General features: G+C 64.7%; 60 protein-coding genes (2 of these 60 only partly in view). 23 read left to right on the top strand and 37 right to left on the bottom strand.

The genetic code is table 11. The annotated features are described in order from the left end of the window. From argC to OUZ49_RS02800, 8 genes are all read right to left on the bottom strand, one after another. A protein-coding gene (argC, locus tag OUZ49_RS02835) for an N-acetyl-gamma-glutamyl-phosphate reductase (protein WP_266148419.1) crosses the window boundary here: on the bottom strand, positions 1–752 show its 5' portion. It extends 205 nt beyond the left edge of the window; 752 of the gene's 957 nt are visible here — the first part of the coding sequence; the start codon lies at positions 750–752; the stop codon falls past the left edge of the window. Positions 753–755: 3 nt separating this feature from the next. Beyond that, the gene (locus OUZ49_RS02830) at positions 756–2,021 is read right to left on the bottom strand and encodes an acetylglutamate kinase (RefSeq protein ID WP_266148642.1); all 1,266 of its coding nucleotides are present in this window, start codon (positions 2,019–2,021) and stop codon (positions 756–758) included. A 37-nt stretch (positions 2,022–2,058) separates the two neighbouring features. After that, complete coding sequence (locus tag OUZ49_RS02825) at positions 2,059–3,159, bottom strand: acetylornithine deacetylase (protein WP_266148418.1); 1,101 nt, start codon at positions 3,157–3,159, stop codon at positions 2,059–2,061. Positions 3,160–3,295: 136 nt separating this feature from the next. After that, positions 3,296–4,486, bottom strand: coding sequence for an argininosuccinate synthase (locus OUZ49_RS02820; protein WP_266148417.1), 1,191 nt, complete (start codon positions 4,484–4,486; stop codon positions 3,296–3,298). Between the two features lie 38 nt (positions 4,487–4,524). Beyond that, positions 4,525–5,004, bottom strand: coding sequence for an OsmC family protein (locus tag OUZ49_RS02815; RefSeq protein ID WP_266148416.1), 480 nt, complete (start codon positions 5,002–5,004; stop codon positions 4,525–4,527). Beyond that, positions 5,001–5,624 carry an FMN-binding negative transcriptional regulator gene (locus OUZ49_RS02810; protein ID WP_266148415.1) on the bottom strand — a complete coding sequence of 208 codons (624 nt, stop codon included), beginning with the start codon at positions 5,622–5,624 and terminating at the stop codon, positions 5,001–5,003. The genes OUZ49_RS02815 and OUZ49_RS02810 overlap by 4 nt, the downstream gene beginning before the upstream one ends. An 18-nt stretch (positions 5,625–5,642) precedes the next feature. Then, on the bottom strand, positions 5,643–6,650 hold the full coding sequence (locus OUZ49_RS02805) for an N-acetylornithine carbamoyltransferase (RefSeq protein ID WP_266148414.1): 1,008 nt from the start codon (positions 6,648–6,650) through the stop codon (positions 5,643–5,645). 389 nt (positions 6,651–7,039) lie between these two features. Then, positions 7,040–7,615, bottom strand: coding sequence for a glycine zipper 2TM domain-containing protein (locus OUZ49_RS02800; protein WP_266148413.1), 576 nt, complete (start codon positions 7,613–7,615; stop codon positions 7,040–7,042). A 231-nt stretch (positions 7,616–7,846) separates the two neighbouring features. On the opposite strand from OUZ49_RS02800, the gene cysS reads away from it, so the two are divergent. Beyond that, positions 7,847–9,235 carry a cysteine--tRNA ligase gene (gene cysS / locus OUZ49_RS02795; RefSeq protein WP_266148412.1) on the top strand — a complete coding sequence of 463 codons (1,389 nt, stop codon included), beginning with the start codon at positions 7,847–7,849 and terminating at the stop codon, positions 9,233–9,235. A 230-nt stretch (positions 9,236–9,465) separates the two neighbouring features. Continuing rightward, entirely contained in the window at positions 9,466–9,897 is a 432-nt protein-coding gene (locus OUZ49_RS02790) for a SufE family protein (RefSeq protein WP_266148410.1), read from the top strand. 182 nt (positions 9,898–10,079) lie between these two features. Here the strand turns inward: OUZ49_RS02790 and dksA are convergent, their stop codons facing one another. Further along, entirely contained in the window at positions 10,080–11,198 is a 1,119-nt protein-coding gene (dksA, locus tag OUZ49_RS02785) for an RNA polymerase-binding protein DksA (RefSeq protein WP_266148408.1), read from the bottom strand. 125 nt (positions 11,199–11,323) lie between these two features. Between dksA and yidD the strand changes: the two genes are divergently transcribed. After that, positions 11,324–11,584, top strand: coding sequence for a membrane protein insertion efficiency factor YidD (yidD, locus tag OUZ49_RS02780; protein WP_266148406.1), 261 nt, complete (start codon positions 11,324–11,326; stop codon positions 11,582–11,584). Further along, complete coding sequence (locus OUZ49_RS02775) at positions 11,574–12,911, top strand: dihydroorotase (protein WP_266148405.1); 1,338 nt, start codon at positions 11,574–11,576, stop codon at positions 12,909–12,911. The genes yidD and OUZ49_RS02775 overlap by 11 nt, the downstream gene beginning before the upstream one ends. Positions 12,912–13,122: 211 nt before the next feature. Here OUZ49_RS02775 and OUZ49_RS02770 read toward each other — a convergent pair whose 3' ends face one another. From OUZ49_RS02770 to efp, 8 genes are all read right to left on the bottom strand, one after another. Continuing rightward, positions 13,123–13,560, bottom strand: a complete 438-nt coding sequence (locus tag OUZ49_RS02770; protein ID WP_266148404.1) for a YbaY family lipoprotein — start codon at positions 13,558–13,560, stop codon at positions 13,123–13,125. A gap of 68 nt (positions 13,561–13,628) precedes the next feature. Then, the gene (gene folE2, locus OUZ49_RS02765) at positions 13,629–14,582 is read right to left on the bottom strand and encodes a GTP cyclohydrolase FolE2 (protein ID WP_266148403.1); all 954 of its coding nucleotides are present in this window, start codon (positions 14,580–14,582) and stop codon (positions 13,629–13,631) included. 123 nt (positions 14,583–14,705) lie between these two features. Continuing rightward, the gene (locus tag OUZ49_RS02760; protein ID WP_266148402.1) at positions 14,706–15,548 is read right to left on the bottom strand and encodes an isoprenoid biosynthesis enzyme family protein; all 843 of its coding nucleotides are present in this window, start codon (positions 15,546–15,548) and stop codon (positions 14,706–14,708) included. Then, positions 15,545–16,225 (bottom strand): HAD family hydrolase, encoded by a 681-nt coding sequence (locus OUZ49_RS02755; RefSeq protein ID WP_266148401.1) that lies wholly within the window; start codon positions 16,223–16,225, stop codon positions 15,545–15,547. Before OUZ49_RS02755 ends, OUZ49_RS02760 begins: the two co-directional genes overlap by 4 nt. Then, the gene (gene ubiG / locus OUZ49_RS02750) at positions 16,222–16,944 is read right to left on the bottom strand and encodes a bifunctional 2-polyprenyl-6-hydroxyphenol methylase/3-demethylubiquinol 3-O-methyltransferase UbiG (protein WP_266148400.1); all 723 of its coding nucleotides are present in this window, start codon (positions 16,942–16,944) and stop codon (positions 16,222–16,224) included. Before ubiG ends, OUZ49_RS02755 begins: the two co-directional genes overlap by 4 nt. Before the next feature lie 31 nt (positions 16,945–16,975). Continuing rightward, positions 16,976–17,230: a YciI family protein gene (locus tag OUZ49_RS02745; RefSeq protein WP_266148399.1), complete on the bottom strand. Its 255-nt coding sequence runs from the start codon at positions 17,228–17,230 to the stop codon at positions 16,976–16,978. 12 nt (positions 17,231–17,242) lie between these two features. Next, positions 17,243–18,583, bottom strand: coding sequence for a TRZ/ATZ family hydrolase (locus OUZ49_RS02740; protein ID WP_266148398.1), 1,341 nt, complete (start codon positions 18,581–18,583; stop codon positions 17,243–17,245). Positions 18,584–18,831: 248 nt separating this feature from the next. Next, positions 18,832–19,401, bottom strand: coding sequence for an elongation factor P (gene efp / locus OUZ49_RS02735; protein WP_266148397.1), 570 nt, complete (start codon positions 19,399–19,401; stop codon positions 18,832–18,834). Positions 19,402–19,491: 90 nt separating this feature from the next. Between efp and epmB the strand changes: the two genes are divergently transcribed. Both epmB and OUZ49_RS02725 read left to right on the top strand, forming a co-directional pair. Then, positions 19,492–20,502, top strand: coding sequence for an EF-P beta-lysylation protein EpmB (gene epmB / locus OUZ49_RS02730; protein ID WP_266148396.1), 1,011 nt, complete (start codon positions 19,492–19,494; stop codon positions 20,500–20,502). A gap of 193 nt (positions 20,503–20,695) precedes the next feature. Then, a complete protein-coding gene (locus OUZ49_RS02725; protein ID WP_266148641.1) occupies positions 20,696–22,747 on the top strand; it encodes a GGDEF/EAL domain-containing response regulator in 2,052 nt (683 codons plus the stop codon). Between the two features lie 129 nt (positions 22,748–22,876). Here OUZ49_RS02725 and rplS read toward each other — a convergent pair whose 3' ends face one another. The 5 genes from rplS to ffh all read right to left on the bottom strand — a co-directional run bounded on the left by rplS (position 22,877) and on the right by ffh (position 26,483). Next, the gene (gene rplS, locus OUZ49_RS02720) at positions 22,877–23,269 is read right to left on the bottom strand and encodes a 50S ribosomal protein L19 (protein ID WP_266148395.1); all 393 of its coding nucleotides are present in this window, start codon (positions 23,267–23,269) and stop codon (positions 22,877–22,879) included. Between the two features lie 29 nt (positions 23,270–23,298). Then, complete coding sequence (gene trmD, locus OUZ49_RS02715; RefSeq protein WP_266148394.1) at positions 23,299–24,072, bottom strand: tRNA (guanosine(37)-N1)-methyltransferase TrmD; 774 nt, start codon at positions 24,070–24,072, stop codon at positions 23,299–23,301. Positions 24,073–24,105: 33 nt separating this feature from the next. Further along, the gene (gene rimM / locus OUZ49_RS02710) at positions 24,106–24,621 is read right to left on the bottom strand and encodes a ribosome maturation factor RimM (RefSeq protein WP_266148392.1); all 516 of its coding nucleotides are present in this window, start codon (positions 24,619–24,621) and stop codon (positions 24,106–24,108) included. Positions 24,622–24,623: 2 nt separating this feature from the next. Next, complete coding sequence (rpsP, locus tag OUZ49_RS02705) at positions 24,624–24,878, bottom strand: 30S ribosomal protein S16 (RefSeq protein WP_266148391.1); 255 nt, start codon at positions 24,876–24,878, stop codon at positions 24,624–24,626. Positions 24,879–25,100: 222 nt separating this feature from the next. Then, positions 25,101–26,483 carry a signal recognition particle protein gene (gene ffh, locus OUZ49_RS02700; protein ID WP_266148390.1) on the bottom strand — a complete coding sequence of 461 codons (1,383 nt, stop codon included), beginning with the start codon at positions 26,481–26,483 and terminating at the stop codon, positions 25,101–25,103. A gap of 128 nt (positions 26,484–26,611) precedes the next feature. On the opposite strand from ffh, the gene OUZ49_RS02695 reads away from it, so the two are divergent. The 3 genes from OUZ49_RS02695 to OUZ49_RS02685 are packed head-to-tail and all read left to right on the top strand — an operon-like array spanning position 26,612 to position 28,894. After that, positions 26,612–27,409, top strand: a complete 798-nt coding sequence (locus OUZ49_RS02695; protein WP_266148389.1) for a cytochrome C assembly family protein — start codon at positions 26,612–26,614, stop codon at positions 27,407–27,409. Positions 27,410–27,414: 5 nt separating this feature from the next. Beyond that, complete coding sequence (gene purU, locus OUZ49_RS02690; protein WP_266148388.1) at positions 27,415–28,272, top strand: formyltetrahydrofolate deformylase; 858 nt, start codon at positions 27,415–27,417, stop codon at positions 28,270–28,272. 13 nt (positions 28,273–28,285) lie between these two features. Continuing rightward, positions 28,286–28,894, top strand: coding sequence for a glutathione S-transferase family protein (locus tag OUZ49_RS02685; RefSeq protein WP_266148387.1), 609 nt, complete (start codon positions 28,286–28,288; stop codon positions 28,892–28,894). A 440-nt stretch (positions 28,895–29,334) separates the two neighbouring features. Here OUZ49_RS02685 and radA read toward each other — a convergent pair whose 3' ends face one another. Further along, positions 29,335–30,717, bottom strand: coding sequence for a DNA repair protein RadA (radA, locus tag OUZ49_RS02680; RefSeq protein ID WP_266148386.1), 1,383 nt, complete (start codon positions 30,715–30,717; stop codon positions 29,335–29,337). 195 nt (positions 30,718–30,912) lie between these two features. On the opposite strand from radA, the gene OUZ49_RS02675 reads away from it, so the two are divergent. Beyond that, positions 30,913–31,119 (top strand): DUF3079 domain-containing protein, encoded by a 207-nt coding sequence (locus OUZ49_RS02675; protein WP_266148384.1) that lies wholly within the window; start codon positions 30,913–30,915, stop codon positions 31,117–31,119. Between the two features lie 23 nt (positions 31,120–31,142). Here OUZ49_RS02675 and alr read toward each other — a convergent pair whose 3' ends face one another. The 3 genes from alr to OUZ49_RS02660 form a co-directional block, all read right to left on the bottom strand. Next, positions 31,143–32,231 (bottom strand): alanine racemase, encoded by a 1,089-nt coding sequence (gene alr / locus OUZ49_RS02670; protein ID WP_266148383.1) that lies wholly within the window; start codon positions 32,229–32,231, stop codon positions 31,143–31,145. 984 nt (positions 32,232–33,215) lie between these two features. Further along, positions 33,216–33,425 carry a hypothetical protein gene (locus OUZ49_RS02665; RefSeq protein WP_266148382.1) on the bottom strand — a complete coding sequence of 70 codons (210 nt, stop codon included), beginning with the start codon at positions 33,423–33,425 and terminating at the stop codon, positions 33,216–33,218. Between the two features lie 12 nt (positions 33,426–33,437). After that, complete coding sequence (locus OUZ49_RS02660; RefSeq protein ID WP_266148381.1) at positions 33,438–33,590, bottom strand: DUF3309 family protein; 153 nt, start codon at positions 33,588–33,590, stop codon at positions 33,438–33,440. Positions 33,591–34,204: 614 nt separating this feature from the next. Between OUZ49_RS02660 and OUZ49_RS02655 the strand changes: the two genes are divergently transcribed. Then, the gene (locus OUZ49_RS02655) at positions 34,205–35,986 is read left to right on the top strand and encodes a S53 family peptidase (protein ID WP_266148380.1); all 1,782 of its coding nucleotides are present in this window, start codon (positions 34,205–34,207) and stop codon (positions 35,984–35,986) included. An 82-nt stretch (positions 35,987–36,068) separates the two neighbouring features. Here OUZ49_RS02655 and OUZ49_RS02650 read toward each other — a convergent pair whose 3' ends face one another. The 5 genes from OUZ49_RS02650 to OUZ49_RS02630 all read right to left on the bottom strand — a co-directional run bounded on the left by OUZ49_RS02650 (position 36,069) and on the right by OUZ49_RS02630 (position 39,691). After that, a complete protein-coding gene (locus OUZ49_RS02650) occupies positions 36,069–37,496 on the bottom strand; it encodes a replicative DNA helicase (protein WP_266148378.1) in 1,428 nt (475 codons plus the stop codon). 195 nt (positions 37,497–37,691) lie between these two features. Then, positions 37,692–38,141 (bottom strand): 50S ribosomal protein L9, encoded by a 450-nt coding sequence (rplI, locus tag OUZ49_RS02645; RefSeq protein WP_266148377.1) that lies wholly within the window; start codon positions 38,139–38,141, stop codon positions 37,692–37,694. 224 nt (positions 38,142–38,365) lie between these two features. Then, entirely contained in the window at positions 38,366–38,596 is a 231-nt protein-coding gene (gene rpsR / locus OUZ49_RS02640; protein ID WP_017462785.1) for a 30S ribosomal protein S18, read from the bottom strand. Positions 38,597–38,610: 14 nt separating this feature from the next. Further along, entirely contained in the window at positions 38,611–39,048 is a 438-nt protein-coding gene (gene rpsF / locus OUZ49_RS02635; RefSeq protein ID WP_121878540.1) for a 30S ribosomal protein S6, read from the bottom strand. 316 nt (positions 39,049–39,364) lie between these two features. Next, complete coding sequence (locus tag OUZ49_RS02630; protein WP_266148376.1) at positions 39,365–39,691, bottom strand: HesB/IscA family protein; 327 nt, start codon at positions 39,689–39,691, stop codon at positions 39,365–39,367. 138 nt (positions 39,692–39,829) lie between these two features. Between OUZ49_RS02630 and asnS the strand changes: the two genes are divergently transcribed. The 7 genes from asnS to OUZ49_RS02595 all read left to right on the top strand — a co-directional run bounded on the left by asnS (position 39,830) and on the right by OUZ49_RS02595 (position 45,945). Further along, on the top strand, positions 39,830–41,230 hold the full coding sequence (asnS, locus tag OUZ49_RS02625; RefSeq protein ID WP_266148375.1) for an asparagine--tRNA ligase: 1,401 nt from the start codon (positions 39,830–39,832) through the stop codon (positions 41,228–41,230). A 17-nt stretch (positions 41,231–41,247) separates the two neighbouring features. Then, complete coding sequence (locus tag OUZ49_RS02620) at positions 41,248–42,126, top strand: MalM family protein (protein WP_266148374.1); 879 nt, start codon at positions 41,248–41,250, stop codon at positions 42,124–42,126. 42 nt (positions 42,127–42,168) lie between these two features. Beyond that, positions 42,169–42,483: a hypothetical protein gene (locus OUZ49_RS02615; protein WP_266148373.1), complete on the top strand. Its 315-nt coding sequence runs from the start codon at positions 42,169–42,171 to the stop codon at positions 42,481–42,483. A 43-nt stretch (positions 42,484–42,526) separates the two neighbouring features. After that, positions 42,527–43,315: an SDR family NAD(P)-dependent oxidoreductase gene (locus OUZ49_RS02610; protein ID WP_266148372.1), complete on the top strand. Its 789-nt coding sequence runs from the start codon at positions 42,527–42,529 to the stop codon at positions 43,313–43,315. Positions 43,316–43,389: 74 nt separating this feature from the next. Next, positions 43,390–44,841, top strand: coding sequence for an aldehyde dehydrogenase (locus tag OUZ49_RS02605; protein WP_266148371.1), 1,452 nt, complete (start codon positions 43,390–43,392; stop codon positions 44,839–44,841). A gap of 10 nt (positions 44,842–44,851) precedes the next feature. Beyond that, positions 44,852–45,520 carry a carbonate dehydratase gene (gene can, locus OUZ49_RS02600; RefSeq protein ID WP_266148370.1) on the top strand — a complete coding sequence of 223 codons (669 nt, stop codon included), beginning with the start codon at positions 44,852–44,854 and terminating at the stop codon, positions 45,518–45,520. Continuing rightward, entirely contained in the window at positions 45,517–45,945 is a 429-nt protein-coding gene (locus OUZ49_RS02595) for a RidA family protein (protein WP_266148369.1), read from the top strand. The genes can and OUZ49_RS02595 overlap by 4 nt, the downstream gene beginning before the upstream one ends. A gap of 63 nt (positions 45,946–46,008) precedes the next feature. Here the strand turns inward: OUZ49_RS02595 and OUZ49_RS02590 are convergent, their stop codons facing one another. The 4 genes from OUZ49_RS02590 to OUZ49_RS02575 form a co-directional block, all read right to left on the bottom strand. Next, positions 46,009–46,284, bottom strand: coding sequence for a hypothetical protein (locus OUZ49_RS02590; protein WP_266148368.1), 276 nt, complete (start codon positions 46,282–46,284; stop codon positions 46,009–46,011). 182 nt (positions 46,285–46,466) lie between these two features. Beyond that, the gene (gene hutG / locus OUZ49_RS02585) at positions 46,467–47,246 is read right to left on the bottom strand and encodes an N-formylglutamate deformylase (RefSeq protein ID WP_266148367.1); all 780 of its coding nucleotides are present in this window, start codon (positions 47,244–47,246) and stop codon (positions 46,467–46,469) included. Positions 47,247–47,270: 24 nt separating this feature from the next. Beyond that, the gene (gorA, locus tag OUZ49_RS02580; RefSeq protein WP_266148366.1) at positions 47,271–48,617 is read right to left on the bottom strand and encodes a glutathione-disulfide reductase; all 1,347 of its coding nucleotides are present in this window, start codon (positions 48,615–48,617) and stop codon (positions 47,271–47,273) included. Between the two features lie 28 nt (positions 48,618–48,645). Continuing rightward, the gene (locus OUZ49_RS02575; protein WP_266148365.1) at positions 48,646–49,905 is read right to left on the bottom strand and encodes an NAD(P)/FAD-dependent oxidoreductase; all 1,260 of its coding nucleotides are present in this window, start codon (positions 49,903–49,905) and stop codon (positions 48,646–48,648) included. Positions 49,906–49,974: 69 nt separating this feature from the next. Between OUZ49_RS02575 and OUZ49_RS02570 the strand changes: the two genes are divergently transcribed. From OUZ49_RS02570 to OUZ49_RS02555, 4 genes are all read left to right on the top strand, one after another. Next, entirely contained in the window at positions 49,975–51,279 is a 1,305-nt protein-coding gene (locus OUZ49_RS02570) for a hypothetical protein (protein WP_266148364.1), read from the top strand. A gap of 99 nt (positions 51,280–51,378) precedes the next feature. After that, positions 51,379–51,945 carry a C40 family peptidase gene (locus OUZ49_RS02565; RefSeq protein WP_380004856.1) on the top strand — a complete coding sequence of 189 codons (567 nt, stop codon included), beginning with the start codon at positions 51,379–51,381 and terminating at the stop codon, positions 51,943–51,945. Positions 51,946–52,029: 84 nt separating this feature from the next. Continuing rightward, positions 52,030–52,488, top strand: coding sequence for a MarR family winged helix-turn-helix transcriptional regulator (locus OUZ49_RS02560; RefSeq protein ID WP_266148363.1), 459 nt, complete (start codon positions 52,030–52,032; stop codon positions 52,486–52,488). Between the two features lie 3 nt (positions 52,489–52,491). Continuing rightward, positions 52,492–52,923: an organic hydroperoxide resistance protein gene (locus tag OUZ49_RS02555; RefSeq protein WP_266148362.1), complete on the top strand. Its 432-nt coding sequence runs from the start codon at positions 52,492–52,494 to the stop codon at positions 52,921–52,923. 110 nt (positions 52,924–53,033) lie between these two features. On the opposite strand, the gene OUZ49_RS02550 is transcribed toward OUZ49_RS02555, so the two are convergent. Further along, positions 53,034–53,519, bottom strand: coding sequence for an FKBP-type peptidyl-prolyl cis-trans isomerase (locus OUZ49_RS02550; protein ID WP_266148361.1), 486 nt, complete (start codon positions 53,517–53,519; stop codon positions 53,034–53,036). Between the two features lie 51 nt (positions 53,520–53,570). Beyond that, positions 53,571–54,815: an MFS transporter gene (locus OUZ49_RS02545; RefSeq protein WP_266148360.1), complete on the bottom strand. Its 1,245-nt coding sequence runs from the start codon at positions 54,813–54,815 to the stop codon at positions 53,571–53,573. A 135-nt stretch (positions 54,816–54,950) separates the two neighbouring features. On the opposite strand from OUZ49_RS02545, the gene OUZ49_RS02540 reads away from it, so the two are divergent. After that, positions 54,951–55,065, top strand: the 5' end (the start) of a protein-coding gene (locus OUZ49_RS02540) for a class I SAM-dependent methyltransferase (RefSeq protein WP_323134899.1). The gene runs 551 nt beyond the window's last position; 115 of the gene's 666 nt are visible here — the first part of the coding sequence; the start codon lies at positions 54,951–54,953; the stop codon falls past the right edge of the window.

The raw sequence follows: 55,065 nt of genomic DNA, 5'->3' as shown, positions 1-55,065 counted from the left end.
CGCACCAGCTTCTCGCCTTCGTAGGCGCCGTGGAAACGGGCGATCACGTCCTCGCGCTTGATCGGACGCACCAGGTAGAGATTGGTGGTGACGGTAAGACCACGGAAATGCGGCGCCACATGCGGCATGAATTCCACCGGCACACCGAGATGGCGGCTGGCCTCCTTCTCGTGCATATGGCCGGTCAGCGAATACGGCATCAGGTTGTCGCGCAGCTTCTCCGGATCATTGCGGTCCGACGGCGTGGTGCCCGCGCCGGAATAACCGGACACGCCAAACGACACCGGCGGCGCCGCCAGCAGGTCCTTCAGCGGTGCGATGGACAGCTGCACGGCGGTGGCATAGCAACCCGGGTTGCTGATGCGCTTCTCGCCGCGCCAGCGTTCACGGGTCAGCTCCGGCAGGCCGTAGTACCAGCGCTCGTCGAAACGATAGTCGGCCGACAGGTCGACGATCAGCGTCTCCGGCTTGGCCTTGTCGATGGCCTCGACATAGGGTGCCGCCTTGCCATTGGGCAGGGCCAACACCACCACGTCTGCACCTTGTGCGGCCACGGCCGCCGGATCGAGGCTCACATAGCGCAACTCGCCGACGAAGCCTTCCACCTGGTCCGCCACCCGCTGGCCATCCAGCTCGCGCGAGGAGACGAAGGCGAGTTCCAGCGCCGGATGCGCTGCCACCAGCCGGATCAGCTCGGCGCCGGTATGACCGCGCGCGCCGACGATACCGATACGTTGTTTGCTCGTGCTCATGTTTCAGCCCACCAGGGTCGGCTGCCGCGTGGCGCAATGGGCCACGCAGCGGGCGATCGTGTCGAAGTCGTCGAGGCCGTACCAGAACACTTTCCAGTGCGGCTGCTTGAGGCAGCCGTCCGATTCGGCGTAATAGAAATGATTGACCGAGTTGCCGTGGCGCGAGCGCCAGAACAACTGCGGGTTTTCCTCGCGCATCACCTGCCATACGGCGCGACCCAGGCCCTCGCCCTGCGCATCGTCCAGCACGGCGAACTTGTCCAGGTAGGGCAAGCCATCTTCCATGGTGAGGATCATCGCGGTGCGATAGTTCTCGCTGACATAGATGCGGAACGGCTTGGTGCGCTCGAAATAATCCGGCACCAGGGTGCGGCCGAAGCTGGATTCGATCAGGTTGCGCATGCGGTCCAGCTCGATGCCTTCCCACGACTCGAAACGACGCACCTTCTCGCCGCGGCGCACCAAGGTGCCCGAACCCTTGTGGGTGAACAGCTCCTTGGCCAGTTCGGCCGGCTGGGTGATCGACACCGACGAGGTCAGCGGCAGATCGGCCAGCAGATCGGCGATCTGCTCGATCTTCAGGCGCATACCGCCATTGATCCACGGCTGCGCCATCAGGTGCTCGAACTCGGTGCTGAGATTGATCGAGTCGATGATGCGGCCCTTGTCGTCCAGCAGGCCGCCGGTGCCGGTCAGGAACACGATCTTGTACGGCTGCAGCACGCGCACCAGTTCATTCGCGGCGAAGTCGGCATTGACGTTGAGGATCTGGCCCTCTTCCGTCTCGCCCATGCTGGCGATCACCGGGATGGAACCTGCGCGCAGGCTGGCCTCGATCGGCGCCAGGTTGATCCGGCTCACCTTGCCGACCAGGCCGTAGGTGTCGCGGTCGAGGTAGGTGGACGTGAACACGCCTGACAGCACCGAGGTGGCGCGCGTGTCCATGGTCTGCAAGGCCTCGACCAGACGCAGGTTCTGCTCCTGGAACACCTTGCGCACGATCGCCAGCGCCTGCGGCGTGGTCACGCGCAAGCCATTGACGGTCTGCTTCTCGATGCCGGCGGCCGACAGCTCCTCGTCCAGCTGCGGGCCGGCGCCGTGCAGCACGATCGGGGTCAGGCCGACCTGCTGCAGGAAGGTCAGCGAGGACGTCAGCGCAGGCAGATCGTCGCGCAGCACGGCGCCACCGACCTTCACCACAGCGAAGCGCTTGGCATCGAGCTGCGAGAAACGCTTGAGGTATTGCTGGATTTCCTTCGCGCTGCCCATGCTCGAAAGCAGGCGGACGATGGTCTTGCGAGTGTGCTTATGCGCTTCCACGATCAATGATCCGGTAAATGGTTTCTGCGTAATGCTGGAGCTGGCTGAGGGCGACCCATTCGTCGGCGGTGTGCGCCTGCGCGATGTCGCCGGGGCCGTAGACGAAACAGATGTAGCCGGCCGCGGAGAACAGGGCCGCTTCGGTCCAGAAGTCCACGGCATTGCCAATGGGAATGTTCAACTCGTCCGCGAGGTCGCGCGCCGCCAGACGGCGTGCCTCGGCGGTGGCGGTGTCGCCGGCCGGCAGCGAATCGCCGCGGAAGGTCTCGCCAAATTCCACCGGCTGCGGTTCGACCAGGGTGCGGAACGTTTCCAGCATCCGGTCGGGCGCCATGGTCGGCAGCGGACGGAAACCGAAACGGATATCGGCCGTCGGCGCAATCATATTGGCCTTGATGCCGCCCTCGACCTTGCCGATGTTGAAGCGCAGTCCGGTCAGCCCGCCAAAGCGCTCGTGCGCCTGCTTCTCGACGAAATCCAGTGCTGCCGCGCCCCAGCGCATCGCCTGGTGCAGCGCGCTGTCGCTGGGCTTCTGCTCGCCCGAGGCATGGCCGGCACTGCCCTTGAAACGCATCTGCACCGAATGGATGCCCCGATGCGCCAGCACCGCCTCGCCCTTGGTTGGCTCGGCCACGATGACGGCGTCATAAGCCGGTTTGTCCTTGAGGAAGCCGGCGATGCAACGCGCATCGTTCGCTTCTTCGTCGGTGGAAAGCAGCAGCGCCATGTCGCCTTGCGTGGCATGGGCCACCGCCACCAGGGCGGCGGCGGCGCCCTTGATATCGCAGGCACCAAGGCCGATGGCGCGGTCTTCTGTCACACGCAGCACGTGTGGATCAGCCGTCCAGTGCGGCGAGTCGGGTACGGTATCCAGGTGGACATTGAACAGCACCTTCGGCTTGCCGCGCACCGCGTACAGGTTCACGGCGCCTGCGCCGAAATCGGTCACGGTGACGTCGAAGCCGGGCAGGTTGTCGCGCAGATAATCGAAGATGCCGCCCGTGCCGATGTCGCGCGGCGGATTGCGCGTGTCATAGCTGACCAGCGCCCTAAGGTGTCTGAGAGTGTCGTCCAGTAATCCGCTCATACCATCCGTCTGGTGATGTTTGCCGCGCCCCCTCTCGGGGTCCGCGAGTCGTCAGAGAAACCGTCATTCCTGCGCAGGCAGGAATCCAGCGCCTCTACGCGTCACCGCGCAGGTCACTGGATCCCGCCCTCCCAAATCAGCGGTTGATCTCAGCCCACAAGGTGCTGCTCATGCCGAACAGCTTGATGAAGCCCTCGGCCTCCTCCACGCCCCAGTCCGCCGACTGCGCATAGGTCGCGCCCTTGGCATTGAGGATGTGCGGCGAACGCACTTCCACCGCGGTGACCTGGGCGCCCGAGGTTTCAAGCACGACTTCGCCATTGACGCAGCTCTGGCTGGAGCTCAGGTAGGCCTCCAGATCGGTCTTGATCGGGTCGTGGTAGAAGCCTTCGTACACCACTTCCACCCACTTGCGCGCCACGTCGGGCTTGAAGCGGTTCTGCTGCTTGCTCAGCACGGCTTCTTCCAGCGCACGATGCGCGGTCAGCAGCGAAATCAGGCCCGGGGCTTCATACACGATGCGACCCTTCAGGCCGATGGTGGTGTCGCCGGTATACATGCCACGGCCCACGCCGTAGGGCGCGAACAACTCGTTGAGCCTGGCCAGCAGCTTGGCGCCCGGCAGCTTTTCGCCATTGAGCGACACGGCCTCGCCCTTGACGAAGCCGATCGTCACCGACAGCTTTTCGGACGGCCATTCGGCGCGCGGCTTGCACCAGCCGCGGGCGCCTTCGCCCGGGGTCTTCCAGTGATCGATCTCGCCACCGGACAGCGTCACGCCGAGCAGGTTCTCGTTGATGGTGTAGCTCTTCTGCTTCGCGCGCACTTCAAAGCCGCGCTCTTCCAGATAGGCTTGCTCGTAGGCGCGGGTCTGGGTGTGCTCTTTCTGGATCTCGCGGATCGGCGCCACGATCTGATAGTCGCCCAGCGCCTTCACTGCCAGGTCGAAACGCACCTGGTCATTGCCCATGCCGGTGCAGCCATGCGCAATCGCCTTGGTACCGAGCTCGCCGGCACGCTTGATCGCCGCATCGACGATCAGGTAGCGGTCGGACACCAGCAACGGGTACTGGCCCTGATAGGCCTCGCCGGCCTGCACGAACGGCTTGACGAAGCCTTCCCAGATGGCCGGGCCACCGTCGACGGTGACGTGGGTGGCAACGCCCAGCTCCTTGGCGCGCTGCTCAATGTACGCGCGCTCCTCGGCATCGACGCCGCCGGTATCGGCAAACACGGTGTGCACGGCCCAGCCGCGCTCCTTGAGGTAAGGCACGCAGAAGCTGGTGTCGAGGCCACCGGAGAAGGCGAGAACGATATCTTTGCTCATGACTGGCAATCCTGAAGAAGTAATAAGAACAAATAAGGTCAAACAGATTCGACGACGATGCGCGGTTCGCAGCGCACCGGGAAATTCACGGAGTTGGCGATGAAGCAGGCATGGTGCGCGGGCTCGTGCGCCGCCTCGGCCTTGGCCGGGTCGCTGCCGGCCGCGATGGTCACCACCGGGTGCAGCACTACTTCCAGGAAACGGCCGCCATGCGCGTCGGTTTCCATGGTGCCTTCGGCATGGTCTTCATAAGCGGTGACGACGACGCCGGCCAGCACGGCCTGGTGCAGGTACGACAGCATGTGGCAGGTGGACAGCGAGGTCACCAGCAGGTCTTCCGGATTGTGCTTGCTGGCGTCGCCACGAAACGTGGGATCGGACGAACCCGCCAGCACCGCCTTGCCGGCGATGCGGATCTCATGCTCGCGACCATAGCCCTGATAGGTCTTGGTGCCGGTGCCCTGGTTGCCGGTCCACGTCACGTCGACCTTATAGTGATGCTGATGTCCCTTGCTCACTTCCTGTTCTCCTCTTGTAGAGCCATGAGATCCGCCAGCTCGGCGTCGCCCCGGCCACGTCGCTGACGCAGGCCATCGACCACGCCGGCGCGGTTCGCTGCCGGGTGGTTCTGGCTCAGCTTGAACTTGCCCTCGATGCGCTCGACGCTGATTTCCAGACCGACGATGCCGCCCAGCGCCTTCTCGATATGGTCGGCCGGCGCATCGGATACATGCCACGGTTTGGGCTGGCCCGCCTCGTGGCGATCGGTCAGCCGCTCGAGCAGCTGCCGCAGCCAGGTGTGATCCTCGACCACGCGCAAGCGGCCATGCACATGCACCACGGCGTAGTTCCAGGTCGGCACTTCGCGCCCGGTCTCATGCTTGCTCGGATACCAGTTCGGGCTCACATAGCCGTCCGGCCCGCGGAAGATCAACAGCACCTCCGCACCATCGGCGCGCGCCAATTCGTTGCCGCGCGCGACGTGGCCATGCAAGCGGTCGCCGACCAGCTCCCACGGCAGATGATTGGCGCCGAGGCCCGCATCGCCATGCGTTACCAGCGTCGCGAACGGATACGCGCGCATCAGCGCATGCAACGCTTCGCTGCGCGTTTCCTTGAAATAAGGCGGCATATACATGGGTGATCGCGCCTCGACTCAGCGCTGACCGATCAACGACGCCATCACTGCCTTCTGCACATGCAGGCGGTTCTCGGCTTCATCGATGGCGATGCACGCAGGCGAATCCATCACCGCATCGGTGGCTTTCACATTGCGACGCAGCGGCAGGCAGTGGCTGAACAGACCGTTGTTGGTCAGCGCCATCTTGGCCTCGTCCACGATGAAGTGGCGGCTCGCCTCGCGGATCGGCTTTTCCTGCTCCCAGTTGCCGAAGAACGGCAGCGCGCCCCAGCTCTTGGCGTAGACCACATCGGCGCCGCGATAGGCTTCCTCGATGTTGTGGCTGACCTTCAGCGAACCGCCGTTTTCCTTGGCGTTCTGATAGCCGAATTCCATGTAGCGCTCGTCCAGCACGTAGTCGGGCGTGGGGCATAGCAAGGTCACGTCCATGCCCATCTTGGTGGCGATCAGCAAGGCGGAATTGGCCACCGCGGTGTTCAGCGGCTTGGGGTGATAGGTCCAGGTGAGCACGTACTTCTTGTTCTGCAGATGGCCCAGGTGTTCCTTCAGCGCCAGAGCGTGCGCGAGCTCCTGGCAAGGATGGGTGATGGTCTCCATATTGATCACCGGCACCGTCGCGTACTGCGCGAACGCCTTGATCACCTTGTCCTCGCGATCGACCGACCAGTCCTGGAACTTCGGGAACGCGCGCACGGCGATCAGGTCCACATAACGCGACAGCACGCGCGCCACCTCGGCAATGTGCTCCTCGGTATCGCCTTCCATCACGCTGCCCACCTCGAACTCGATCGGCCAGGCGTCCTTGCCGGGCGCCAGCACGATCGCATGGCCGCCCAGATGGAACGCACCCAGCTCGAAGCTGGTGCGCGTGCGCATGGAAGGATTGAAGAACATCAGCGCCACCGACTTGCCAGCCAGCTGCTGGCCGCGCGGGGAACGCTTGAAGGCGGCCGCCTGTTCCAGCAGCGCGTCGATCTCGGCGCGGCTGTAGTCCTGGGTGGTCAGAAAATGGCGAAGAGTCATCTCGTGAATACCTTTGTCGAATCGGTCGGCCCGGTAGGCCGGTGGTCTAGTGGCGGGCCAACCCGCGTCGAAACAAAATCCAAAAACAAAAAAACCCGGCTGCAGGCCGGGTTTTGTCGTCGATACACATGAAACGCGTGCGACAGCCTACCCGGCCGAATGTCGGACCAGCGGTCGGCGCGCACGCGACGTCATGCCAGCAGCCATGCGGGCGCTGGTAAGGACGGTGGCGGTATAGACGGCTGCGGACATGGGGGTTCCGGGTGGTTGAACGCGCATCATGACGGGATTTTCGCTGCCATGCAACAAGCAGGATGGGCTGGCGGGGCCCCCACAGCAAACCGCCGCCCGAAGGCGGCGGCGTAGCTGAACGGATCGGGCAGCAAGTCTCAGTCGGCGGGCGCGACGCTTACCCGCACCCGCAGGCGCTCGCCCGGGTCGTAGTTGAGCCGGGAAACATAGACCTCGCCGCGATAGCGATACTCCACGTCGTACCCCATGATGCGCCGCTGCTCGCTCACCGCAGCCACCTGGCGGCAATGGGTCTCGGTGCTCTGATACTCGCCACCGCCCGCGGCCGACACGCTGTTGCCGACCGCGCCACCGGCGACCGCACCCACCACGGTGGCGGCGGTGCGCCCACTGCCGTGGCCGACGGTGCTGCCCAGCACGCCGCCCACGACGGCGCCCAGGATGGTGCCGGCTGCGCTGCCCTGCGGCGGCGCGGTCTGCACGACCTGCTGGTCGTAGCATTCCTGGCGCGGCACCTCGGTGCGGGCGACCCCGTAGACGGGATCGACGCGCAATACATCAGCCCAGCCGTAGTGGGTGTTGTCGTCGTTCTGGGCTTGATTTTGATTCGGATTTTGACTTTGGTACCGCGCATCCTGCGCAAATGCGCTGGTAACCGTCAGGCCACAGGCCATCAGGGCTAGCACCAGCGCGGGAAACACCATCTTGGTCATTACGACCTCCGCTCAGGGGCAAGTTGGGCGCATCTATGCGCCTCATAGCATCCATTGCAACAAATTCACACTGAATCGACGCTTAGAACTCACCCAAGGTCTTGCGACCAAACGTCGCTGCTCGCCCACGTCTCTCCGGCCCGGTGCCTGCGGCGGCGGCATCCGCTTGTTAAGATGCGCGGCCGGCTTGCGCCAGCCTGCGCCCGCTCCCACCGCCCGGATTTCCTGCCGATGCCGATTTCGCTCCACAACAACCTGACGCGCCGCGTTGAAACGTTCACCCCGCTCGATCCCGACCGGGTGACGATGTATTTGTGCGGGCCCACGGTCTACAACTACGTGCATATCGGCAACGCGCGTGGTCCGGTGGTATTCGACGTGCTGGTGAGCCTGCTGCGCCGCCACTATCCCCAGGTGGTCTACGCCCGCAACATCACCGACGTGGACGACAAGATCAATGCCGCCGCCCAGCAGCTGGGCGTGGGCATCGAGAGCATCACTGGCCGCTACACGCAGGCCTACCGCGAAGACATGGCGGCGCTTGGTATCGCTGCGCCGGACGTGGAGCCGCACGCCACGGCGCACATGCCCCAGATCATTGCGATGATCGAGCGGCTGATCGCCAGCGGGCATGCCTATGCGGCCGAATCCCACGTGCTGTTCAACGTGGATTCCTACGCCGATTACGGTGCCTTGTCGGGCCGCGACCCGGAGGAGCTGCTCGCCGGCGCCCGCGTCGAAGTGGCCCCCTACAAGCAGAGTCCGGGCGATTTCGTCTTGTGGAAGCCCTCTACGCCCGAACTGCCCGGCTGGGACAGTCCCTGGGGTCGTGGCCGTCCGGGCTGGCATATCGAGTGCTCGGCCATGAGCGAAGCGCACCTGGGCGAAACCATCGACATCCACGCCGGCGGCGTGGATTTGCAGTTCCCGCACCACGAAAACGAGATCGCGCAGTCCACCTGCGCGCACGGCGGCAGGATTTTCGCGCGCTACTGGCTGCACAACGGCATGCTGACGTTCGGCGGCCGCAAGATGTCCAAGTCGCTCGGCAATGTGATGCTGGTGCACGAGCTGCTCAAGCAACACCCGCCGGAGGCCTTGCGCCTGTTGCTGCTGCGGGGTCATTACCGCCAGCCGCTGGACTGGTCCGATGCGACCATCGCGCAAGCGATCAATACGCTCGAAGGCTGGTATCGCGTGCTGCGCGACCTGGCTGATGTCGAGGTCGACAGCACCGACCTGCCGGTGCCGGCGAGCGTCGAGGCCGCGCTGTGCGACGATCTCAACACGCCGCAGGCGTTGGCCGAACTGTCCCAGCTGGCCGATGCCGCCCGCCAGGCCGGCGATGCAGGCGCCCGGCGCGAAGCCAAGCGGGCACTGCTCGGCGCCGGCGCCCTGCTCGGCCTGCTGCAGCAGGATCCTGAAAGCTGGTTCAGGCAGACCAGCGATGCCTCGGAGATTGACGAAGCGCGCATCGAAGCCTTGCTGGAAGCGCGCCGCGCTGCCCGCGCTGCCCGCGATTTCAAGCGTGCGGATGAGATTCGTGACGAACTCACGGCAATGGGCATCGCCATTGAAGATGGTGCCCAGGGGACGCGGTGGAGCGTGGTGAAGGGTTGAGGCTCTTACTTCCTCTCCCCTTTGGGGCACGTGGGGAGGGGCCATGGATGGCCCCGGCTTTGAGGAGCGAGGAGAGGACTGAGGTGAGGGGGCACTCTTGCGACCAACCCACCTTAGAGCCGGCGTTGTAGCAGCTTTGTCGCGAGCACCCACCCCTCACCCTAACCCTCTCCCCGGAGGGGAGAGGGAACCAAGAGCGGTAATTCAGCAAAACGCGCGATAATGGGCGCATGAATGCTATTGCCACACCGAACGCCGAGCAGGCGCAGCTTGATATCGTCGATGAGTTCGCCTTTTTCGGTGACTGGACCGAGCGCTACCAGTACCTGATCGACCTGGGCAAGCAATTGCCACCGTTTCCCGATGACCTGAAGACCGAGGACTACCGCGTGCATGGTTGCCAGTCGATGGTTTGGCTGGTACCCAGCGGCAGCGCGGACAAGTTGCATTTCCAGGCCACCAGCGACTCGGCCATCGTCTCCGGCCTGATCGCCCTGGTGCTGCGCGTGTACTCCGACCGCTCCGCGCACGACATCGTGGCGACCGAGCCGCGCTTTATCGAGGCCATCGGCCTGGCCAAGCACCTGTCACCCACGCGCTCGAATGGGCTGGCGGCGATGCTGGCCAAGCTCAAGGCCTATGCGGCTGCGATGTTAGCTTGAGTAGCGCGACGAGGGGTGAGTGGCGAGGGCGCATGCACCAGCCTCCGCGCCAGCCTTGAAGGGCCTCCCGTCGAAGCATGGAAGCAATAATCGCCCCTCTCGCCCCTCGCTACTCGCCCTTCGCCCAGAAAAACAAAACCCCGCACTTTGGCGGGGTTTTGCCTATTCAAAAGCAGCCGAACTCAGTCGCCCATCTGCTTCTGCAGGTGCTCGCGACGCTCCTGCGCGTCCAGCGACAGCGTGGCGATCGGGCGGGCATCGAGACGCTCGACACCAATCTCCTCGTCCGTCTCTTCGCAGTAGCCGTAACGGCCTTCTTCGATGCGGCGCAAGGCCTTGTCGATCTTGGAAATCAGCTTGCGGTAGCGATCGCGCGTGCGCAGTTCCAGCGAGTTTTCCGTCTCACGGGTGGCGCGCTCGGCTTCGTCGCCCACGTCGCGCACTTCGTCACGGAGGTTTTCCATGGTCTGACGCGACTCTTCCACCAGCTGGTCGCGCCATTCGCGCAGCTTGTTGCGGAAATAGGCCAGGTGCTTGGGGTTCATGTACTCCTCGTCGTTCGAGGGACGGTAACCCTTGGGCAGGTCGATCGTGGTGGTGGAAGGCAGCGCGTAGCGGCCGTCTTCGCGGGTGATGCCATTGTCGAGAGTTGCAGGATTATTCATCGAGGACTGCTGGGCTTTCTGCTTTTGAGGAGTGGTATGACGAGCGGTAGCACTCGCTACTTTACCCGTTATGGGCAGAGCTGCGGGTTTGGCCCGCTCGACGGGCGCTGGCGCTGCCTTCGCCGGAGCCGCCTGCTTGGGAGCGGGCTTGGCCGGTGCAGGCTTGGCAGCCGGTTTGGCGACCGGCTTTGCCGGTGGCGCCTTGGCGGCCTTCACCGGGGTTGCAGCCGGCTTGGCCACCGCCTGGGGTGGTTGCTTCTTGGCGGGTGCCGTCACCTTCTTGGCTACGGGCTTCGCCACTTTCTTTACAACGGCCTTGCTGGCCGGCGGCTTCTTGGCCGGCGCGGCCTTCTTGGCCACCGGTTTGGGAGCAGCTTTCTTCGCAACGACGCGCTTTGCCGGGGACTTCGCGGCTTTCTTGGCAACCGGTTTCTTCGCTACGGCCTGCTTGGCCGCAACCTTCTTGGTAGCCGGTTTCTTGGCCGGGGCCGCCTTGACGGCTGCCTTGGCCGGCACGCTTTTCGCTCCCCGCCCGACGGCAGGAGCTTTCTTGCTGGCCTTGACGTCCTTCACCTTGCCCGCAGCTTTTCCCTTCTGCGACTTGGTGGCTGTAGCACTACGCGTCGTTTTCGCCATATCCCTTCACCATTTTGGCCTTGGCGGCCGGGTGTTATAGCCCATGTGCCTTACACCGGCAACCGTGCTTCTGGAATACTTGCGGCACTATATGCCGCAAGCTGTCTCGGCAGCTTAAAACCGTCGTGACCCGACTACTACTTCTACTGCTTGGCTTCTACAAGCGCTGGCTAAGCCCCCTGCTGGGTCAGCGCTGCCGTTTCCATCCCAGCTGCTCTGATTATGCACGGATTGCGGTCGTGCGCTTCGGTCCGTGGCGCGGCAGCGCACTGGCTGGCTGGCGGCTGCTGCGCTGCCAGCCTTTGTGCGAAGGCGGCCACGACCCCGTTCCCGAGCAGTTCACTTTCCGCCGTTGCCGCCCCCCTGGAGAAAACCATGTCCACTGACTGGCTGATCAAGAACGCCGAACTGGTCAATGAAGGCCGCCGTTTCCATGCCGATCTTCGCGTAAAGCAGGGCCGCATTGAAACCATCGCCGGCGATCTGGATGCCCGGCCTGGCGAACAGGTGATCGACGCGAGCGGCCTGTGGCTGTTCCCGGGCATGATCGACGACCAGGTGCACTTCCGCGAACCCGGCCTGACCCACAAGGCCGACATCGCCCACGAGTCGCGTGCCTGCGCCGCCGGCGGCATCACCAGTTTCATGGAGATGCCCAATACCAAGCCGCCCGCCCTGGATCGCGAGACCCTGGAGGCCAAGTATGCCCGCGGCGCCGAATCCTCCGCGGTGAACTACGCGTTCTATATGGGTGCCAGCAACGACAACCTGGAGGCGATCCGCAGCCTGGACCCGCTGGCTGCCCCGGGCATCAAGGTGTTCATGGGTGCCTCGACCGGCAACATGCTGGTGGACAATCCGGAGGTGCTCGACGGCATCTTCCGTTATGCGCCCACGCCGATCATCACGCACTGCGAAGACACGCCTATGATCGACGCGAACCTCGCCGTCGCACATGCGAAGTACGGCGACGACATCCCGGCCTGGGAACATCCGCTGATCCGCTCGCGCGAAGCCTGCATCAAGTCCACCCGCCTGGCCATCGAGCTGGCGCGCCGGCACAACAGCCGCCTGCACGTGCTGCACATTTCCACGGCCGACGAGCTGGCGCTGTTCGAGCCCGGTCCGCTCAAGGGCAAGCGCATCACCGCGGAAACCTGCGTGCATTTCCTGCACTTCGACGACCGCGACTATGAGCGCCTGGGCTTCCTGATCAAGTGCAACCCCGCGATCAAGACCGCCGCTGACCGTACGGCGATCATCGAGGCGTTGGCCGAAGGCCGTATCGACGTGCTGGCCACCGACCATGCCCCGCATCTGCTCGAAGAGAAGGCCCAGCTGTACGACAAGGCGCCCAGCGGCCTGCCGCTGGTGCAGTTCGCCCTCCAGGCGGCCTTGCAGCGGGTATTCGAAGGCAAGCTGACCCTGGAGCGCGTGGTGGAAGCCGTGACGCACGCGCCGGCCACCCTGTTCGACGTCAAGGAGCGCGGCTACCTGCGCGAAGGCTATGCCGCCGACCTGGTCCTGGTCGATCCGAACAAGCCGCATACGGTGAGCCGTGACGAAGTGCTGTCAAAGTGCGCCTGGTCGCCGTTCGAGGGCTACACCTTCAACAGCTCGATCGTGGCCACCTTCGTCAATGGCCAGCGGGTGTGGGATGGCTCGTCCATCGATGGCAGCGTGCGCGGACAGCGGCTGAGCTTCGCCCGCTGAGAGGACGGGGCGGGCAGACTGCCCGCCCCGCCCGCATGGCGTCGGCCTGCTGTAGGAGCGCACCCTGTGCGCGACAAACCGGCAGGAATGCCGGTTTGCACAGCGCAAGCTGCCCGCAGGGCGAGGGCCAAGGATGGCCCGAGTTCAAACCCGACGAAGCGGCGACGCCGTGATCGCGCACAGGGTGCGCTCCTACACAGAGCGGGTGTCGTCAGGGCACGGGCTTGAGCATCACGCTCACCGGCCCGTTTTCACCGGAACGGCCAAGCACGCTCACCCGGGTGTCGTTGATGGCCAGCAGCTTGTCGCCCTGCTGCAGGCGCACGCTGATGGCGAAGTCCACGCCATCCTTCAGCTCAGAGGGGTCGTAGCTGATAAGGAAATCCACCGGCGAGGCCGTCACCGGCTCGACCCGTTCCTCGGCAATGGTGCGCCCGGTGACATCCTGCCGGCTCACGTCCGCCAGGGTGACCAGGAGATAGGCGTCAGCGGGGACCGGATGCGGCAGTGCATAGCGGATATCGCCGGTGATCGACTTCATCAGGGCCTGGTGCGCGGGCGCAGCATCACTCTTGGAGTGATGCGAAAACATGGAGCAACCCGCCAGCGCGAAAGCGGCGACGGCGAGCAGCGAAAAACGGGACAGCATGCAGATCTCCTGTGGGGAGCCTAATCCAAGGCTCCCGCGATGCTAACAGGAGGATCCGTAAACCAATGTCAGGGGCAGCCCTTGCCCGCAAAGCCACCCACCACGCCCTTGCTGGCATAGGCCACGGCATCGTGCGGGTGCAGGCTTTCCTGGTGCTCCACGCGCACATGGAAGTCGCTGAGGTTTGCGTCGGCATCGAGTGCCTTCTGGATACGACGTGCCGCGTCTTCGCAAAACATCAGGTTGCTGCCATTGGCGAGCGCAAAGGCCTGCTCGTCTTCGCGCTTCACCGCGGTCTGCACTGGCGTGCCCAGGGCCTGCTCGGTTTGATCGATCAGGTTGATCAGGTCGAAGCGGGCATCCTTGGCGATACGTACGCGCAGCCGTGCCACGCTGCGCTGCGCATGCGGCGTGGCCACGATGCCCTTCTCGCTGCCGAGCCAGGCAATGACGGCGGCGTGCTCAATCGGCGCCGACGGATTGAAGTCCTTGGTGAACTGGTCCTGGATCAGCTGACGCGACAGCGCGGCCGAGGCCGGGCAAGTGGAGGAATAGACCACTTCAGTGCCGAATTCGAGCAGGAATTCGTCGCCGACCAGGCTCGCTTCGATGCACACGGGATAGGCGCGCCAGCCGCTATTGGCGCTACGCAAGGCCGGACGGCGCACCAGATGCTCAAAGCGGATGCTCAGGCAGGCGCGGTCGGAAAGATCCTTGTGCGATTCAAGAAAGGAGCGCAGCAGATCGTGCAGCGAATGCGCACTCAGCGTCTGCGTGCTCAGCGCCTGCTCCACCAGTAGGTAAAGCCGCGACATGTGGATGCCACGCTTGTCCGGCCGTTTCAGATTGACGAAGGCGCCAACCCGCGCACTGGCGCGCTGCGCATCGCCGTCACCGGCATCGAAACGTACCGGCACCTCGATGCCATTCATGCCGACCCAATCGAGGGCGCCGACCAGGTGCGGCTGGGCATGCACAGCCACATCAGGCAACAGGCGGGCAGTGTTTTCGTCGGTATACATGGGTGAATCCTGTAGTCCAGCCGTAGTCCAGCGGGTGATCAGGCCCCGCAAGCGACATCAATCTTGGGGCACGACAGCAGCCTCGCAATAGTGGCGTGACGGAAACGCTGAGTCCCGCCGGGGTCAGTCGACCAGCTGCCGGCGCCAGGCCCGCGCCGCCTGCCAGGCCTGCCAGGTCACGCCAGGCCCCTGGCGACCCTGGCCTTGACGCAACACCTCCAGCGGATGGGCCGCCTTGCGCGCCCGCGCCACCAGCGCGCGCCCATGCCGCGATTCGAGCCCGCGAAACGCACTGAGCGGCCCCGCCAGGCGCTCGGATTCGCGCCAGGCGGCATACAGGTCGTCCAATTGGGCACGGATGGCGTCTTCACGCGCCGCACTGGTCATGCGCAGCTGGTTACGGCTCAGGCCGAAGCGGGCCAGCCGCGCCATCGGCAGGGCCAGCCGGTCGCGTTCGGCGTCCTCTTCCAGCCGCAGCAGGGAAAACAGCAAATGCGACAGCGTAGCGACGCGGCCGGCGCGTTCAGGGGAAACTTGTTCGCCAAACCACCACGCGGTCTCAAGTTCCGCCAGCGCACCATGCAAGAGGGATCCGGCGGCGAGCTGGGCGGGGAAATCCGCCGCCGTGCCCTCTTCCAGCTGCGCCATGGCGGCCAGCACCGGCGCCACCCAGCGTTCGCTCGGCAGGGCATGCGCGCGTTCGTCGTCGAACAGCACCTGGGTCAACGGATGGCGGCCACCGCTGGTGGCCGCACCGGAAAGCTCTTCAGCCCACCAGTTCAACTTGCCGGCGGCCACCTGCGGCTCACGGATGCCGTAGGCCGCCGCCAGCAACTCCTGCTCGAGCGCGGCCAGCGCGATATGGCCGGGATAGTTTTTTTGGTCGACGAAGGCCAGCGCGATGCGTTGTTGCGGCTGTACCGCGAGCCATTTGTCGATATAGCTCTGCAGCGCGGCCTCGCTCATGCCGTCACCCGTTGGCGACGCAGCAGTCCGGTGAGTTCGGACGGACGGTCGAGCACCAGATCGGCGTCCCACTGCTGCGGATCGCCGCCATCCAGATAACCCCAGCGAACGGCGACCGTATACAGGCCGGCGGCGGCGCCTGCGAGCACATCACGGCGATCGTCGCCGACGAACAGGCAACGTGCGGGATCGAGCCCGGCGCGTTCGCAGGCGAGCAGCACCGGCGCCGGGTCAGGCTTCTTAACCGGCAAGGTGTCGCCCGACACCACGGCGGCCACGCGCGGGGCCCAGCCAATGCGTTCCACCAGTCCGTCGGTCAGGAACCCTGGCTTGTTGGTGACGATGCCCCAGGCCAGACCCTGTGCCTCGATCACGGAGAGCAGTTCGTCCACACCTTCGAACGGACGCGTCTGGTCGGCCATGACCGCCTCGTAAAGCTCCAGGTAGCGCGGCACCAGGGTCAACAGTTCCGCCTCGCCGATAGCGGGAAAGGCACAGCGCAGGATCGCACGCGAACCACGCGACACCACCTCGCGCACCATCTCGTAGGGCGGCGCAGGGACGTCCATTTCCTCACACTGCTGCTTCAGTGCGCCAAAGAGGTCGACGGCGCTGTCGAGCAAGGTGCCGTCGAGATCGAACAGCACGCCCTGGATGTTTTGGGGAAAGGACTTCATGCCGGCTTGTGTGCGCTGATCAGATAATTCACCGCCGTGACGCGGCTCAACCAGGCTTTGCGGTTGATCGGGTTGTAGCCAAGGCCGGAAACGTCGTCCAGCTCCAGCCCGGCGTGGCGCAGCAGGCGGCCAAGCTCCGACGGCTTCAGGAACTGCGCGTAATGGTGCGTACCGCGCGGCAGCATGCGCGTGATGTATTCCGCACCAAGAATGGCAGCACCAAAGGCGACCGGCGTGCGATTGAGCGTGGACATCACCACCACCCCGCCCGGCTTCACCATGCGTGCCAGGTCGTTGACCAGGGCGGCCGGGTCGGGCACGTGCTCGATCAATTCCATGCAACACACGGCGTCGAAGCTTTCCGGCTCAGCCGCCGCCAGTTCGGCAGACGCCTGCACGCGATAGTCGACATGCAGGTCGGGCGCGTCGAGTCGCGACTCGTGCAGATGCAGGCGCGCAATCTCGATCACCTTCTCACCAAGATCGATGCCGGTGACATGGGCGCCAGCGCGAGCCAGGGCCTCGCTGAGCAGGCCACCGCCACAACCGACATCAGCCACCTTGGCACGCCGCAGATCCACGCGGGCTGCCACATAAGCGGCACGCACGGGGTTGAGATCATGCAGCGGACGGGACTCGCCGTCCGGGTCCCACCAGCGCGCCGCCAGCTTGCCGAAACGGGCGATTTCCTCGGGACTCACATTGGCCGCAGCTTGCATCGAACGCATCCTTTTTACCCAGCGGCAGAGCTTAACGCGCCTGCCATTCGTATACCGTGATATCCCAGCCGCCGCTCAGGTGGGCCGGGTCTTCATGCGCGATGGCCAGCGCCTCGTCGACGTGATCGGCGAGCAACAGATAGGCGCCGCCGGACTGGTCGCTGAAACCACCGCTCAGCTCGATACGCCCACCTGCGCGCAGGCCTTCCAGAAAATCCTTGTGCGGCTGCACGATGGCCGGATCGAAGCCGGGGCGCCGCATGGCCATAACGAGATAGCGATTCATCATGCTTTCCTTTCAACCCGCGTCGATGGCCGCAATGCGCTCGCGCCAGGCATGCGTCTTGGCGAGTATGGCGTCGGTGTCGATATCCACCAGGGTTCGCGCGGCGAGTTTGCGCACGCCATGGATCCACACGTCGCTCACCTGATGGCGTCCCGCGGCATAGGCCAGCTGCGAGGCGATATGGAACAGCGGCTGGGTTTCCAGATCGGACAGGCGCACGGCGGCAAGATCGGCCTGCTTGCCCACTTCGATCGAACCGATCCGGTCTTCCAGGCCCATGGCGCGCGCACCGTTGAGCGTCGCCGCGCGCAGCGCATACGCCGCATCAAAGGCCGCCGCGTCGCCCGCCACTGCCTTCGCCAGCAAGGCTGCCGTACGCATTTCGCCGAACATGTCCAGGTCGTTGTTGGAAGCGCAGCCGTCAGTACCCAGCGCCACATTCACGCCGGCCCGGCGCAGCTTCTCGGCGGGGCAGAAGCCCGACGCCAGCTTGAGATTGGATTCCGGGCAATGCACGACGGAGACGCCCGCCTCCGCGCAAGCGGCGATTTCGCCTTCGGTGAGCTGGGTCATGTGCACCGCGATCAGGCGATCGTTGACCAGGCCCAGCTTCTGCAGCCGCTGGAACGGACGCAGGCCGCTCTTGCCCTTCTCTTCATCCACCTCATGCGCGGTTTCATGCGTATGCAGATGCACCTGGATATCGAGCTGGTCGGACAGCACGCGGATGCGCTCGAAGCTCTCGTCCGACACGGTGTACGGCGCATGCGGCGCAAAGGCCGTGCCGACCAGTGGATCGCCGCGAAAGCTGTCGTGCACCTCGATGGCGCGCTCGAAGTATTCGTCCTGCGACTTTGCCCAGGCCGTCGGGAATTCGATCACCGGCAGGCCGACCACGGCGCGGAAGCCCATGCGCCGGTAGGTGGCGCCGATGACATCGGGGAAAAAGTAATTCTCGTTGGCGCAGGTAGTGCCGCCGCGAATCATCTCGGCCACGGCCAGTTCCACGCCATCGCGCACGAACTCCGGCCCGATCACCTGCCCTTCCACCGGCCAGATATGTTTTTGCAGCCACACCATCAAGGGTAGGTCGTCGGCCAGGCCACGCAGCAAGGTCATCGGGTTGTGCGTGTGGGTGTTGACCAGGCCAGGGATCAGCACGTGTTCGCCTAGCTCCACGCGTTCGCGCGGCGCATAGGCAGCTCGCGCGTCGGCGATGGGCAGCAATGCAACGATCACGCCCTGGTCCACCGCCACGGCGTGCTGTTCCAGCACGACGCCATGCGGCTCCACGGGCACGACCCAGCGCGCCTCGATCAGCAGGTCGATGGTCTGCGGGGTGGTATGGCTCATCCTTAGGCTCGCTTTTTCAATGGTGGATACGACATGGGGCGGATCACCTCGCGGTGGCCGCCCCATGGTTGCCTGAATTCATGACGCTTCAGGCATCGCCGTTCCAGCGCAGGCTGGGACCCAGTGATTGTTGCGGTAACGCCACGTGAGCAAGTTCGTGTGCTTCGCACGGCATCTTTCGCTGGACCGCTGCCCTTGCAGGGATGACGAACCGGCCAGGGCGCGGGCGAAGCCCGCGCGCCGGTTCGTCACTTGCCGACGCGGCTGACGTATTCACCCGTGCGGGTGTCGACCTTGATCGTTTCATCCTGGCCGACAAACAGGGGCACGCGCACCACGGCGCCGGTTTCCAGCGTGGCCGGCTTGCCACCGCCACCGGAGGTATCGCCACGCACGCCTGGATCGGTCTCGGTGATCTTCAGCTCGACGAAGTTCGGCGGCTGGACCGCGATGACCTCGCCGTTGAACAGCGTGACCACACACTCTTCCTCGCCCTTGAGCCACTTGGAGGCATCGCCCATGCCGGCCTTGCCGGCCTGGTGCTGCTCGAAGCTTTCCTGGTGCATGAAGTGCCAGAACTCGCCATCGGAGTACAGGTACTGCATGTCAGTGTCCACGACGTCGGCGACTTCGAAGCTGTCGCTGGACTTCATGGTCTGCTCGGTGGTGCGTCCGTTCTTCAGGTTGCGGATGAAGATGCGGGTGAAGGCCTGGCCCTTGCCGGGCTTGATGAACTCGGCCTCGGTGATGACCCACGGGTCGTTGTTGTGAAGGATCTTCATACCCTTCTTGACGTCATTCAGACCGGCGGTCGCCATGCGCTATCTACTCCAAAAGGTAAAACCGCCACGCGGGGCGGCTAGAATTAGGGTCTGTCGCGGGCCCAAAGGCCCGTCCCAAGGCCCACCATGATAACCGCAAGCCCTACTGCCCGCCTATCGCCAGCCGCCGCCGACTGGCGCGAGCTGTGGCGAGATGCCATTACCAACGCTGCCGAACTCCTGCAGGCCGCGGGCCTCGGCCACCGCGCCGACCTGCTGCCAGTCGACGATGCGGGCTTCGCGCTGCGCGTCCCACGCGGCTTCGTGGCGCGGATGCGCCAGGGCGACCCTGCCGACCCCCTCCTGCTGCAGGTCTTGCCGCGGGCGGCCGAGCACGACCAGGTCGAAGGTTTCACGACGGATGCTGTGGGTGACCTGCCCGCGAAGGCAGGGCAAGGGGTCCTGCACAAATACAGCGGCCGTGCTTTGCTGGTCGCCAGCGGCAGCTGCGCCATCAATTGCCGCTACTGTTTTCGCCGACACTTTCCCTATGGCGACGAGATCGCCGCCGCGGGGCAGTGGCGCAAGGCCCTGGACCATGTCCGACAGGACCCGACGATCACCGAGCTGATCCTGTCCGGCGGCGACCCGCTCTCACTCGCCACAGCCAAGCTGGAAGAGCTCACTCAGGGCCTGCAGGAGATCCCGCACGTCGTGCGCCTGCGCATCCATACCCGCTTGCCGGTGGTGCTGCCTGAGCGCGTCGACCGGGCGCTGATGGACTGGATGGCGCAACTGCCACTGCAGAAGGTGGTGGTGCTGCATGCCAATCACGCCAACGAATTCGACGCCAGTGTGGACGAAGCCTGCGCGCGGCTGCGCGAGGCCGGCGCCACCCTGCTCAACCAGGCGGTGCTGCTGCGTGGCGTCAATGACAACGCCGATGCACTCGCAGCGTTGTCCGAACGCATGTTCGCCGCCGGCGTGCTGCCCTACTACCTGCACCAGCTCGACCGGGTGCGGGGGGCGGCCCACTTCGAAGTCGATGACAGCCGTGCACTCGCCCTGGTCGAAGAGCTGCGCCAGCGCCTGCCCGGCTACCTGGTGCCCAAGCTGGTGCGTGAAGTAGCCGGCGAAGCGTCCAAAACGCCGCTTTAGTCACGCCACTCCGGCGCCCGTGCGCGCGCCCTGCAAGGACTTTGAACCAGCTCACAGCTGTGGGCCGTGTCACTTCCGGAATATTTCCGCTGGTAGTGACTGACGGAATCCGCTACAACCACGCATGGCCCGCGCCCTGCTGTCATGGCAGGTTTGACCCTCTGCGGCGAACAATGGATAGCTCGACGTGCCCATGAAAACAGACCAGGTCATCAAGATCCTTTTCATCGAAAAGTCGGTCGAAGACGCGGAACAGATCATCAGCCTGCTGCGCAACAGCGGCATTGCCGTGCGCCCGGCGCGCGCCACCAGCACCGATCAAGTAACGGCCGCCCTCGACGAGCTGGGTCCGGACATCGTGCTGTTCGACCCCTCCGTGGGCACCGTCGAACTGCGTGACCTCACCCGCCTGCTGGACGCCCATGGGCGCGATCTCTCGCTGATCGCCCTGGTCGCCCAGGTCGACAATGCCGTGGTCACCGACCTGTTCGTCAATGGCGCCCGCAGCGTGGCGCTGCGGCCGCAGCCCAAGCAGCTGATGGCAGTGATCCAGCGCGAGTTCGACGCCCTCAATACGCGTCGCCAGCTGCGCCGCCTGGAGACCGCCCTGCGCGAGTCCGAGCGTCGCTGCGATGCCTTGCTCGACTCGTCCAACGATCCCATCGCCTACGTGCACGAAGGCATGCACGTGCGCGCCAACCAAGCCTATCTCGATACATTCGGCTACACCGATTTTGACGACCTGCTCGGCCTGCCCGTGCTGGACATGATCGGTCCGAGCGACACCGAAGAGTTCAAGGCAACCCTGAAAGGCCTGTCACGCGGCGAGAAGCACAACGGCCCGCTCGAGCTGCAGGCGCGCCGGGCCGACGCCACCAGCTTCAAGGCCAGCGTGGAATTTGCCCATGCCACGTTCGAGGGCGAACCCTGCCTGCAGGTGGTGTTCCGACGCCAGCAGGTCGACGCCAGCGTGATCGAGCAGCTGCAGCGCGACCAGGTCACCGGCCTGTTCAATCGCGCGCGCACGCTCGAAGCCATCGACCAGGCGGTGGCCGCGGCCACGGAGGGCACCAAGGGCCAGTCACTGCTGCTGATCGAGCCGGACAACTGGCAGACCATTGTGGCCGGCGTGGGCCTGGCCAAGGCCGACGAGCTGCTCGCCGCGTTCGCCGCGCGCGTGGAAGCACAGCTCGGCGCGCACGATACGGCCGGCCTGCTGGCCGAACACACGGTCGGCGTGCTGCTACACACCCGCAACGACGAAGGCATCAAGAGCTGGATCGCCAGCCTGCAGCAGAGCATCGCCGGCGGCATCTTCGATCTCGGCACCCGCTCCATCACGATCACCGCCAGCATCGGCGGCAGCCTGCTGGGCGAGAAGAACGCGAATACCGAGCTGCTGCTCAACCAGGCCAGCCAGGCCCTGCGCAATGCGCAGAGCCAGGGTGGCAACCGTAGCGACCTGCATGATCCTGCCGCGCGCGAGAAGGCCGACGAGGAACGCGAGCGCTACTGGCTGGGCGTGCTGCAGCAGGCGCTCACGCAGAATGATTTCGTGCTCTATCACCAGCAGACGATCAGCCTGCAGGACGCCGAAGGCGAATTCTCGGAAATCCTGCTGCGCCTCAATGGCCCGCAGGGCGAAGTGCTGCCGGGCTTCTTCATGCCGATCGCCGAGAAGCACAACCTCACTCCCGCGATTGACCGCTGGGTACTGAACGAGGCGATCGAGGCACTCAAGGCGCGCGAGCGCATGGGCACGCCGACCACGTTCTTCGTCAAGCTGACCTCGGGCTCATTGCAGGATGCCGAGTTGCTGCCCTGGCTGGGCGATCGCTTGAACAAGGCGGCGCTGAAGCACGGACAGCTGGTGCTGGAAACCACCGAGAGCAAGGTGGTGACCTCGCTGCGCCCGGCGCAGGAATTCATCACGGCCTGGAAAAAGCTGGGCGGCCAGTTCGCGCTGGAGCAGTTCGGCTCGGGCCTCAACTCGTTCCAGCTGCTCAACCATATCGACGCGGACTACCTGAAGATCGACCGCAGCTATATGGCGGACCTGCCGCAGCAGCAGGAGAGCCAGAAGAAGGTCGCCGAGATCTGCCGCCAGGCACGCGAACTGAAGAAGCAGACCATTGCCGAATGGGTGGAAGACGCCGCCAGCACCTCGCTGCTGTTTGCCTGCGGCGTGGACTTCGTGCAGGGCAACTTCCTGCAGGAACCCCAGCGGCTCAGCATCGGTAACTGACCGGGGTGCAATCACCCCGGGTGCGTCTCGGCGCACCGCCCATGCCAGACTCGCCAGCACAAGCCCAACGCAAAAACCCCGCGGATCGCTCCGCGGGGTTTTTGTTGTAGCGGATGACGCGTACCGAGCTTACTCGGCAGCAGCAGCCTTCTTCGCAGCCTTGGCAGCGGAGACGGCGGCGATGTCTTCCTTGATGCGGGCCGCCTTGCCTTCCAGGCCGCGCAGGTAGTACAGCTTGGCGCCACGCACCTTGCCCTTGCGCTTGACTTCGAGCGAGTCGATGGCCGGGCTGTGCGCCTGGAACACGCGCTCCACGCCGGTGCCGTGCGAGATCTTGCGCACGGTGAAGGCGGAATGCAGGCCGCGGCTGCGCTTGGCGATGACGACACCCTCGAACGCCTGGACGCGCTCGCGATTGCCTTCCTTCACTTTCACGTTGACCACCACGGTGTCGCCAGGGCCGAATTCCGGCAGCTGGCGGGTGATCTGCTCGGCTTCGAACTGTTCAATGATCTTGTTCATGGCAACACCTGTCTCATATCAAACTGCGGTCACTGGGTGACCGTATCGTTGTGCCGCGCTTGCGATCGTGCATGCTCGCGGCGGAATTCGTCCAACAGCGCTCGGGATTCAGCATCCAGCGCGCGCTGCGCCAAAAGATCGGGACGTCGCAACCAGGTCCGTCCCAGCGACTGCTTCAGGCGCCAACGGCGAATCGCCGCGTGGTCACCGGAAAGCAACACCTCCGGTACGTCGCCCAGTGCATCGTGCACCGGTTTTGCATAGTGCGGACAATCCAGCAGGCCATCCGAAAACGAATCCTGCTGCGCCGACTGCGCGTCGTTCAACGCGCCTTCCTGCAAGCGGCCCACGGCATCGATGATCACTGCCGCGCCAAGCTCGCCACCTGACAGCACATAATCGCCGATGGAGAGCTCCTCGTCGACCTCGTGCGCAAGCAAACGCTCGTCCACACCTTCGTAACGCCCACAGAGCAAGGCGATGCGCGGCAGTTTCGCCAGCGCTTCCACCCTACCCTGCGTCAGCCGCGCTCCCTGCGGACTGAGATAAATCACGTGCACCGGCTCCGGTGCGACTTCACGCATGGCCTTGAGGGCCGCGCGCAAAGGCTGGATCAGCATCACCATGCCGGGCCCGCCGCCGCAGGTGCGGCCGTCCACGGTACGGTAATTGTCGGTGGCGTAGTCGCGCGGGTTCCAGGTTTCCACCTGCAGCAGCTCGCGCTGTTGCGCTCGCCCCACGACACCAACGGCAGCACACTGACGCATGAAGTCGGGAAACAACGTGACGACATCGATGCGCATGATCCTCAACCCTTTAGGCCGCGCCAGGCGCGCTCAGAATTCAGGATCCCAGTCCACCACCATGCGCCCACCGGACAAGTCCACTGAACGCACATAAGAACCCTGGACGAAAGGAATCAGCCGCTCGCGCGCGCCGTCCTTAACCACCACGACATCATTGGCGCCGGTCGCGAAGACATGACTGACCCGCCCCAGCATGACGCCTTCCGTGGTGACGACCTCAAGACCTTCGAGATCGACCCAGTAATACTCATCCTTGCCGGGAGGAGGCAGCAACTCGCGGGCGACATAAATGTCCTGTCCCACCAATGCTGCCGCGGCTTCGCGGCCATCCACGCCAGGCAGTTGGGCAATCAGCCCCTTGCCCTGCGGACGTCCCTTCACTCCCGTGATCTCCGTCTCCACACCCGGCGCCGATGAGAGCTGCCAGGGCTGGTAGGTGAAGATCCGCGTGCGGGGCTCGGTCCAGGATTCGAGCTTGACCCAGCCCTGCACGCCGTACAGCCCGACGATGCGTCCTACCAGGACGCGCCGACCGGCTGCCGTCATGCTCAGGCAGCCTGCTGCTTGCCGGCTTCCTTCACCAGGGCCGCGACCTTGTCGGTCAGCTGCGCACCCTTGGCAACCCACTCCTGCACGCGCACGACGTTCAGTTCAAGGCGCTTGTCCTTGCCCGAGGCAACCGGGTTGTAGAAACCAACGTTCTCAATGCTGCGGCCGTCGCGCTTGCTGCGCTGATCGGTGACAACGATGTGGTAGAACGGACGGCCCTTGGCGCCGCCGCGCGAAAGACGAATCTTGACCATAAGTAAAAGCTCCAGAGTTGCCGGATGCCGGCAGCACGCACTTAGCCGTGCGCGGTAAACGCGGCATTTTAATGAATTTTGGGGAAAAAGGAAGGGGTTGGGGTAAAAGCGGGGGCTAGGGATGAGTGGCGAGGGCGCAAAAACCGGCTACCGGGGCCCGTGATGGGCGGCCGCGACGCATGAGGCCATCGCCCCTCACCCCTCGTCCCTCACCCCTGGATTTCAACGCATCGGCGGGAAACCACCGCCCATGCCGCCCATGCCCTTCATGGCGCCCTTCATCTGCCGCAGCAGACCCTTGGAGCCGCCCTTGGAGAGCTTGGACATCATTTTCTCCATCTGCATGTACTGCTTCAGCAGACGGTTGACGTCGGCCGGCTGGGTGCCCGAACCGCGCGCCACACGGGCACGGCGGGAACCATTCAGCAGGTCCGGATGACGACGTTCTTTCTTGGTCATCGAGCCGATGATCGCGATCATGCGCTTGATCTCACCGTCGTTGACCTTGGATTTCACGCTATCGGGCAGGCCCGACACGCCCGGCAGCTTGTCCATCAGGCCGGCCAGGCCGCCCATGCTGTTCATCTGCTCGAGCTGGTCGCGCATGTCGTTGAGATCGAAGCGCTTGCCCTTGATGACCTTCTCGGCCAGCTTCTGCGCCTTTTCCTGATCGACCTTGCGCTCGACTTCCTCGACCAGCGACAGCACGTCGCCCATGCCGAGGATGCGCTGCGCCACGCGATCCGGATGGAACGGCTCCAGCGCATCGGTCTTCTCGCCCGCGCCCAGAAACTTGATCGGACGGCCAGTGACATAACGCACGGACAGCGCCGCGCCACCGCGCGCATCACCATCGGTCTTGGTCAGCACCACGCCGGTGAGCGGCAACGCTTCGGCAAACGCCTTGGCGGTATTGGCCGCGTCCTGACCGGTCATGGAGTCGACCACGAACAGGGTTTCGATCGGGGTGATCGCGGCATGCAGCGCCTTGATCTCCGCCATCATGGCCTCGTCCACGTGCAGGCGGCCGGCGGTATCGACCAGCAACACGTCGACCACTTCGCGACGCGCGGCGGCAATCGCGTTCTTCGCGATATCGACCGGATTCTGGCCGGCTTCGGACGGGAAGAACTTCACCCCGACCTGTTCGGCCAGCGTGCGCAGCTGCTCGATGGCGGCCGGACGGTACACGTCGCAGCTCACCACCATCACCTTTTTCTTCTTGCGCTCGGTGAGGAAGCGGGCGAGCTTGGCCACCGTGGTGGTCTTGCCGGCGCCTTGCAGGCCAGCCATCAGCACCACCGCAGGCGGCTGCTGGGCGAGGTTGAGCTCGGCATTGGCCGTGCCCATCAGGGCGGTCAGCTCGTCGCTGACCACCTTCACCAGCGCCTGGCCCGGCGACAGGCTCTTGAGCACTTCCTGGCCCACTGCGCGCACCTTGACGCGCTCGACCAGGGCCTGCACCACCGGCAAGGCCACGTCGGCTTCCAGCAGCGCAATACGCACTTCGCGCATGGACTCGCGAATGTTCTCTTCGGTCAGGCGACCGCGGCCACGCAGGCGGTTGACGGTGGCGGATAGGCGTTGGCTGAGCGACTCGAACATAAGCAGCGGGTGACCTTGGAGGATCGCAGAGTATAGCGGACCACGACGCGCTGGTCCGGCCACCCGGTTCTGACAGGGTGACGCCCCTCCTCCACAGGCGCCCGACTTACCCCCTACACTCCCGCGTCATGGCCATCACCCTCTTCGCCCTGCTTGCCGTCGTGCTCTATCTCACCGCCGCCGCCGGCCTGGCGCGGCCGTTGCTGGGCGGCGGCAAACCGCTGAATCGCTCGGCCCTGGCCCTGGCCGGCACCGCCGTGGTGATTCACGCAGGCATTCTGCTGAGCATTCACCGCGGCGCCCTGGACCTGCATTTCTTCGCTGCGCTGTCGCTGGCGGCTTGCGTGGTCTCGGCACTCACCCTGGTGGTCAATATCTCGCGTCCGGTGGCGGCGCTGGGCGTGATCGTGTTTCCGCTCACCGCCCTGTTGTTGGCGGCGGATACGTTTGTAGCGCCAGCCACCTCGCCACAGCCGCTGGAATGGCAGATCAAGCTGCATGTCACGGTGGCTCTGCTCGCCTTCAGCCTGCTGTCGATCGCGGCAGCGCTGGCGATCCTGCTGGCGATCCAGGAGCGCGCCTTGCGCCACCGCCAGTTCGGCCCCTGGCTGCGCGCGCTGCCGCCGCTGACGCTTACCGAGACCCTGCTGTTCCGCTTGATTGGCGCGGGTTTCGTCCTGCTCACGCTGACCCTGCTCAGCGGCATCCTGTTCGTGGAAAACCTGTTCGGCCAGCACCTGATCCACAAGACGGTGTTGTCGATCATCGCGTGGCTGGTGTTCGGCGCCCTGCTTTACGGGCGCTGGCGGCATGGCTGGCGCGGCCGCAGCGCAGTGAATCTCACCCTGACCGGCATGGGCGTACTGCTGCTGGCGTTCTTCGGCACCAAGGCCGTACTGGAACTGATCCTGCACCGCACGCCCTGACCCGCATGGCCGCCGACCAGTTCATCCTCACCCTCTCCTGTCCGGATCGCGCCGGCATCGTGGCGGCGGTTTCGGGGCATCTGGCGGGACGTGGCTGCAATATCGTGGAGGCGCAGCAGTTCGGCGACGACGAGACGGCGCGTTTCTTCCTGCGCCTGGTCTTCCAGAGCGGCGGCATCGACCAGGATGAGCTACAACGCGGCTTTGCCGCCGTCGCCGATACGTTCGACATGCAATGGACCTTGCGCGATCGCACGCAGCGCCACCGCGTCCTGTTGCTGGTGTCGAAATTCGACCATTGCCTGGCTGACGTGCTGTATCGCTGGCGCATCGGCGAGCTGTCGATGGACATCGTCGGCATCGTCGCCAACCATCCACGTGAGACGTATCGGCACCTGGACTTCGACACCATCCCGTTCCATTTCCTGCCCATCGACAGAGAGCATCGCGTGGCGCAGGAAGCTGCCTTGTCGAAACTGATCGAAGCCAGCGGCGCCGAGCTCGTCGTGCTCGCCCGCTATATGCAAGTGCTTTCAGCCGGGCTGGCAAGGCAGCTGGAGGGGCGCTGCATCAATATCCATCATTCCTTCCTGCCCGGTTTCAAGGGTGCGCGCCCGTACCATCAGGCGCACCGCCGCGGCGTCAAGCTGATCGGCGCCACGGCGCACTTCGTCACGGCGGAACTGGACGAAGGCCCGATCATCGAACAGGACATCGAGCGCGTGACGCATGCCGACACGCCGGACGACCTGATCCGCATCGGCCGCGATATTGAGCGTCGCGTACTGGCGCGCACCTTGCGGCTTTACCTCGACGACCGCGTGCTGCTCAACGGCAGCAAGACGGTCATCTTCACTTCATGACCTGGAGAATCTGGTGGACCTGATCGGCATGCTCGACTCCCCCTATGTTCGCCGCGCGGCCATTTCGCTGCGCCTGCTGGGGATCCCCTTCACTCATCGCTCGCTGTCCGTGTTCCGCAACTTCGACGAATTCCGGTCGATCAATCCGCAGGTGAAGGCGCCGACCCTGGTCCTGGACAACGGCAACCTGCTGGTCGACTCCAATCTGATCATCGACTGGGCCGAGACCATCAGCGACCGCCCCAGCCTGATGCCAAGCGAGCCGACCGAGCGCCTGCGCGCGCTGCGCCTGATCGGCGCCGCGCTTACCGCCAGCGAGAAGAGCGTGCAGATCGTCTATGAGCACAAGCGCGAGGCCGACAAGCGCGACGCAGCGTGGCTGCAACGGGTGAAAGGCCAGTTGCATGCGGCTTACGATGCGTTGGAACGCGACATCAACGGCACGAATGGCTGGCTGTTCGGCAGCGCGCCGGGACAGGCCGACATTTCCATCGCCGTGGCCTGGGGTTTCACCCAGTTGGTGACGCCAGAGACCATCGACCCGTCGTCCTACCCACGGCTAGCGGCATTCGCTGCACGCGCGGAACAGCATCCGGACTTTGCGGCGTTACCGCCGGTGTGAATAGGCTTTCGACCTTCTCCGCTATGGCGAAGAAGGTCGAAACAACCCCGGCGCCCAAGGACTCCGATAGCCACCACCCCACCAACGCCTTAAGCCCTCTCCGCATCGGCGCGTTGTGGTGTAGCCGCTGTGTGTCGGCCATGGGCCGCCACGTATCTGGCTGGCCGCGCCCGTCAGGCTTGTATCCCACGCAATGCTACGAGCTCTCAAGGCCATTTTCTTTGGGTTACTTTTCTTTTGGGCCAGCAAAAGAAAAGTGACTCGGCTGCCGGCAGGCAGTCGAAACGCCCGCTGCGTAAGCGGCACCCTTGCAGCCACGCTCGGTTGTCGCGCTGTCGCGAGCACCCGCCCCTCATCCCAACCTTCTCCCCGACGGGGAGAAGGAGCAGAGAGCGCCAGCAAGCGTTCGAGGCGCCCGAAGGAGAGAAGAGGAAGAAAGCTCAGCGGCAGGCGTCAATGGCTTCCGACAGCCGCTCCACCGCCACCACCTCCATATCACCCACGCGCCCCTTCTTCGGCGCATTCGCCTTCGGCACGATGGCACGCTGGAAACCGTGGTGTGCAGCTTCCTTCAAGCGCTCCTCGCCATTCGGCACCGGCCGAATTTCCCCGGAAAGGCCCACTTCGCCAAAGGCGATGTTCTTCTCCGGCAGCGGACGATCGCGCAGGCTGGACAGCACCGCCAGCAGCACCGGCATATCGGCTGCCGTTTCCTGCACGCGAATGCCGCCGACCACGTTGACGAACACGTCCTGGTCGTAGGCCGCCACACCGCCATGTCGATGCAAGACGGCCAGCAGCATGGCCAGGCGGTTCTGCTCCAGACCCAGGGCCACGCGCCGCGGGTTGCCCAGTGATGATTGGTCCACCAGCGCCTGCACCTCGACCAGCAGCGGCCGCGTACCCTCGCGCGTCACCATCACGGCGCTACCCGACGTCGGACCGCTATGCGCGGAGAGGAAGATCGCCGAGGGATTGGACACTTCACGCAAGCCCTTTTCCGACATGGCGAATACGCCCAGCTCGTTGACGGCGCCGAAGCGGTTCTTGAACGCGCGCAACACGCGGAAGCGGCTGCCGGATTCGCCTTCGAAATACAGCACCGCGTCCACCATGTGCTCGAGCACGCGCGGTCCCGCGATGCCGCCCTCCTTGGTGACGTGTCCCACCAGGAACACCGAGGTGCCGGTTTCCTTGGCAAAACGGGTGAGCTTGGCCGCCGATTCGCGCACCTGGCTCACCGAGCCCGGCGCCGCCGTGAGCAGCTCGGTCCAGATGGTCTGGATCGAGTCGATCACCAGGACCCGTGGCCGGTTCGCCAGGGCCTGTTCGATGATGCGCTCGATGCAGGTTTCGGCCAGCGCGTGCAGCGGCGCCAGCGGCAGGTCCAGGCGCTGCGCGCGCGCAGCGACCTGGGCCAGCGATTCCTCGCCGGTGACGTAGACGCTGGACAGCTGCGCGCCGAGCGTACCCAGCATCTGCAACAGCAAGGTGGATTTGCCGATGCCCGGATCGCCGCCAATCAGCACCACCGAACCATCGACCAGGCCACCGCCCAGCACGCGATCCAGTTCGCCGATGCCGGTAAGCGTGCGCGTTTCGGCATTCAAGGCGACCGCGGTCAGCGGCGTCACCTTAGGCGAACCCGCCGCAGCGCCCGCGTAGCCAGTCGTACTGCGCGCAGCACCTGCGGACTTCACCGCAGGCTGCACCACGAATTCGCTCAAGGTGTTCCAGGCGCCGCATTCAATGCACTGGCCCTGCCATTTCGAATGCTCTGCACCGCAGTCGGTGCAGACATAGGCGGTCTTGGCTTTGGCCATGCGGATTTCCAGGTTGAGGTACGTAGTTGGGAGAGCTTAGCCTCCCGGCATCGCAAACGGCGAGACGCGTGCCCCCCCGCCAGGGCCTTGCTCCCCGCAGCCGCGGAATCCGACGGATGACTGACCTGCATCAAGGCGGGGCCGACCTGGGCCGCGTACGGTCATCTTCGGCTCTCCGGACCGCTGATCGGCAGCATGAAGTCAAAGAAGATCGCCCTGCACCCCAAGCATCCCGAGCGGATTTGCTGGGGCTGCGACAAGTACTGCGCCGCCGATGCGTTGCGCTGCGGCAATGGCTCCGAACGCACGCCGCACCCGGTCGAGTCGTTTGGCGACGACTGGCTGGAGTTCGGCCTGGACACGGCATCGGCGCGTTGCGCCGATCCCCTGGAGCCCGCTTAGGTTGCCGGTATCCGCGAGCGCAATCAGTGCTCGTCTTCGACAAACAAGACGCGACGGGTCATGCCGCAAGTCAGGTCGTACGAGATGGTGCCCGCCTGTGCAGCGATGATCTCGACCGGCAATGGCTCTCCCCACAAGGTGACACGATCGCCCACCTTGGCGTCAGGCGCCTGGCGCAGGTCCAGCGTGATCAGGTCCATGGACACGCGGCCGATAAGCGGCACCTGCCGCTCGCCCACCAGCACGGGCGTACCGGCCACCGCGCTGCGCGGGTAACCATCGCCATAACCCACGGCGGCCACGCCTACCGCCATGTCTTCCGGACAGGTCCACGTGCCGTTGTAGCCGATGCGCTCGCCCTTGCCGATCCGATTGATTGCAATCAAACGCGTGCTCAGCGTCATGGCCGGGCGGAAACCAAAGTCCGCGCCGGTTTTTCCGTCCACCACGGAGAGCCCATACAGCAAGCCGCCCGTACGCACCCAGTCGCCGCGCGCATCGGCCCAGCCAAGCACGGCAGCGGAGTTGGATAGCGAGCGCGGCCCACGCAGGCCTCGCGTGGCCTCGGCGAAGCGAATGATCTGCGCAGGCGTCTGCATCCCATCAAACACTTCCGACTCGGCAAAATGCGTCAGCAAGCCGATTTCCGGATCGATCCCCGGGATGGTCGCCAGCTGCGCATGCACAAACCCTACCGCCTCCGGCGCGAAGCCCAGGCGATGCATGCCACTGTCTACCTTCAGCCACACGCGCAGCGAGCCCCGCGCTGGTGACGCTTCCTTCAACCAATGCAGTTGCGCTTCGTGATGGATCGCTGCATCCAGATTCAGTCGCTGCATTTCTGCGATATCGCTGGCCTGGTCCGGACCGGACAACACCACGATACGTTGCCGATGTCCCGCCGCACGCAGGCGCAGTCCATCGCCCAGCGCCGCCACGGCAAAGGCGTCCGCCTCGCCATCGAGCGCACGCGCCACGCGTTCCAGCCCATGCCCATACGCATCGGCCTTGACCACGGCCATCACCTTCGCCGGCGCGGACAGCGCCTTGATGCGGGCCAGATTGTGGCGCAATGCGCCGAGATGGACGGTGGCGACAGTAGTACGACTCATGCCTGCTTGGTGCCGCAGCCGCGGCGCGATAAGAGAGGAGAGGGACGCTCCGGGACGGACGTTTGCCGCGGACCTTGCAGGCAGCTTAGCAGCACTGCCTGATCCACCCGATGCGACGCCCCAACCCTAACCCCACCCCGCGGCTGGATCGAGCCATCACGATGGCAGTTATCGGGCAATCCACGACCCGCCGCTCAAGCCTGGCCCCAAGCCGGCGCGACACGCATGCCTTGCCGCTGCCGGCGGCAAGCCGACAAGCAGCTGGCAACCCACTCCTTCAGAGAGAAGCCAGGCGCGCCTTACGCCCCTTGGCAGCGCCTGACCGCGTCGCGGCGAGCGTGCGTATATTGCGTCTGATCCATGCGACCGGCGTCAAACGCGCCGCGCAAATCCAGCAACCGCATATCGCAAGGCTCATTCTTTTGCGCAACGCGGGTCGTACTCGCGCAGCCCACAAGCGCCATACAGCAACCCAACAAAAGACCTGGTAGCAGTGATTTGTTCATGACCAGTGCACCTCACGGAACACCCATAACGAGTAACACCATCGGAACAGGGAGGTTGGCACCCAGGCTGCTGCCCGGCCCGTGGCATCAGGAGCGGCTTTGCAGCGAAAAGGGATGGCAGCAGGCGGTAAAAGCAAGATGACTGCTGAGGAATCATCGACATGGATGCACCTCGGAGAAACGCGCCCAACAGGCTGCGCCCGACGACGTAAACGTCCCAGGTGTTTTCCGTGTAAAAGCTGCATAGGTGAAAGATCGCGTACAGGCGCCGTTACGTTACGTGACGACCGCCTGATAGACGGCCAAACGCATTCGTCACGTCGACTTTCTTCGGCAAGAATGTGCGCATAGGCGACATCCGCAATTACGAGCCGGTGATCTCGCCTGGGGCGCCGGGACCCAAGGACCGGCCCCGACGCCCGTCACAGCCTCGTACCCCGCGAGGCTTCCTGCCGGGCGCCATCGCGCCAGCAAGATCCTAGGACGACTTATCGCAGCGCTTGATCGCTTCCCGGCGAGCCCGCTCATATTCGTGCTGGGTCATGGCGCCCGAAGCAAGCGCATTCTGCAAATCCGTCATTTGCCTGCCGCAGGTCTCGTTGTTCTGCACCACGCGCGTGGTACTCCCGCAGCCGGCAAGGGGTACGCAACCGCCAACCAGCAACGCGAGAATCCATGATCTGTTCATGGCCACCTCACCTCAGATGACGCCCATGACGAGCAAGACGATGAGAACGACAAGAATGATGCCGAGGCCACCGCTTGGCCCGTAACCCCAGGAGCGGCTATACGGCCAGGCCGGGACAGCGCCAAGCAGAAGCAACACGATGATGAGCAGAAGAATGAGCGACATGGGTTACGCCTCTGGTGTAAACACAGCTGGCAGGCTGCGCCCGCGCACGTGAATGGCCCCGGTGGATTTCGTGTAGGTGATGCATAGGACAGGCCCGCGGTACAGCTGGCATTTCGTGAGATGAGCCCAAGCTGATGGAGGGCTGGATGCGTCGTTACATCGCCTGGCTTGGCAAGGCACGATTCATCAACGGTGGCGACATCGCCGAGAAATCGCGCAGTGATGAGTGACGCAACGCGACACGGTTTTCGCATCCACGTGACCTCGAGCAGCAACGCTTGGCGCACCTCGAGTCACTGTCGCCACCACATGAATTTGCGATGCAACTGATAACTTATTGACTATAAGCCAGCGCCATAAAGTCATAAGCAAATCCGCGCAGCGGCAACAATCTGTGCGAGCTCGCACACATTGAAGGTGTTCGCTCCTCTATAAAAAAACTCGCAGACCGGGAATCTGCAGGAGCGTGTTCGGACACGCACGCTCCATCCCGAATCGATCGCGTCATCTCGGCCGCCCGGAGGCGAGCCGAGCCGTTGGTGTGTCGACGCGCGATCGATGCTGCGAAGGCAAGCCCGAACCGGAGTATCCATTCACTTTAGGAGTATCTCTGTATGAAGAATGCTGGAAATGGTGTGTCGCGCGTCCTGACGCGCGGACGTCTGGCCGGAGCGCTGGCGTTGCTGATCGGCATGCAAGGGGTACTCGCCAGCGGGCCTGCGTATAGCGCCGATGCCACGACCTGGTCGGCCACGCGCACGTTTGCCCCCTATACCGCCAACGCCAAGTTCAACGGCTATGCAGCGGACCAGGAACCCGTATCCATCACGGTTACCCTGAAACTGCGCAATCAGGACGTACTCGATAGCTACATCAACGAGTTGTTCCGTCCTGGCAGCCCGTCCTATCACCAGTTCCTGAGCAGCCAGGACAGCACGGCGTTGTTTGCGCCCACGCAGCAGCAAGCACAGGCGGTCGCCGACTATCTCAGCCAGCAGGGCTTTACCAACATCCAGATCGCTTCGAACCGCCTGCTGGTGACGGCCGACGGCACCGTGGGTTCGGCGCGCAACGCATTCCGCACCTCGATCGGTCATTTCAGCCGCAACGGCCATGACGGCATTGCCAATACGACGGACGTCCAGATCCCCTCGGCGCTGAGCGCCCAGGTCGACCAGGTGCTCGGCTTCAACACGCTGCACCAGGCCCGCGTGTTCTCGTTGCCGTCCTCGCAAATCAAGCCGGCCTACACGGTCGTCTCGGTGACCGGCAACTCCGCGGCGCATGCCTACTATCCGCAGGAGTTCGCCACCGTCTATCACGCCGGCACCACCACGGCCGCCACCTCGACCACGGTGGCGATCCTTGGCTGGGGCAGCATGACCAATGCACAGACGGACCTGAGCAAGTTCGAAAGCGGCCAGGGCCTCACCGCCGTGCCGACCGCGATCGAATCCACCGTGACCAAGAGCAGCACCGACGATAGCGGCCAGGGCGAATGGGGCATGGACGCACAGGCCATCGTCGGCATCAGCGGCGGCGTGCAGAAGCTGATCTTCTATACCGACGGCGGCACCTACAGCAGCCGCACGGGCTCGAGCGGCGCGTCCAACAGCGGCCTGCTGACGGTGATCAACAAGGCGGTGAGCGACAACACCGCCCGCGTGATCAACATGTCATGGGGCCTGCCCGAGTGCGACGGCGCGCCCGGCTTCGCCGACTCGGCCTTCCAGCTCGGCGTGACCCAGGGCCAGACCTTCTCGGCCGCTACCGGCGACAACGGCTCGTATCCGTGCCCGAACGGCAGCACGGCACCGCAGAACGGCAGCTACGGCAGCACATCCACGCTGTCCGTGAACTACCCGGCAAGCTCGCCCTACGTGGTGGCCGCAGGCGGCACGACCTTGAACACCACCTCGGCCGACGCCTACACCTCGGAAGCCTCCTGGCCGTACAGCGGCGGCGGCGTGAGCAGTTCGGAAGCGACGCCGAGCTGGCAGTCGAGCAGCTATGCCCACCGCTCGGTGCCGGACGTGGCCTTCGATGCGGACTGGACGAACTCGCCGATCATCGTCTACTTCACGGCGAGCTCCACCTCGGGCATCCCACAGTCGGGCTACTACACCAATGGCGGCACCAGCCTGGCCTCGCCGCTGTTCGTCGGTGCCTGGGCGCGGCTTGAGTCGGCCAACGGCAACGGACTGGGCTTCGCCGCTCCGGCGCTCTACGCCTACTCCAGCCAGTTCCCGTTCCACGACGTCACCACCGGCAACAATGGCTACTACTCGGCCACCGCTGGCCGTGACAACGCGACCGGTTGGGGCAGCTTCGACATCCAGTCGGCAGCCGCCTTCATCAGCGCCACGCCGGGCTTCAACACCGCCACGCATCCGTAAGCAGTCACGTACATGCACAAGGGGCGGCCCATGGCCGCCCCTTGTGTCGTTTACCCGCCATCGGATGGCTGGCGCTTTTGGCTCACTCGAAGGCGCCAACGAACGAATCGGGCGCGTAGTTCTCGAACTTGGTGTAGTGGCCGAGGAAGGTGAGCTTGATCGTGTCGGTCGGACCGTTTCGCTGCTTGCCGATGATGATTTCGGCGAGACCCTTATCGGGCGATTCCTTGTTGTAGTACTCGTCGCGGTAGATGAACATGATCACGTCGGCGTCCTGCTCGATAGCGCCCGACTCGCGCAGGTCGGACATCATCGGCCGCTTGTCGGCGCGCTGCTCCAGCGAGCGGTTCAACTGCGACAACGCGATCACCGGGCAATTGAGTTCCTTGGCCAGTCCCTTCAGCGAGCGCGAGATCTCCGAGATTTCGGTGGCGCGATTCTCCTTCATGCCCGGCACCTGCATCAGCTGCAGGTAGTCGATCACGATCAGGCCCAGGCCACCGTGCTCACGATGCAGTCGACGGGAACGCGAACGCATTTCCACCGGGGACAGGCCCGGCGTGTCATCGATGAAGATCTTCGCCTCGGACAGCAAGGCGATGGCATTGGTGACGCGCGGCCAGTCTTCCTCGGCCAGGTCGCCGTTGCGCAGATGCTGCGCGTGGATGCGGCCGACCGAGGAAATCATACGGAAGGCCAGCTGCGAGGCCGACATCTCCATCGAGAAGATCGCCACGGCCTTCTTGCCGCGCATCGCCACCGCTTCGGCAATGTTCACCGAGAACGCCGTCTTGCCCATCGAGGGTCGCGCCGCGACGATGATCAAGTCGGAGGGCTGCAGGCCCGAAGTAAGTTCATCGAGATCCGAAAAGCCGGTGGAGACGCCGGTGAGCTGGCCCTTGTTCTCGAAGCGCTCGGACAGGATGCGAAACGCGTCCTTGACCGCCTCGCGCATCGACACCGTGTCTTTCTTGCCGCGGGCACCCGACTCGGCGATCTTGAAGACCGCCTGCTCGGCGCGCTCCAGCACCTCCTGTACGCCCATCCCTTCGGGCTGATAGCCGTCCTCGGCGATGCCGGTGCCGGCGTCGATCAGCTGGCGCAACACCGACTTCTCACGCACGATTTCTGCGTACGCAGCAATATTCGCCGCACTGGGCGTGGTGTTGGCCAGGTCGATCAGGTACGAGGCGCCACCGACCAGGTCACCCAGGCCGTTGGCCTCGAACCAGTCGCCCAGGGTCACCGCATCGCAAGGCATGCCCTTGGCCGCCAGCTCGGTGATGGCACGCCAGATCAGGCGGTGGTCCTTGCGGTAGAAGTCCTGCTCGCTCAGGCGGTCGGCCACCTTGTCCAGCGAGTCGGGGGACAGCATGAGGCCGCCCAGTACCGCCTGCTCCGCGTCGATCGAACTCGGCGGCACGCGCAGCGCGTCGATGTTGGAAGGAGGCCTGCGCTCGGAACGACCGCGGCGCTCAGGGCGATCTGTACGATCAGTAACGAAGGGCATCAAGATTCCTCGCTGCGGCCCGGCACGCATTCGCCGGCGGCATGACGTTGGGCACAGAGCATACGCGGCGCCATCTCATGCCGCGAGACCATAAGTCTGTGGATAACCTGTGTGCAGGCGTGGATAAGTGCCGACACAAAAGCAGACGGGCGCCCTGGAGGCGCCCGTCCGGGTACTACATAGCGATGAATCGGCTTACTTTTCGCCGACCACGATCACCTTGACCTGGGTCTGCACGTCAGCGTGCAGGCTGATCACGACGTCGAACTCGCCGGTGTGGCGGATCGGGCCTTCGCCCTGGATCACTTCACCCTTGTTGACGTCCTGGCCAGCGGCCTGGAGAGCCTCGGCGATTTCGCGCGGGCCGACCGAGCCGTACAGCTTGCCTTCCGGACTGGCGTTCGCGGCGATGGTCACCGACACGCCTTCCAGCTTGGCCTTGCGGCCTTCGGCGCCGGACAGCTGGTCCTTGGCCTTGGCCTCGTACTCGGCGCGGCGCTTCTCGAAGGCTTCGAGGTTGGCGGCGTTGACCGGCACGGCCTTGCCCTGGGGCAGCAGGTAGTTACGGCCGTAACCCGGCTTGACCTTGACCTTGTCGCCCAGGTTGCCGAGGTTGCGGACTTTTTCGAGAAGAATGAGTTCCATGATGGTTCCTTTTCGTTAGCACCGGTGTGGCCCGGCGCAGCCGTGGACGGTTGTCCGAATTTTCCAACTCCCTCTCCCCACTGGGGAGAGGGTTGGGGTGAGGGGTGGGTGCTCGCCGGACGGCTGATTCAATGCGTGCTTCGAATCTGCGTTGGCGCAAGCCCCGACCCTTCATCCGCCCCTTACGAGGCACCTTCTCCCCGGAGGGGAGAAGGATCGACGCATTAGACGTCGTGGTTGTCGGTGTACGGCAGCAGAGCCAGGAAGCGAGCGCGCTTGATCGCGGTCGCCAGCTGACGCTGGTAGCGAGCCTTGGTGCCGGTGATGCGGCTGGGAACGATCTTGCCGTTCTCGGTCACGTACTGGCGCAGGGTGTTGAGATCCTTGTAATCGATCTCTTTGACTTTTTCGGCCGTGAAGCGGCAGAACTTGCGGCGGCGGAAGAACTTTGACATGTCTTGGCTCCTGATCAGTCGTCGCTGTCGCGATCGTTATCGCGGTCGTCGCGGTCGCGACGTGCCGGGCGCTCGTCACCGTCGCTGTCGTCATCGCGGCGACGCGAGGACTTGGCGTCGTCCTTTTCCTTGCTCTTGAGGATGAAGGACTGCTCGGTGTCGGCCTCATCGCGGCGAACCACCAGGTGGCGCAGCACGGCGTCGTTGAAGCGGAAACCCGACTCCAGCTCGTTCAGCGCGTTCTGGCTCACTTCGATGTTGAGCATGACGTAGTGAGCCTTGGCCAGGTTCACGATCGGGTAGGCCAGCTGACGGCGGCCCCAGTCTTCCAGGCGATGGATCTTGCCACCGTCGGTTTCGATCAGCGCCTTGTAGCGCTCGATCATCGCCGGGACCTGCTCGCTCTGGTCAGGGTGGACCAGAAACACAACTTCGTAATGTCGCAGGGACATTGTTGGGTGACTCCTTGTGGATGCGGCCTTGCGGCCTCGCAGCCTCCCGCACGATGCGGTGAGGCAAGGTTCCATCCGGGGCCTTTCGCCTCGGACAGAAGCGGAATTCTACGGCGGGACGGGGGTTTGGCGCAAGTTGGGGGGCTTGCCCGGGGTGTAAGGCGGGTAGCGGGGCGCACGAAGGACGCGGCCGCAGGCTTCAGGCGACTGGCACCAAGGGTCGAGGGGCGAGGGTCGAGCGATGTAAGACTGGGGGCCAAGGATCGCGGTGGCACACCACTCGTGCGCCCTCACTACCCGTCCCTAACCCCTGTCTTTACCCGACGGTAAAACTCTCGCCGCAACCGCACTCACCTGTCGCGTTGGGATTGTGGAAGACGAAGCTGGCGTTCAGACCCTGGCGCTGAAAATCGATCACCGTGCCGTCGACCAGGGCCAGGCTCTTGGCGTCCACGATCAGCGGCACGCCGTCGACATTCACCAGTTGGTCGTCACTGCCCAGCGCATCGGCCAGGTCCACCACATAGCCAAAACCGGAGCACCCGGTGCGCTTCACGCCGAAGCGGACGCCGGCGGCCTCCGGCGTACCGGCCAGAAACTGGCGCATGCGTTCGCTGGCAGCGGGAGTGATGGTGATGGTCATGGCTGGATGCAAATACCGAGGTGCTACGAGGATTGGAAATCGAGGTGCGAAGGGTCGCTACCTGAACGATACGTACATTATCATGTCGAACTTGGTCTTACGCGTCCGATATGCGGCGCCCAGCAGGAGTTTCAATCCATGGCGGTGGTTAGTGTTAAGCAGGCTCTTTCCGGCAGCATCGAAGCCGGCAACACCGTGACCGTGCGCGGCTGGGTCCGCACCCGGCGCGATTCGAAGGCGGGCCTGTCCTTCGTCAATGTGAGCGATGGTTCCTGCTTCGACCCGATCCAGGCGGTGGTCACCGACCAGGTCGCCAATTACGAAACCGAGGTGAAGCACCTCACCGCCGGCGCGGGCGTGATCGTCACCGGCACCCTGGTGGCCTCGCAGGGCAAGGGCCAGAGTTTCGAGATCCAGGCCAGCGAAGTGACGGTAACCGGTTTCGTCGACGACCCGGAGACGTATCCGATTCAGCCCAAGCAGCACTCGATGGAATTCCTGCGCGAAGTGGCGCATCTGCGCCCGCGCACCAACCTGTTCGGCGCCGTGACCCGCGTGCGCCACACCATGATGACGGCGATCCATCGCTGGCTCACCGAACAGGGTTTCTTCTGGATCAACACCCCGATCATCACCACCTCCGATGCCGAAGGCGCGGGCGACATGTTCCGCCTGTCCACCCTGGACCTGGCCAACCTGCCGCGCAACGAAAACGGCAAGATTGATTTCCGCAAGGATTTCTTCGGCCGCGAAGCGTTTCTCACCGTGTCCGGCCAGCTCAATGTCGAGGCTTACTGCCTGGCGATGAGCAAGGTCTACACGTTCGGCCCGACCTTCCGCGCCGAGAACTCCAACACGCCGCGCCACCTGGCCGAGTTCTGGATGGTGGAGCCGGAAATCGCCTTCGCCAACCTGCACGACAACGCCGACTGCGCCGAGGGTTTCCTCAAGGCCATCTTCAAGGCGGTGCTGGACGAGCGCCCGGATGACATGGCGTTCTTTGCCGAGCGCGTGCAGCCTGATGCGATCAGCCGGCTGGAGTCGTTCATCGCGCAGCCGTTCGAACGCATCGACTACACCGACGCCATCGAGATCCTGAAGAAGTCCGGCCAGAAGTTTGAATTCCCGGTGGCCTGGGGCATCGACCTGCAGACCGAGCACGAACGCTATCTCGCCGAGAAGCACGTCGGCCGTCCGGTGGTGGTGATGAACTACCCCGAGCAGATCAAGGCGTTCTATATGCGCTTGAACGACGACGGCAAGACCGTCGCCGCGATGGACGTGCTGGCGCCTGGCATCGGCGAGATCATCGGCGGCGCGCAGCGCGAAGAACGCCTCGACTACCTGGACCGCCGCATGGCCCAGTTCGGCCTCGATCCGGCCACCTACGGCTGGTATCGTGATCTTCGCCGTTACGGCACCGTGCCGCACGCCGGCTTCGGCCTGGGCTTCGAACGCCTGCTGGTCTATGTGTGCGGCCTGTCCAATATTCGCGACGCCATCCCCTACCCGCGCGCAGCGGGGACGGCCGAATTCTGACCCACACGAATCAGCTTATGCGTTATCGCCTACCCGTCGTCACTGCTCTCGTCGTTTTCGTCCTGCTGCTGGTAAGCGGCTGCCATAGCGTGAAGACGCTGGTGCCGCCGAACCTGAGGCCGCCGGAGAACAATCGCAGCAGTCTCGATGCGGCGAAGGCCGAATTGCAGAAGGCGACGCCGTGCTGCACCACGTTTGCGGACTTCTCGTTCCAGAACGCCCTGCCCTGGCAACCGAAGAAATTCGCGCTGGGTCCGGGCAGCCTGGTCGGCAATCTCAATGGCGAGCGCAGTTATTTCCTCAGTTTCAGCCTGCCGCGCGAAGTCGAGCTGCCGTACCGCGTGGCGATCAAGTCCGAATTGAACGGCCGCTGGCTGCGCTCCAGCTATTTGTTCGCTCCCACCGTGGTGGTGCTGGACGAAGCGTTCCAGCCGATCAGCTCGCAGGATGTCGGCCTGTGCGAACACATGGGCTGGACGGACCAGACCTCGGGCGCGTTCGGCAGCATGGAAATCACCGACAAGCGTGCTCGTTACCTGGTCCTCTACAGCTCGGCCAAGCAACAGGCCGGCAGCACCTACTGGGAGCAGTCGCCAGCGTCTTTCTCGGCCGAGGCGCCGGTGAAGATGGCCGCCACCGGCAGCTTCAAGGTGCCGCATGGGCCCGATGGCACGGTCTGGATCGGACTGATGGACAATACGTTCAAGGATGCCGTGAACAACGCCATCTGCGGCAAGCCTGAACAGGGCAACGGCGTGCTCAACACGCTGCGCGAGTCCATTCCGGTGCCGGGATGGGGGAGCTCCAGCAGCAAGAGCGCCGAAGCCAAGAACAGCAGCGCGACGCCAGCCGATGGCGCCGCATCGGCAGCCAACGCCGGTGCCGGCAAGGGCTGATCTACTGCATGATTCACATCGACCACTGAAGACAGGCGCGGCATGATCGAGCTCTACCTAATGTTACTGGTCGCCGGCGTGGTCAGCTTCGTGCTGCACTTCGTGGCGCAGTACCGCGTCGCCTCGCTGTTGCGCGACAAGCATCCGCAGCAATGGCAAATCATCGCCGAGGCCGATGGACGCCCCACGACGCCATGGCGCACCTGGCTGCGGCTGCAGCTCGCGCTGCGCTCACCGGTGCTGCCGGCGCTGGACGACGACGGCATCACCCGCTGGCGACGCCTGTGGCGTTATTGTCCGTGGGTGGCCTGGCTGTGCTGGTTCGGCGCGCTCGCCATGCAATGGGCGGCACGCTGAAGGGCCTGATCCATCCCGACTCCACGTTCCGAAGGGGCTCACCATGTTGCTTGACCTGAGTGGGCGCCACGCCCTCGTCTGCGGCGCCTCGCAAGGCATCGGTCGCGCCAGCGCGATCGAACTGGCGGAACTGGGCGCCAGCGTAACCCTGCTCGCGCGCTCGGCCGAGGCCTTGCAGACCGTGGCCGAGGCCCTGCCGCGCAAGCATGATCAACACCATCGCTGGCTTGCCGTCGACATGCTGCAGACGGACAACCTGCGCCGCACCGTGGCTGATATCGTGGCCGAGCATCCGGCGCAGATCCTGATCAACAACACCGGTGGCCCACCGGGTGGCCCGGCGCACACGGCAGCAACCGATGCCTTCGAGAGCGCGTTTCGCCAGCACATGCTGGCCGGCCAGACCCTGGTGCAAACGCTCTTGCCAGGCATGCGGGCCAGCGCTTATGGCCGCATCGTCAATGTGATCTCCACCTCGGTGAAGGAGCCGATCGTCGGCCTGGGCGTGTCAAATACGGTGCGCGCGGCGGTGGCTGCCTGGGCCAAGACGCTATCGAACGAACTGGCCGCCGATGGCATCACGATCAACAACGTGCTGCCCGGCTACACCCGCACGGCCCGGCTGGACGCCATCCTCGCAGCTCAAGTCGCCGGCAGTGGACGCAGCGAAGACGAAGTGGCGCAAGCGATGCTGGCCACGGTGCCGGCGCGACGCTTCGGCGACGCCGCGGAGGTGGCGGCCGTGATCGCCTTCCTGTGTACGCCTGCCGCGGCCTATGTGAACGGTGTGAGCATCGCCGTGGACGGTGGCCGCACGCGCTCGCTGAGCTAGGGATGCTCTGATCCGTGCCACGCATACGGCGGCGTCCGGTGCAAATATCGGGCGCAGGCTCTAAGCTTCCGCCGATGCCAAACCTGCGCCTCGCCAATCTGATCGACGGTCGCCTGCAGGCGCCACGTGATTCGCGCTGGCTCGATGTATTCGAGCCCGCCACCGGCCAGGTATTCGCACACTGCCCGGACTCGTCCGCGCAAGACGTTGCCGATGCCGTCGCCGCAGCCCAACGCGCCGCGCCCGGCTGGAGCGCGACGCCGGCCGAGCAGCGCGCCCGCCTGCTGCAGCGACTGGCCGACTTGATCGAAGCGCGCCTCGAAGAGTTTGTCGCGCTGGAATCGCGCGACAGCGGCAAGCCACTGAGCCTGGCCCGCGGCCTCGATATTCCGCGCGCCGTCTCCAACCTCCGCTACTTCGCCGCCGCCATCGTGCCGTGGAGCAGCGAGTCGCATGCGATGGAAGTCGGCGCGATCAATTACACGCTGCGCCAGCCACTCGGCGTGGTGGGCTGCATCAGCCCGTGGAACCTGCCGCTGTATCTGTTCACCTGGAAGATTGCGCCGGCCCTGGCCGCCGGCAATGCGGTGGTGGCCAAACCGTCGGAAATCACCCCCTGTACGGCCGCCCTGCTCGGCGAGCTGAGCATCGAGGCTGGCATGCCGGCCGGCGTACTGAACATCGTGCACGGCCGTGGCCCCAGCGTGGGCCAGGCCATCGTCGAGCATGCCGGCGTCAAGGCAGTGTCGTTCACCGGGAGCACACGCACCGGCGCACAGATCGCCAGCGTGGCGGCTCCGCAGTTCAAGAAGCTGTCGCTGGAACTGGGCGGCAAGAACCCGGCCGTGGTGTTCGAGGACGCCGATCTCAGCGATGCCCAGCTGGACACCATCGTGCGCTCGGGCTTCGCCAACCAGGGCGAGATCTGCCTGTGCGGCTCACGCCTGCTGGTACAACGCTCCATCTACGCATCGTTTCGCGAGCGCTATCTGGCGCGCGTGCAGGCACTGCGCGTGGGCGATCCCAACGACGGCAGCACGGATCTTGGCGCACTGGTTTCACGGGAACATTTCGACAAGGTCATGGGCTGCATTGCCCAGGCGCGCGACGAAGGTGGCCACGTCTTGTGCGGTGGTGAAGTCGTGAACATGGACGGCCGCTGCGCCGATGGCTGGTTCGTGCAGCCCACCGTGATCGAAGGGCTGGATGGCCACGCCGCTACCAATCAACACGAAATTTTCGGACCGGTCGTCAGCCTGATTCCGTTCGACGATGAAGCCGAAGCACTGTCCATTGCCAACGGCACCGGCTACGGCCTGGCCGCCTCGGTGTGGACGCGCGACCTTTCCCGTGCGCATCGCTTCGGCGGCCAGCTCGACTTCGGCATCGTATGGATCAACTGCTGGCTGCTGCGCGATTTGCGCACCCCGTTTGGCGGCACCAAGCAATCCGGCCTGGGCCGCGAAGGTGGCACGGAAGCGCTGCGCTTCTTCACCGAACCGAAAAACATCTGCATTCGCTATTGAGAGTCCCGCCGTGAACAGTCCGCTACAGAATCTGCTCGACAGCAATCGCCGCTGGTCCGCCGACGTGCGCGCGCAGGATCCGCGCTTCTTCGAGCGCCTCTCCCAGCAACAGGCGCCGAAATACCTGTGGATCGGCTGCTCCGATTCGCGCGTACCGGCCACCCAGATCGTGGACCTGCCGCCGGGCGACATCTTCGTCCAGCGCAACGTCGCCAACGTGGTGTCGCATACCGACCTCAACTGCCTCAGCACCATCCAGTTTGCCGTCGACGTGCTCAAGGTCGAGCACATCCTGGTGGTCGGCCATTACGGCTGCGGCGGCGTGCAGGCGGTGCTCGACGAGCGTCGCCTCGGCCTGGTCGACAACTGGCTGCGCCATGTCGGCGATGTGGCGCAGAAGCATTCCGGCATGCTGTCGTCCATCGACATGATGAATCTGCGCAACAGCCGCCTGTGCGAACTCAACGCGATGGAACAGGTGCTCAATGTCTGCCACACGACGATGGTGATGGATGCGTGGGAGCGCGGCCAGAAGCTGTCCGTGCACGCGTGGTGCTACAGCCTGTTCGACGGGCATGTGAATGACCTTGGCATGCATGTCAGCTCGCGCGAGCAACTGCGGCCTGCCTACGAGGCGGCCCTGCAGCGCCTTGGCACGGTGCCCGAGTTCAACCGATGAGCGACGTCGTCCGCACCGAACAGGCCCCGGCACCGGTCGGTGCCTACCCGCATGCACGGCGTGTGGGCGACCTGCTGTTCCTGTCCGGGGTGGGGCCGCGCATGCCGGGCACGAATGCGATACCGGGCAACGTCCACGATGCGCAGGGCGCGCTGGTCGACTATGACATCGAGGCGCAATGCCGCCAGGTGTTCGCGAACGTGCGCGCCGTGCTCGAAGCCAGCGGGGCACGCTGGGAGCAACTGGTCGACGTCACGGTGTTCCTGACCGACATGGCGCGCGACTTCGCCACCTACAACCGGCTCTATGCCGAGTATTTCGCCGGCGTGGACGCCTGCCGCACGACCCTGGGCATCACCGCCCTGCCCACGCCCATCGCGATCGAACTGAAGTGCGTGGCCGCGCTGCCGCGCAGCGATCGCTGAGCGATCGGCTCAGCCGAGATGGAAACCCCGGTGGCCGCCACCGGGGTTTCACGCGCCAACGCTTTACGTCGACGGGCCGGACGTCACCGGCGGCAGGGTCGACTTGCCGGAATGCTTGCCGGATTTGCCGCCCTTGGCGGCGCCAGGCTGGCCACTGATCTGGGTCGGCTTATTACCCTTCTTGTGGTGCTTGGTAGAAGAGCTGGCCGGCTGGGCCGGCTGGGCCGCCGCCGGTTTGGTCGCGGGCGCAGCCTGCGGGGCTGCGTTCTGCGCCAGCACCGAACCAGAGAGAGCAACCCCCGCCACCAGCAGGGAAGCGATCGCGAACTTACGCATCATGATGAGCCTCAACAGGTCATGCCGCGGACCCGGCCGGAACCCGGCAACACGGGCGGCGCGACGGCTAAAACATGGCATGTTTCGCGACGCATCGAAACCACCGTTTTCTACGTGCGCAGGCGCTGTTCAGGCCGGCGGAGCTTGACTTTCCGACTCCCTAACATCGACCGAATATTCTTGCGTCACTCGATGCAAAGGCGCAGCAGCTGTCCCATGGTCGCCTGCAGCTGCGATGCCTTCGCCTCGTCATACGCGAAGCTGTCTTCGTCCATGTAGTTGAGCTGGGCCAGCTCCAGCTGCACGGCGTGCACACCGTCTTGCGGGCGACCGTAATGGCGCGTGATGTAGCCGCCCTTGAAGCGTCCATTGACCACGAAACTGTAGCGGGACTGGCCTTCCAGCGCGGTTTGCAGGCGCTGCTGCAGCCCGCCCCCGCAACTGGCGCCGTCGGCCGTGCCCAGGTTGAAATCCGGCAGCTGGCCGTCGAACAGCATGGGCACGCGGCTGCGGATGGAATGCCCTTCCCACAGCACCACGCGGCCGTGTTCGGCGCGCAGTCGTTCAAGTTCTTGCGACAAGGCGTCGTGGTAGGGACGCCAGAATTCATTTACCCGCCGTTGAATTTCGTCGGCCGTCGGCTCGGCACCGTCGCGATAAAGCGGCGCGCCATCGAAGCCGATGGTCGATACCAGGCCCGTCTCGCGACGCCCCGGGTATAGCGCCTGGCCGTCGGCGGGACGGTTGAGGTCGACCACGTAGCGCGATGCCACCGGTTTCAACAGACTCGCGCCCAGGGCCTTGGCCAAGGGCTCGTACAAGCGCCCGACATGCCAGTCGGTGTCCACCGAGCGCCGTGCTGCCGGCAGCATGCGGTCAGCTACGTCGGCGGGAATGGCACTGCCGTCGTGCGGCAGACTGATCAACAGCGGCGCAGTGCCGCGATGCAGGCTGTAGGTACTCATCGTCAAAGTCTAACCGGCATGAGCTCAGGACATCAGCACCAGCTCTTCGGCGGAGCTGGGATGGATGGCGACCGTGCTGTCCATGTCGCGCTTGCGCAGACCCATGCGCATCGCCACGGCGAAACCCTGGAGCATCTCATCCGCACCCGCGCCGAACACATGGATGCCGACGACGCGCTCATCGTCGCCAGCGCAAAGCAGCTTCATGATGGTCTTGCTGCCGTGCCCGGTCAGCGCCCACTGCATGGGCGTGAAACGGCTGCGATAAACGCGCAAACCATCGCCATATAGCTCCTGTGCTTGCGCCTCGGTGAGGCCAACCCTGGCCAGCGGCGGCTCGGCAAACACCACGCTCGGCACGTTCTCGTAATCAAGCCGACTCTCCGGCTGTCCGCCGAACAGGCGATCGGCGAGATTGCGCCCCGCCGCTACCGCCACCGGCGTGAGCTCCTCGCGACCGGTGACGTCGCCCACCGCGCAGATGCCGGGAGTCGTGCTGTTCTGCCAGTCATCGACGATCACATGGCCTTCGTCGTCGACACGCACGCCTGCAGCGTCCAGATCGAGACGCTCGCTATTGGGCACGCGCCCCACGGCCCAGAGCACGGCGTCGTACGGGCCACACTCGCCGCTGACGGCGTCGTCCAGCACGATGCCGTCGTCCGCACGGCGCAAGCCCGCGACCTGCACGCCATGCGTGACGGCGATGCCTTGTGCAAGCATGCGCTGTTCCAATGCATCGACCAGTTCCGCATCGAAACCCGAGAGCAGCCGGCTGCGCACGTGCAACGTGACATCGCTGCCCAGTGCGCGCAACAGACCGGCGAACTCCACCGCGATGTAGCCACCACCGACGACGGCGATACGACGCGGCAAGCTGCGCAACGCAAAGATGTCGTCGGAAACCAGGCCCAGCTCGAAGCCGGGCAGCTCCAGCCGTCGGGGGCGCGCGCCGGTGGCGATGACAATCTGCGTGGCGCGCAACTCGTTGCCGCTGGACGTGGCTACCGTATCGGCGGCGACGAAGCGACCGGTTTCGGCGAGCAACTGGATGCCGGCGTCGGCGAGGCGAGCGGCATAGCGTTGGCGAATGCCATCGATATAGTCCTGGCGTAACTGCCGGAAGTGCTCCCAGTCGAGTGCTCCTGGGCTGGAAGCAAAGCCGTAGTCCAGCGCCAACCGTTGTTCCTGCGCCAGCTGCGCGGCATACCACAGCGCTTTCTTGGGGACGCAGCCGACATTGACGCAGGTACCGCCGAGCGCGCCCGGCTCGAGCATCGCCACGCGCGCGCCATGCCGCGCAGCGCGGACCGCCACGGCCAACCCGCCCGAACCTCCGCCCAGCACGATCAGATCGAAGCTATCGGCCATGCCTGTCTCCATCGGGTGGCATCAAGGATTACGCGCCAAACCTTGCCGGTGCATAAGGCGTGGGATCGATCGGCAGCCCCTTGCCGCCCAGCATGCCCGCCACCAGTTCGCCCGTCGCTGCCGACATGCTTACGCCGAGCATGCCGTGAGCCGTTGCCAGGGTGAGATTGGACCAACGCGTACTCGGTCCGATGATCGGCACTTCGTCCACGCTCATCGGCCGCCAACCCCACCACTCCTCCAGCAGTTGCGGCCCTTCCGGCTCGTGCAGACCTTGAGCCGCGCCGCGACGCAAAGCGTCCAGGCGCGTGCGATTGAGCCCTTCGGAATAGCCGGAGAATTCCATGGTGCTGCCCAGGCGGTAACCGCTGTCCCAGGTGGTCACGCACACGGCCGCCTCACGCAGCACCAGGGCATGGCGCGGCGCATGCACCGGGCGCGTATAGGTCAGCGAATAACCCTTGCCGGGCTGCATGGGCAGGTGCAGGCCAAGCTGCCTGCCGAGCAAGGGTGACCAAGCGCCAAGCGCCATCACCACGCGGTCACCGCGAAACACGCCGCGCGTCGTGCGGACGAAGTCGATGCTGCCGTCGCGCGTGCCCACGTGATCGATGCGCGCGCCGGTTTCGATCGATCCACCTAGCTCCAACACCCGACGCGCCAGTTCCGCCACATAGCGGTCCGGGCGCAGGCGGGCGTCGCCGGGATGGAACAGGCCACCGGCCACGCCCGGCTTCAATGCCGGCTCCATGGCCTCCACCTCATCGCCACGCAGCCGCTGCACTTCGACGCCGAGTTGATCGAGCAGCTGGGCGTGATGCTTCTCGTCACCTTGCAGCGCCTGTGGCGTGCGATACACGTACAACACGCCGCCCTCGCGGAACTCGCAATCAAGGCCCTCGTCACGGATCAGCGCGGGCAGCAAGGACCTGGAACGATTGAGGATGGCCGCGCGTGCCCTGGCCGCATGATCAAAGTCGCGCCAGTTGCAGTGCCGGGCGAAGCCCAGCATCCAGCGCAGGCGCGGACCATCGAAACGGGGGTTGAGGTAGAGCGGCGCGTCCGATCGAAGCATGGAACGCAAGGCCACGCCCAACGCACCCGGCATCGCCAGGGGCGCGGCATGGCTGGGCGTGATCGTTCCACAATTGCCGTGCGAACTGCCGCAGCCCGGGGTACCCTGCTCCAAAATGCGCACGGTAGCTCCGGACTTCAGCAGGTAATAGGCACAGGCCAGGCCGATAACGCCGCCGCCAAGAATCAGCACATCACTGCGTGAAGCATCCATGAAACTATTGTAGCGTCTGAAGTGCCCGACCCTAACCCCAAGGGAAGCAGTGCGATGGAATCGACTGTGATGAAGTCTGGCTCGGTGATGGATCTCTGGCGTTCGGCGGCTGCCTGCGCCTTGTTTCTGGCCATGGCCCTGCTGGCCGGGCGCTCGATGGCAACTCCCCCGGCGTCGGCGACATCGCAGCCCGACGTATCGCGCGACCTGTTTACCGAAACGGCCCGTATCAAGAACGATCTCGCGCGCTACCTGTATCTGCGGGAGGCGATACCGCAGCTTCAGCAAAGAGATCGCCTGATTGATCAGCAACTGCTGGCGACCGTGGAAGACGAATTGGGGCTCTACAACGAGGCCATGAACGATTTCCCGTTCGACAACCGGGTGCAGACGCCCGTGCCGCTGCCGCCGCCCACCGACTGGCAGTCTGCCGACGCCGCCGGCGAGATCGCGAAGCTCGCGGCCAACCGCCGCATCGTGATGGTCAACGAGGCACATCATGACGCCCACACGCGCGAACTGACGCTGGCACTGCTGCCGCTGCTGCGCGCGGAGGGCTTCAACTACTTCGCGGCGGAAGCGCTGAGCCACACCGACACCGAACTGATGAAGCGCGGATATCCCATCAGCACCAGCGGCAGCGAGTATCTGCATGAGCCGCTCTACGGCGAGATCATCCGCGAGGCGATTCGACTAGGCTTCGTGGTCGTCGCCTATGACTCAGACGCGGAGAAGCTGGCAGACCGCGAAATGGGACAGGCGAACCAGCTTTACCTGAAGGTGTTCGCCAAGGACCCCAAGGCGCGCCTGTTCGTCCATGCGGGCTACGCGCATATCGACAAGGCCGCCGGCAATCTGGGTGATGACGTGAAACCGATGGCGATGCAATTGAAACAGCTGTCCGGATTCGACCCGCTGTCGATTGATCAGACGCGCTGGCGGGATATCGGACCGATGCCGAATACCGACCCGTATAACCAGTTGATTGCGCAATTCCCGGTCGACCGCCCCTCGGTACTGATCAACCGGCAGAACGGCAGCGTGTGGACCTCCGATCCGGCCCGGCATGACGTCGACGTGATCTTGCCCAAGGCAGGCCATCAACGTCGCCCTCATTGGCTGTCGCTTGGGGACACCCGCGAGACGCGGGTGGTGACCAGCGACATCTGCGCCCGCCAGCTTCCCTGCGTCGTCGAGGCCCGCTACACGCAGGAGTCCGACGATGCCATCCCGGTCGACCGCTATGTCTTCCTGACCGACAACAGCATGAATACGCTTTACCTGAAACCTGGCCAATACACCTTGCGCGCCTGGGATCGAGAAGGACGCACGACCGGCAAACGCAACCTGACGGTCGACAAGCCGGGCTCATGAAACTCTGAGACCGTTGCTCACGTACCAACTCACAACTTTCCTCCAAACTATTGATTTGCTAGCATCCTCTCGAGCCGAAACCCAGGGGATGCTTAAGTCGTGGACGCCATCGACCCCTCCTTACGTGCGCCAGCGCGATGGCGCCCGGCGCGCCAGCTGCTGCTGGGCGCGACCCTGCTATTGCTGGCGGCCTGTTCCAGTGCCCCGCGCAAGCCGCAAGCCACCCATAAGGACTCCCGTTCGGCGCTGGCCGACGAGCCGGCCCGCGGGCCTGCGGCCAATACCGGCACGGCAAACGACGTGCTGTTCCGGGCCATCGCCCTGGTCGGTACGCCTTATCGTTGGGGTGGCAATACGCCCGACGGCGGTTTCGACTGCAGCGGTCTGGTCGACTACATCTACCGCAACGCAGCGGGCCTCATGCTGCCGCATAGCTCGCGCGAGATGTCCACCATGGATGGGCGCAAGGTGCCGCAAATGACCGACCTGGTCAGCGGCGACCTGGTTTTCTTCGGTGGTAGCGGCGGCATCAGCCACGTGGGCGTCTACGTCGGCAAGGGCCGCTTCGTGCATGCGCCCAACAGCGGCGGTACCGTACGGCTGGACGATATCGACGGCCCGTACTGGCGCGATCACTTCGCCTTCGGCAAGCGTCTGCTCGACTGATGCCCGGTTCGACAGGCTGGGCCTATTGTTTCGATCGAAAACTTTAATTGTACACAATTTAATTTTGCACATAGGATGCAGCCCATGAAACGGATGCCCACCCCTGACCATCTGCTGCTGGACCAGCAACTGTGTTTTGCGCTGTATGCCGCCTCACGCTCCATCACCGGGCTTTACCGCCCGCTGCTGGAGCCCATGGGGCTGACCTATCCGCAATACCTGGTGATGCTGGTGCTGTGGGAGCAGGACGACGTCACCGTGCGTGAACTAGGTCAGCGCCTACAGTTGGATTCGGGAACGCTGACGCCGCTGCTGAAGCGCCTGCAAGCGGCGGGCCTGGTCAGTCGCCAGCGCCGCAGCGACGACGAGCGCGTCGTGGAGATCCGCCTCACCCCGGCCGGGCTCGCCCTGCGCGAACAGGCCAACGATATACCCGCATGCCTGGCGCAGCGGCTGGAGCTGTCACTCGACCAGATGCAACGCCTGCGTGATGAACTGAAGCAACTTACCCGCCACACCCAAACCCCCACGATCGAGGATTAACCCATGAGCAGCACCAAGGTTCTGTATACCGCTACCGCCACCGTCGTCGGCGGCCGCGAAGGTCACGCCAAGAGCAGCGATGGCGTGCTCGACCTGCAGTTGGTCGTACCCAAGGAGCTCGGTGGCCCGGGCGGCGCCGGCAGCAATCCGGAACAGCTGTTTGCCGCTGGCTATGCGGCGTGCTTCGAGGGCGCCATGCGCTTCGTCGCCCGTCAAAAGAACGTCACGATGAGCAAGGATTCCTCGGTCACCGCACACGTCGGCATCGGCCCGCGTGAACCGACCGGCTTCGGCATCGCGGTGAAGCTGGACGTGAACCTGCCGGGGCTGGATCGGGCCGTGGCGCAGGAGCTGATCGATACTGCCCATCGCGATATCTGCCCGTATTCACATGCCACGCGTGGCAATGTCGACGTGCAGATCACGCTGGTCTGAACGGTTCGTCAAGGCAGATACGACAACGGCGCCGTGAGGCGCCGTTGTGATGCTGAGGGAACATGTCCCCTCACCCTACCCTCTCCCCAAAGGGGAGAGGGTTTAAAGACTTAGTGAGCCTCGCCGCCCGGCGGGTGGGCGTGGCCGTGCTGGATTTCTTCTTCCGTGCCATCGCGCACTTCGTTGATCGTCACGTCGAAGTGCAGCGACTTGCCGGCCATCGGGTGGTTCAGATCCACGTCGACCGTGGTCATGCCGACCTTCTGCACCATCACCACGCGGTGGCCGCCTTCCTTCAGCGCCAGCACCGTGGTCATGCCGGGCTTCAGCTTGGCGGACTGCTGGAAGTACTTCTTCGGCACGCGCTGGACCATGCCTTCCTGGCGCTCGCCGTAGCCTTCGGCCGGGGCGACATCGACCTGCAGGTTTTCGCCGGCCTCGTGGCCTTCCAGCGCCGATTCCAGACCCGGGATCAGCTGGCCGTGGCCCAGCAGCACCCACAGCGGCTCGTTGCGATCGAGGGAGCTCTCAACCTTTTCCCCGTCCACCGTCAGCGCGTAGTGGAGCGAGATGACCTTGTCCTTGCCAGCCTTCATTGCATGTCTCGTGATTGGTGCAGTTGGGCATTCTAACAGCAAGCCGCCGGGTTACCGGCCAGCGCCCGACCCCTGCTGGCCAAAGCGCACGCCGTGCGCCTCCGGCCCCAGCCAGGCCAGCAAGGCCAGCAGCACGGCCACCGCGGCGATCCAGAACGACATGGCAAACGCCAGGTCGCCGCCGCGCCAGTCGGCGATCCAGGTCTGGGCGGTGGCCGTGATGGCCGCCAGCAGGTTACCCATCTGGTAGGCAAAGCCCGGCAAGGTACCGCGCACCGCATCCGGCGACAGCTCGTTGAGATGGGTTGGCACCACGCCCCAGGCGCCCTGCACCATCACCTGAATCAGGAACGCGCCCAGCCCGAGCAACAGGATCGAGCCACCGTGCATCCATAGCGGGATGGTCGGGATGGCCAGCAGTGCGGCCGCCATGATGGCGCGACGCCGGCCAATCCGCTCCGACAGCGAGCCGAAGAACAGACCGCCCACCAGGGCGCCGATGTTGAGCAAGGCCGTCAGCAGGAACGCCGTGCCCGAACCGCCAGGAATATGCAGGTTGGTCTGCAGGAAGGTCGGGTACATGTCCTGCGAGCCGTGGCTGAACATGTTGAACGCCGCCATCAGCAGCATCAGGTAGATGGCCAGCTTCCAGTGGCCGCGCATGGACGCCAGCAGGCCGCGATGCTCGCGCTGCGCCTGGCCCTGCTTCCACACCTCCGACTCCGGCACGCTGCTGCGGATATACAGCACCAGCAGGGCCGGCACCGCGCCGACCACGAACAAGCCGCGCCAGCCGATGTGGTCCACCAGCAGCCAGTTCGCCAACGCGGCAAGGAAGAAGCCGCAGGGATAACCGCTCTGCAACAGGCCAGACACCATGCCGCGCGACTTCGCCGGTATCGACTCCATCGCCAGCGAGGCGCCGATACCCCATTCTCCACCCATGGCCACGCCAAACAGGAAGCGCAGCCCCAGCAGCATGGTCAGCGTGGTGGAAAACGCCGTGAACAGCTCGAACAGCGAGAACATGATCACGTTGATCATCAGTATCGGGCGACGCCCGAAACGGTCGGCCAGCCGGCCGAACAGCAGGGCCCCGATCGGCCGCGCCGCCAGCGTGAGAAAGAGGCCGAAGGTGACGTGTTCCTTGTCGACATTGAATTCCTTCGCCACCGCGACGATGACGAAGGTGAGCAGGAAATAGTCGAACGCATCGAGCGTCCAGCCCAGGAAGCTGGCCAATACGGTGTGGCGCTGGGTGTGAGTCAATTCCCGCAGGGGCGCAAACGGCGACATCAAGGACTCCAGGGCAAAGCCGTCAGCGCGGCACACAGGGCGCCAAGCGAACCACCATGGCCGTCGCGACGCAAGGGCGGGATCAAGTCAGGCCGACTGCTGCCTTCACGCCGCGCAGCCACCGAGTCGGCTGACATGCTGAGCATGGACGCCGCCGCCCGCCATCGCATTGCCGGCTACTACGAGCACGGGCTACAACGGGGCTACGTGCGCGGCAAGCTCGCCACCGATCCCGTGTACGCGGCCGCCG

Origin of the sequence: Dyella halodurans, assembly GCF_026283925.1 — a bacterium.
Taxonomy (GTDB): domain Bacteria; phylum Pseudomonadota; class Gammaproteobacteria; order Xanthomonadales; family Rhodanobacteraceae; genus Dyella; species Dyella halodurans.
This window is presented reverse-complemented; position numbering and strand designations above follow the sequence as displayed.

Excerpts from the sequence above, each read along its gene's own strand:
- cysS (WP_266148412.1), top strand. The coding sequence starts at position 7,847 with ATGCCGATTTCGCTCCACAACAACCTGACGCGCCGCGTTGAAACGTTC.
- OUZ49_RS02550 (WP_266148361.1), bottom strand. The coding sequence starts at position 53,519 with ATGAAGGCTGGCAAGGACAAGGTCATCTCGCTCCACTACGCGCTGACG.
- epmB (WP_266148396.1), top strand. The coding sequence starts at position 19,492 with ATGATAACCGCAAGCCCTACTGCCCGCCTATCGCCAGCCGCCGCCGAC.
- OUZ49_RS02665 (WP_266148382.1), bottom strand. The coding sequence starts at position 33,425 with ATGAACAGATCATGGATTCTCGCGTTGCTGGTTGGCGGTTGCGTACCC.
- folE2 (WP_266148403.1), bottom strand. The coding sequence starts at position 14,582 with ATGTATACCGACGAAAACACTGCCCGCCTGTTGCCTGATGTGGCTGTG.
- rimM (WP_266148392.1), bottom strand. The coding sequence starts at position 24,621 with ATGACGGCAGCCGGTCGGCGCGTCCTGGTAGGACGCATCGTCGGGCTG.
- alr (WP_266148383.1), bottom strand. The coding sequence starts at position 32,231 with ATGAGTCGTACTACTGTCGCCACCGTCCATCTCGGCGCATTGCGCCAC.
- OUZ49_RS02605 (WP_266148371.1), top strand. The coding sequence starts at position 43,390 with ATGCCAAACCTGCGCCTCGCCAATCTGATCGACGGTCGCCTGCAGGCG.
- radA (WP_266148386.1), bottom strand. The coding sequence starts at position 30,717 with ATGGCCAAAGCCAAGACCGCCTATGTCTGCACCGACTGCGGTGCAGAG.
- OUZ49_RS02595 (WP_266148369.1), top strand. The coding sequence starts at position 45,517 with ATGAGCGACGTCGTCCGCACCGAACAGGCCCCGGCACCGGTCGGTGCC.
- gorA (WP_266148366.1), bottom strand. The coding sequence starts at position 48,617 with ATGGCCGATAGCTTCGATCTGATCGTGCTGGGCGGAGGTTCGGGCGGG.
- OUZ49_RS02825 (WP_266148418.1), bottom strand. The coding sequence starts at position 3,159 with ATGAGCGGATTACTGGACGACACTCTCAGACACCTTAGGGCGCTGGTC.
- efp (WP_266148397.1), bottom strand. The coding sequence starts at position 19,401 with ATGGCGACCGCCGGTCTGAATGACGTCAAGAAGGGTATGAAGATCCTT.
- OUZ49_RS02820 (WP_266148417.1), bottom strand. The coding sequence starts at position 4,486 with ATGAGCAAAGATATCGTTCTCGCCTTCTCCGGTGGCCTCGACACCAGC.
- ffh (WP_266148390.1), bottom strand. The coding sequence starts at position 26,483 with ATGTTCGAGTCGCTCAGCCAACGCCTATCCGCCACCGTCAACCGCCTG.
- OUZ49_RS02740 (WP_266148398.1), bottom strand. The coding sequence starts at position 18,583 with ATGAGCCATACCACCCCGCAGACCATCGACCTGCTGATCGAGGCGCGC.
- OUZ49_RS02560 (WP_266148363.1), top strand. The coding sequence starts at position 52,030 with ATGAAACGGATGCCCACCCCTGACCATCTGCTGCTGGACCAGCAACTG.
- OUZ49_RS02615 (WP_266148373.1), top strand. The coding sequence starts at position 42,169 with ATGATCGAGCTCTACCTAATGTTACTGGTCGCCGGCGTGGTCAGCTTC.
- OUZ49_RS02800 (WP_266148413.1), bottom strand. The coding sequence starts at position 7,615 with ATGACCAAGATGGTGTTTCCCGCGCTGGTGCTAGCCCTGATGGCCTGT.
- OUZ49_RS02630 (WP_266148376.1), bottom strand. The coding sequence starts at position 39,691 with ATGACCATCACCATCACTCCCGCTGCCAGCGAACGCATGCGCCAGTTT.
- OUZ49_RS02675 (WP_266148384.1), top strand. The coding sequence starts at position 30,913 with ATGAAGTCAAAGAAGATCGCCCTGCACCCCAAGCATCCCGAGCGGATT.
- OUZ49_RS02790 (WP_266148410.1), top strand. The coding sequence starts at position 9,466 with ATGAATGCTATTGCCACACCGAACGCCGAGCAGGCGCAGCTTGATATC.
- OUZ49_RS02770 (WP_266148404.1), bottom strand. The coding sequence starts at position 13,560 with ATGCTGTCCCGTTTTTCGCTGCTCGCCGTCGCCGCTTTCGCGCTGGCG.
- OUZ49_RS02650 (WP_266148378.1), bottom strand. The coding sequence starts at position 37,496 with ATGCCCTTCGTTACTGATCGTACAGATCGCCCTGAGCGCCGCGGTCGT.
- OUZ49_RS02570 (WP_266148364.1), top strand. The coding sequence starts at position 49,975 with ATGAAGTCTGGCTCGGTGATGGATCTCTGGCGTTCGGCGGCTGCCTGC.
- OUZ49_RS02805 (WP_266148414.1), bottom strand. The coding sequence starts at position 6,650 with ATGACTCTTCGCCATTTTCTGACCACCCAGGACTACAGCCGCGCCGAG.
- OUZ49_RS02725 (WP_266148641.1), top strand. The coding sequence starts at position 20,696 with ATGAAAACAGACCAGGTCATCAAGATCCTTTTCATCGAAAAGTCGGTC.
- OUZ49_RS02810 (WP_266148415.1), bottom strand. The coding sequence starts at position 5,624 with ATGTATATGCCGCCTTATTTCAAGGAAACGCGCAGCGAAGCGTTGCAT.
- OUZ49_RS02545 (WP_266148360.1), bottom strand. The coding sequence starts at position 54,815 with ATGTCGCCGTTTGCGCCCCTGCGGGAATTGACTCACACCCAGCGCCAC.
- rpsP (WP_266148391.1), bottom strand. The coding sequence starts at position 24,878 with ATGGTCAAGATTCGTCTTTCGCGCGGCGGCGCCAAGGGCCGTCCGTTC.
- ubiG (WP_266148400.1), bottom strand. The coding sequence starts at position 16,944 with ATGCAAGCTGCGGCCAATGTGAGTCCCGAGGAAATCGCCCGTTTCGGC.
- asnS (WP_266148375.1), top strand. The coding sequence starts at position 39,830 with ATGGCGGTGGTTAGTGTTAAGCAGGCTCTTTCCGGCAGCATCGAAGCC.
- dksA (WP_266148408.1), bottom strand. The coding sequence starts at position 11,198 with ATGGCGAAAACGACGCGTAGTGCTACAGCCACCAAGTCGCAGAAGGGA.
- OUZ49_RS02620 (WP_266148374.1), top strand. The coding sequence starts at position 41,248 with ATGCGTTATCGCCTACCCGTCGTCACTGCTCTCGTCGTTTTCGTCCTG.
- rpsR (WP_017462785.1), bottom strand. The coding sequence starts at position 38,596 with ATGTCAAAGTTCTTCCGCCGCCGCAAGTTCTGCCGCTTCACGGCCGAA.
- OUZ49_RS02590 (WP_266148368.1), bottom strand. The coding sequence starts at position 46,284 with ATGATGCGTAAGTTCGCGATCGCTTCCCTGCTGGTGGCGGGGGTTGCT.
- OUZ49_RS02575 (WP_266148365.1), bottom strand. The coding sequence starts at position 49,905 with ATGGATGCTTCACGCAGTGATGTGCTGATTCTTGGCGGCGGCGTTATC.
- hutG (WP_266148367.1), bottom strand. The coding sequence starts at position 47,246 with ATGAGTACCTACAGCCTGCATCGCGGCACTGCGCCGCTGTTGATCAGT.
- OUZ49_RS02745 (WP_266148399.1), bottom strand. The coding sequence starts at position 17,230 with ATGAATCGCTATCTCGTTATGGCCATGCGGCGCCCCGGCTTCGATCCG.
- rpsF (WP_121878540.1), bottom strand. The coding sequence starts at position 39,048 with ATGTCCCTGCGACATTACGAAGTTGTGTTTCTGGTCCACCCTGACCAG.
- OUZ49_RS02775 (WP_266148405.1), top strand. The coding sequence starts at position 11,574 with ATGTCCACTGACTGGCTGATCAAGAACGCCGAACTGGTCAATGAAGGC.
- OUZ49_RS02610 (WP_266148372.1), top strand. The coding sequence starts at position 42,527 with ATGTTGCTTGACCTGAGTGGGCGCCACGCCCTCGTCTGCGGCGCCTCG.
- rplS (WP_266148395.1), bottom strand. The coding sequence starts at position 23,269 with ATGAACAAGATCATTGAACAGTTCGAAGCCGAGCAGATCACCCGCCAG.
- OUZ49_RS02755 (WP_266148401.1), bottom strand. The coding sequence starts at position 16,225 with ATGAAGTCCTTTCCCCAAAACATCCAGGGCGTGCTGTTCGATCTCGAC.
- OUZ49_RS02760 (WP_266148402.1), bottom strand. The coding sequence starts at position 15,548 with ATGAGCGAGGCCGCGCTGCAGAGCTATATCGACAAATGGCTCGCGGTA.
- OUZ49_RS02655 (WP_266148380.1), top strand. The coding sequence starts at position 34,205 with ATGAAGAATGCTGGAAATGGTGTGTCGCGCGTCCTGACGCGCGGACGT.
- OUZ49_RS02830 (WP_266148642.1), bottom strand. The coding sequence starts at position 2,021 with ATGGGCAGCGCGAAGGAAATCCAGCAATACCTCAAGCGTTTCTCGCAG.
- OUZ49_RS02555 (WP_266148362.1), top strand. The coding sequence starts at position 52,492 with ATGAGCAGCACCAAGGTTCTGTATACCGCTACCGCCACCGTCGTCGGC.
- OUZ49_RS02695 (WP_266148389.1), top strand. The coding sequence starts at position 26,612 with ATGGCCATCACCCTCTTCGCCCTGCTTGCCGTCGTGCTCTATCTCACC.
- OUZ49_RS02660 (WP_266148381.1), bottom strand. The coding sequence starts at position 33,590 with ATGTCGCTCATTCTTCTGCTCATCATCGTGTTGCTTCTGCTTGGCGCT.
- rplI (WP_266148377.1), bottom strand. The coding sequence starts at position 38,141 with ATGGAACTCATTCTTCTCGAAAAAGTCCGCAACCTCGGCAACCTGGGC.
- purU (WP_266148388.1), top strand. The coding sequence starts at position 27,415 with ATGGCCGCCGACCAGTTCATCCTCACCCTCTCCTGTCCGGATCGCGCC.
- trmD (WP_266148394.1), bottom strand. The coding sequence starts at position 24,072 with ATGCGCATCGATGTCGTCACGTTGTTTCCCGACTTCATGCGTCAGTGT.